Origin of the sequence: Methylobacterium sp. Leaf123 (genome assembly GCF_001423405.1) — a bacterium.
Taxonomy (GTDB): Bacteria; Pseudomonadota; Alphaproteobacteria; order Rhizobiales; family Beijerinckiaceae; genus Methylobacterium.
In genome coordinates this window covers 165,633-220,270 of record NZ_LMNS01000034.1, presented here as the reverse complement: position 1 = coordinate 220,270, position 54,638 = coordinate 165,633, and the positions used below count along the sequence as shown (strand labels likewise).

55 protein-coding genes (2 of these 55 cut by a window edge) are annotated in these 54,638 nt (G+C 68.5%); 35 read left to right on the top strand and 20 right to left on the bottom strand.

What is annotated here, in order from left to right; all coding sequences use genetic code 11:
* The 3 genes from ASF53_RS16935 to ASF53_RS25160 all read left to right on the top strand — a co-directional run.
* Positions 1 to 1,776, top strand: the 3' portion of a protein-coding gene (locus ASF53_RS16935; protein ID WP_056200853.1) for a putative bifunctional diguanylate cyclase/phosphodiesterase. Its footprint begins 231 nt before the window's first position; only the last 1,776 of its 2,007 coding nucleotides appear in the window; the start codon falls outside the window, past its left edge; the stop codon is at positions 1,774 to 1,776.
* A 261-nt stretch (positions 1,777 to 2,037) separates the two neighbouring features.
* Positions 2,038 to 2,934 (top strand): RNA polymerase sigma factor RpoH, encoded by an 897-nt coding sequence (rpoH, locus tag ASF53_RS16930; RefSeq protein ID WP_056200849.1) that lies wholly within the window; start codon positions 2,038 to 2,040, stop codon positions 2,932 to 2,934.
* Between the two features lie 151 nt (positions 2,935 to 3,085).
* Complete coding sequence (locus ASF53_RS25160) at positions 3,086 to 4,342, top strand: AAA family ATPase (protein WP_082482784.1); 1,257 nt, start codon at positions 3,086 to 3,088, stop codon at positions 4,340 to 4,342.
* A gap of 58 nt (positions 4,343 to 4,400) precedes the next feature.
* Here the strand turns inward: ASF53_RS25160 and ASF53_RS16925 are convergent, their stop codons facing one another.
* The 5 genes from ASF53_RS16925 to purB all read right to left on the bottom strand — a co-directional run bounded on the left by ASF53_RS16925 (position 4,401) and on the right by purB (position 10,012).
* On the bottom strand, positions 4,401 to 5,879 hold the full coding sequence (locus ASF53_RS16925; protein ID WP_056200847.1) for a hypothetical protein: 1,479 nt from the start codon (positions 5,877 to 5,879) through the stop codon (positions 4,401 to 4,403).
* Between the two features lie 41 nt (positions 5,880 to 5,920).
* Positions 5,921 to 7,213: an adenylosuccinate synthase gene (locus ASF53_RS16920; RefSeq protein WP_056200843.1), complete on the bottom strand. Its 1,293-nt coding sequence runs from the start codon at positions 7,211 to 7,213 to the stop codon at positions 5,921 to 5,923.
* 186 nt (positions 7,214 to 7,399) lie between these two features.
* Positions 7,400 to 7,717, bottom strand: a complete 318-nt coding sequence (locus ASF53_RS16915) for a hypothetical protein (protein ID WP_056200840.1) — start codon at positions 7,715 to 7,717, stop codon at positions 7,400 to 7,402.
* Between the two features lie 71 nt (positions 7,718 to 7,788).
* The gene (locus tag ASF53_RS16910) at positions 7,789 to 8,646 is read right to left on the bottom strand and encodes a D-amino-acid transaminase (RefSeq protein WP_056200837.1); all 858 of its coding nucleotides are present in this window, start codon (positions 8,644 to 8,646) and stop codon (positions 7,789 to 7,791) included.
* A 58-nt stretch (positions 8,647 to 8,704) separates the two neighbouring features.
* Complete coding sequence (gene purB, locus ASF53_RS16905; RefSeq protein ID WP_056200834.1) at positions 8,705 to 10,012, bottom strand: adenylosuccinate lyase; 1,308 nt, start codon at positions 10,010 to 10,012, stop codon at positions 8,705 to 8,707.
* Positions 10,013 to 10,174: 162 nt separating this feature from the next.
* Between purB and moaB the strand changes: the two genes are divergently transcribed.
* The 10 genes from moaB (at position 10,175) to ASF53_RS16855 (ending at position 20,898) form a co-directional block, all read left to right on the top strand.
* A complete protein-coding gene (gene moaB, locus ASF53_RS16900) occupies positions 10,175 to 10,732 on the top strand; it encodes a molybdenum cofactor biosynthesis protein B (protein ID WP_056200830.1) in 558 nt (185 codons plus the stop codon).
* 257 nt (positions 10,733 to 10,989) lie between these two features.
* Positions 10,990 to 11,352 (top strand): TonB family protein, encoded by a 363-nt coding sequence (locus tag ASF53_RS16895; protein WP_056201040.1) that lies wholly within the window; start codon positions 10,990 to 10,992, stop codon positions 11,350 to 11,352.
* Positions 11,353 to 11,436: 84 nt separating this feature from the next.
* Positions 11,437 to 13,782 (top strand): Orn/Lys/Arg family decarboxylase, encoded by a 2,346-nt coding sequence (locus ASF53_RS16890; RefSeq protein WP_056200827.1) that lies wholly within the window; start codon positions 11,437 to 11,439, stop codon positions 13,780 to 13,782.
* The gene (locus tag ASF53_RS16885) at positions 13,782 to 14,396 is read left to right on the top strand and encodes a GNAT family N-acetyltransferase (protein WP_056200825.1); all 615 of its coding nucleotides are present in this window, start codon (positions 13,782 to 13,784) and stop codon (positions 14,394 to 14,396) included. Before ASF53_RS16890 ends, ASF53_RS16885 begins: the two co-directional genes overlap by 1 nt.
* A 189-nt stretch (positions 14,397 to 14,585) precedes the next feature.
* Positions 14,586 to 15,269, top strand: coding sequence for a ribulose-phosphate 3-epimerase (rpe, locus tag ASF53_RS16880; protein WP_056200822.1), 684 nt, complete (start codon positions 14,586 to 14,588; stop codon positions 15,267 to 15,269).
* On the top strand, positions 15,263 to 16,024 hold the full coding sequence (locus ASF53_RS16875) for an HAD-IA family hydrolase (RefSeq protein ID WP_056200819.1): 762 nt from the start codon (positions 15,263 to 15,265) through the stop codon (positions 16,022 to 16,024). The genes rpe and ASF53_RS16875 overlap by 7 nt, the downstream gene beginning before the upstream one ends.
* A 188-nt stretch (positions 16,025 to 16,212) precedes the next feature.
* Positions 16,213 to 17,352 (top strand): OpgC family protein, encoded by a 1,140-nt coding sequence (locus tag ASF53_RS16870; protein WP_056200816.1) that lies wholly within the window; start codon positions 16,213 to 16,215, stop codon positions 17,350 to 17,352.
* Positions 17,271 to 18,260 carry an SGNH/GDSL hydrolase family protein gene (locus tag ASF53_RS16865; protein WP_056200813.1) on the top strand — a complete coding sequence of 330 codons (990 nt, stop codon included), beginning with the start codon at positions 17,271 to 17,273 and terminating at the stop codon, positions 18,258 to 18,260. Before ASF53_RS16870 ends, ASF53_RS16865 begins: the two co-directional genes overlap by 82 nt.
* 119 nt (positions 18,261 to 18,379) lie before the next feature.
* Positions 18,380 to 19,756 carry a lipopolysaccharide biosynthesis protein gene (locus ASF53_RS16860; protein ID WP_056200810.1) on the top strand — a complete coding sequence of 459 codons (1,377 nt, stop codon included), beginning with the start codon at positions 18,380 to 18,382 and terminating at the stop codon, positions 19,754 to 19,756.
* Complete coding sequence (locus tag ASF53_RS16855) at positions 19,756 to 20,898, top strand: GNAT family N-acetyltransferase (protein WP_056200806.1); 1,143 nt, start codon at positions 19,756 to 19,758, stop codon at positions 20,896 to 20,898. The genes ASF53_RS16860 and ASF53_RS16855 overlap by 1 nt, the downstream gene beginning before the upstream one ends.
* 11 nt (positions 20,899 to 20,909) lie before the next feature.
* On the opposite strand, the gene ASF53_RS16850 is transcribed toward ASF53_RS16855, so the two are convergent.
* Positions 20,910 to 21,224 carry a hypothetical protein gene (locus ASF53_RS16850; protein WP_056200802.1) on the bottom strand — a complete coding sequence of 105 codons (315 nt, stop codon included), beginning with the start codon at positions 21,222 to 21,224 and terminating at the stop codon, positions 20,910 to 20,912.
* Between the two features lie 424 nt (positions 21,225 to 21,648).
* Here ASF53_RS16850 and ASF53_RS16845 point away from each other — a divergent pair, with 424 nt between their 5' ends.
* Entirely contained in the window at positions 21,649 to 22,461 is an 813-nt protein-coding gene (locus ASF53_RS16845) for an MBL fold metallo-hydrolase (RefSeq protein WP_056200799.1), read from the top strand.
* 48 nt (positions 22,462 to 22,509) lie between these two features.
* Positions 22,510 to 23,421, top strand: a complete 912-nt coding sequence (locus tag ASF53_RS16840; protein WP_082482780.1) for a phosphotransferase enzyme family protein — start codon at positions 22,510 to 22,512, stop codon at positions 23,419 to 23,421.
* 32 nt (positions 23,422 to 23,453) lie between these two features.
* On the opposite strand, the gene ASF53_RS25855 is transcribed toward ASF53_RS16840, so the two are convergent.
* Positions 23,454 to 23,591: a hypothetical protein gene (locus ASF53_RS25855; protein ID WP_156635602.1), complete on the bottom strand. Its 138-nt coding sequence runs from the start codon at positions 23,589 to 23,591 to the stop codon at positions 23,454 to 23,456.
* Positions 23,592 to 23,938: 347 nt separating this feature from the next.
* Between ASF53_RS25855 and ASF53_RS16835 the strand changes: the two genes are divergently transcribed.
* Together ASF53_RS16835 and ASF53_RS16830 are read left to right on the top strand one after the other, a co-directional pair.
* Complete coding sequence (locus tag ASF53_RS16835) at positions 23,939 to 24,685, top strand: YebC/PmpR family DNA-binding transcriptional regulator (RefSeq protein ID WP_056200792.1); 747 nt, start codon at positions 23,939 to 23,941, stop codon at positions 24,683 to 24,685.
* Between the two features lie 251 nt (positions 24,686 to 24,936).
* Positions 24,937 to 25,833, top strand: a complete 897-nt coding sequence (locus ASF53_RS16830; protein ID WP_056200788.1) for a lipase/acyltransferase domain-containing protein — start codon at positions 24,937 to 24,939, stop codon at positions 25,831 to 25,833.
* A gap of 39 nt (positions 25,834 to 25,872) precedes the next feature.
* Here ASF53_RS16830 and ASF53_RS16825 read toward each other — a convergent pair whose 3' ends face one another.
* Both ASF53_RS16825 and ASF53_RS16820 read right to left on the bottom strand, forming a co-directional pair.
* Complete coding sequence (locus ASF53_RS16825) at positions 25,873 to 26,733, bottom strand: phosphoribulokinase (protein ID WP_056200786.1); 861 nt, start codon at positions 26,731 to 26,733, stop codon at positions 25,873 to 25,875.
* Positions 26,734 to 26,762: 29 nt separating this feature from the next.
* Complete coding sequence (locus ASF53_RS16820) at positions 26,763 to 27,818, bottom strand: class 1 fructose-bisphosphatase (protein WP_056200785.1); 1,056 nt, start codon at positions 27,816 to 27,818, stop codon at positions 26,763 to 26,765.
* A 206-nt stretch (positions 27,819 to 28,024) separates the two neighbouring features.
* On the opposite strand from ASF53_RS16820, the gene ASF53_RS16815 reads away from it, so the two are divergent.
* Entirely contained in the window at positions 28,025 to 29,014 is a 990-nt protein-coding gene (locus ASF53_RS16815) for a LysR family transcriptional regulator (RefSeq protein WP_056200781.1), read from the top strand.
* Positions 29,011 to 30,252, top strand: coding sequence for an NAD(P)/FAD-dependent oxidoreductase (locus ASF53_RS16810; protein ID WP_056200778.1), 1,242 nt, complete (start codon positions 29,011 to 29,013; stop codon positions 30,250 to 30,252). The genes ASF53_RS16815 and ASF53_RS16810 overlap by 4 nt, the downstream gene beginning before the upstream one ends.
* A gap of 10 nt (positions 30,253 to 30,262) precedes the next feature.
* Here the strand turns inward: ASF53_RS16810 and ASF53_RS16805 are convergent, their stop codons facing one another.
* Complete coding sequence (locus ASF53_RS16805; protein ID WP_056200775.1) at positions 30,263 to 30,541, bottom strand: helix-turn-helix domain-containing protein; 279 nt, start codon at positions 30,539 to 30,541, stop codon at positions 30,263 to 30,265.
* Positions 30,542 to 30,992: 451 nt separating this feature from the next.
* On the opposite strand from ASF53_RS16805, the gene ASF53_RS16800 reads away from it, so the two are divergent.
* The 6 genes from ASF53_RS16800 to ASF53_RS26150 all read left to right on the top strand — a co-directional run bounded on the left by ASF53_RS16800 (position 30,993) and on the right by ASF53_RS26150 (position 34,265).
* Positions 30,993 to 31,496: an META domain-containing protein gene (locus tag ASF53_RS16800; protein ID WP_056200770.1), complete on the top strand. Its 504-nt coding sequence runs from the start codon at positions 30,993 to 30,995 to the stop codon at positions 31,494 to 31,496.
* 178 nt (positions 31,497 to 31,674) lie between these two features.
* Positions 31,675 to 31,851 carry a hypothetical protein gene (locus tag ASF53_RS26340; RefSeq protein ID WP_200943256.1) on the top strand — a complete coding sequence of 59 codons (177 nt, stop codon included), beginning with the start codon at positions 31,675 to 31,677 and terminating at the stop codon, positions 31,849 to 31,851.
* 355 nt (positions 31,852 to 32,206) lie between these two features.
* The gene (gene cysK / locus ASF53_RS16795; RefSeq protein WP_056200767.1) at positions 32,207 to 33,187 is read left to right on the top strand and encodes a cysteine synthase A; all 981 of its coding nucleotides are present in this window, start codon (positions 32,207 to 32,209) and stop codon (positions 33,185 to 33,187) included.
* Between the two features lie 188 nt (positions 33,188 to 33,375).
* Positions 33,376 to 33,756, top strand: a complete 381-nt coding sequence (locus tag ASF53_RS16790) for a hypothetical protein (protein ID WP_056200765.1) — start codon at positions 33,376 to 33,378, stop codon at positions 33,754 to 33,756.
* Positions 33,746 to 34,060 (top strand): hypothetical protein, encoded by a 315-nt coding sequence (locus ASF53_RS16785; RefSeq protein ID WP_056200762.1) that lies wholly within the window; start codon positions 33,746 to 33,748, stop codon positions 34,058 to 34,060. Before ASF53_RS16790 ends, ASF53_RS16785 begins: the two co-directional genes overlap by 11 nt.
* A gap of 40 nt (positions 34,061 to 34,100) precedes the next feature.
* Positions 34,101 to 34,265: a hypothetical protein gene (locus ASF53_RS26150; protein ID WP_210168539.1), complete on the top strand. Its 165-nt coding sequence runs from the start codon at positions 34,101 to 34,103 to the stop codon at positions 34,263 to 34,265.
* A 27-nt stretch (positions 34,266 to 34,292) separates the two neighbouring features.
* Here ASF53_RS26150 and hmpA read toward each other — a convergent pair whose 3' ends face one another.
* Positions 34,293 to 35,537: an NO-inducible flavohemoprotein gene (hmpA, locus tag ASF53_RS16780; protein ID WP_056200758.1), complete on the bottom strand. Its 1,245-nt coding sequence runs from the start codon at positions 35,535 to 35,537 to the stop codon at positions 34,293 to 34,295.
* 94 nt (positions 35,538 to 35,631) lie between these two features.
* Between hmpA and ASF53_RS16775 the strand changes: the two genes are divergently transcribed.
* A complete protein-coding gene (locus tag ASF53_RS16775) occupies positions 35,632 to 36,105 on the top strand; it encodes an Rrf2 family transcriptional regulator (RefSeq protein WP_056200756.1) in 474 nt (157 codons plus the stop codon).
* A gap of 18 nt (positions 36,106 to 36,123) precedes the next feature.
* Here the strand turns inward: ASF53_RS16775 and ASF53_RS16770 are convergent, their stop codons facing one another.
* Both ASF53_RS16770 and ASF53_RS16765 read right to left on the bottom strand, forming a co-directional pair.
* Positions 36,124 to 37,497 (bottom strand): PleD family two-component system response regulator, encoded by a 1,374-nt coding sequence (locus ASF53_RS16770; RefSeq protein WP_056200754.1) that lies wholly within the window; start codon positions 37,495 to 37,497, stop codon positions 36,124 to 36,126.
* Positions 37,498 to 37,551: 54 nt separating this feature from the next.
* Positions 37,552 to 37,932: a response regulator gene (locus tag ASF53_RS16765; protein WP_003599942.1), complete on the bottom strand. Its 381-nt coding sequence runs from the start codon at positions 37,930 to 37,932 to the stop codon at positions 37,552 to 37,554.
* A gap of 77 nt (positions 37,933 to 38,009) precedes the next feature.
* Between ASF53_RS16765 and ASF53_RS16760 the strand changes: the two genes are divergently transcribed.
* A complete protein-coding gene (locus ASF53_RS16760; RefSeq protein ID WP_056200751.1) occupies positions 38,010 to 38,306 on the top strand; it encodes a DUF3572 domain-containing protein in 297 nt (98 codons plus the stop codon).
* 10 nt (positions 38,307 to 38,316) lie between these two features.
* Here ASF53_RS16760 and ruvA read toward each other — a convergent pair whose 3' ends face one another.
* Positions 38,317 to 38,943, bottom strand: coding sequence for a Holliday junction branch migration protein RuvA (gene ruvA / locus ASF53_RS16755; protein WP_056200748.1), 627 nt, complete (start codon positions 38,941 to 38,943; stop codon positions 38,317 to 38,319).
* Positions 38,944 to 39,029: 86 nt separating this feature from the next.
* Here ruvA and ASF53_RS16750 point away from each other — a divergent pair, with 86 nt between their 5' ends.
* Together ASF53_RS16750 and ruvC are read left to right on the top strand one after the other, a co-directional pair.
* Positions 39,030 to 39,659 carry a YceI family protein gene (locus tag ASF53_RS16750; RefSeq protein WP_056200743.1) on the top strand — a complete coding sequence of 210 codons (630 nt, stop codon included), beginning with the start codon at positions 39,030 to 39,032 and terminating at the stop codon, positions 39,657 to 39,659.
* Positions 39,660 to 39,748: 89 nt separating this feature from the next.
* Complete coding sequence (gene ruvC / locus ASF53_RS16745) at positions 39,749 to 40,318, top strand: crossover junction endodeoxyribonuclease RuvC (RefSeq protein ID WP_056201036.1); 570 nt, start codon at positions 39,749 to 39,751, stop codon at positions 40,316 to 40,318.
* Between the two features lie 166 nt (positions 40,319 to 40,484).
* On the opposite strand, the gene ASF53_RS16740 is transcribed toward ruvC, so the two are convergent.
* From ASF53_RS16740 to ubiG, 5 genes are all read right to left on the bottom strand, one after another.
* Positions 40,485 to 42,137 carry a methyl-accepting chemotaxis protein gene (locus tag ASF53_RS16740; protein WP_056200739.1) on the bottom strand — a complete coding sequence of 551 codons (1,653 nt, stop codon included), beginning with the start codon at positions 42,135 to 42,137 and terminating at the stop codon, positions 40,485 to 40,487.
* 56 nt (positions 42,138 to 42,193) lie between these two features.
* The gene (locus tag ASF53_RS16735; RefSeq protein ID WP_056201032.1) at positions 42,194 to 43,177 is read right to left on the bottom strand and encodes a cytochrome-c peroxidase; all 984 of its coding nucleotides are present in this window, start codon (positions 43,175 to 43,177) and stop codon (positions 42,194 to 42,196) included.
* 319 nt (positions 43,178 to 43,496) lie between these two features.
* Positions 43,497 to 44,477, bottom strand: a complete 981-nt coding sequence (locus tag ASF53_RS16730) for an NADPH:quinone oxidoreductase family protein (protein WP_056200735.1) — start codon at positions 44,475 to 44,477, stop codon at positions 43,497 to 43,499.
* Between the two features lie 136 nt (positions 44,478 to 44,613).
* Entirely contained in the window at positions 44,614 to 45,186 is a 573-nt protein-coding gene (locus ASF53_RS16725) for a YbhB/YbcL family Raf kinase inhibitor-like protein (protein WP_056200734.1), read from the bottom strand.
* A 94-nt stretch (positions 45,187 to 45,280) separates the two neighbouring features.
* Entirely contained in the window at positions 45,281 to 46,027 is a 747-nt protein-coding gene (ubiG, locus tag ASF53_RS16720; RefSeq protein WP_200943255.1) for a bifunctional 2-polyprenyl-6-hydroxyphenol methylase/3-demethylubiquinol 3-O-methyltransferase UbiG, read from the bottom strand.
* A 167-nt stretch (positions 46,028 to 46,194) separates the two neighbouring features.
* Here ubiG and ASF53_RS16715 point away from each other — a divergent pair, with 167 nt between their 5' ends.
* From ASF53_RS16715 to ASF53_RS16690, 6 genes are all read left to right on the top strand, one after another.
* Positions 46,195 to 47,430: an aspartate kinase gene (locus tag ASF53_RS16715; RefSeq protein ID WP_056200728.1), complete on the top strand. Its 1,236-nt coding sequence runs from the start codon at positions 46,195 to 46,197 to the stop codon at positions 47,428 to 47,430.
* A 71-nt stretch (positions 47,431 to 47,501) separates the two neighbouring features.
* The gene (gene ptsP, locus ASF53_RS16710) at positions 47,502 to 49,763 is read left to right on the top strand and encodes a phosphoenolpyruvate--protein phosphotransferase (RefSeq protein ID WP_056200726.1); all 2,262 of its coding nucleotides are present in this window, start codon (positions 47,502 to 47,504) and stop codon (positions 49,761 to 49,763) included.
* 77 nt (positions 49,764 to 49,840) lie between these two features.
* Positions 49,841 to 50,485: a DUF2268 domain-containing putative Zn-dependent protease gene (locus tag ASF53_RS16705; RefSeq protein ID WP_056200723.1), complete on the top strand. Its 645-nt coding sequence runs from the start codon at positions 49,841 to 49,843 to the stop codon at positions 50,483 to 50,485.
* A 194-nt stretch (positions 50,486 to 50,679) separates the two neighbouring features.
* Positions 50,680 to 51,765 carry a peptide chain release factor 1 gene (prfA, locus tag ASF53_RS16700; protein WP_056200721.1) on the top strand — a complete coding sequence of 362 codons (1,086 nt, stop codon included), beginning with the start codon at positions 50,680 to 50,682 and terminating at the stop codon, positions 51,763 to 51,765.
* A 14-nt stretch (positions 51,766 to 51,779) separates the two neighbouring features.
* Positions 51,780 to 52,670, top strand: a complete 891-nt coding sequence (prmC, locus tag ASF53_RS16695) for a peptide chain release factor N(5)-glutamine methyltransferase (protein ID WP_056200719.1) — start codon at positions 51,780 to 51,782, stop codon at positions 52,668 to 52,670.
* 547 nt (positions 52,671 to 53,217) lie between these two features.
* Positions 53,218 to 54,465, top strand: a complete 1,248-nt coding sequence (locus tag ASF53_RS16690) for a DUF4167 domain-containing protein (RefSeq protein WP_056200717.1) — start codon at positions 53,218 to 53,220, stop codon at positions 54,463 to 54,465.
* Positions 54,466 to 54,568: 103 nt separating this feature from the next.
* Here ASF53_RS16690 and ASF53_RS16685 read toward each other — a convergent pair whose 3' ends face one another.
* A protein-coding gene (locus ASF53_RS16685) for a flagellin family protein (RefSeq protein ID WP_056200715.1) crosses the window boundary here: on the bottom strand, positions 54,569 to 54,638 show its final stretch. The gene runs 1,736 nt beyond the window's last position; the window shows 70 of its 1,806 coding nt (coding positions 1,737-1,806); its start codon lies off the right edge, out of view; it ends in the stop codon at positions 54,569 to 54,571.

The following is a 54,638-nucleotide window of genomic DNA, read 5'->3' as shown; positions in this document are numbered from 1 at the left end:
GGGCTGGCGATGTCCCCCGGCCGGGCTGCGATCTCCGAAGCGGCCGCCGCCCGCTCGATCGACCGGCAGCTGTGGCTGGCCTGCCTTGCCGCGCTCCTCTCCGGCTCCGTCTGGGCCTTCCTGCCCGTGCTGTGCGACGGCTACACCTCGGCGCAGACGCTTTTCTATCTCACCGTCACCTGCGGGATCACGGCCGGCGCGGTGACCCACGGCATTGCCTACGCGCGGATCCCGATCTGCTTCATCACGCCGCCGCTCCTGTCGGTCGCGGGGTACCTGCTTGCCGTCGGTGGTTTCGATCGGACCTGCCTCGCGGCCACCGTGCTGCTCTACCTCGTCGCCCTGATCCGCAGCTCGATCGCGACCGAGCGGGGATTCCGGGAGACCAGCCGCCTGAAGAACGAGGCGACCGCGCTCGCCGAGGCGCGCAAGGCCGCCCATGCCAGCGCGAGCGCCCTGGCGGAGGAGATGCGCGAGCGCGCGACGCATGACGGGCTGACCGGCCTCCTGAACCGCGCGGGCTTCGTCCAGCGGGCCGAGGAGCGGCTGGCGGCAGGCGCGCCGGTCTGCCTGATGCTGCTCGACCTCGACGGCTTCAAATCGGTCAACGACGTCTACGGCCACTCCACCGGGGACCGCGTTCTCGCCGAGGTCGCCCGCCGCATCCGGGTCGCCCTGCCGGTGGAGTGCGATGCCGCCCGGCTCGGAGGCGACGAGTTCGCCCTCGTCTACGACAGTGCCCAGGTGAGCGAGAGCCCCGCCGCCCTCGCGGAGCGCCTGATCCGGACCGTGGCCGAACCGTTCGAGAGCTTCGATACGGGCCGGCTCGGCATGAGCATCGGCATCTGCCACCGTCCGGCGGACAGCCTGACCCATCTGCTGAGTTGCGCCGACGAGGCGCTCTATGCCGCCAAGCATGCGGGCCGCAATCACGTCCGCCTGTTCGACGACGGGCTCAGCACGCGCCTGGAAATCCGGCGCGATGGCGAGCGCGACCTCTCCCAAGCCCTGGCCGAGGGGGAGCTGGAAGTGTGGTTCCAGCCGATCTTCGGCGCGGACGGCCGCAGCGTGACCAATTTGGAGGCGCTGGTGCGGTGGCACCACCCGGTGCATGGCTGGGTGCCGCCCCCCGACCTGATCTCCGCCGCCGCCATGGCGGGCCTGACGGAATCGCTGCTGCGCTTCATCCTGGAGCAGGTCTGCGCGATGCTGTGCGCGCTGCGGGCGCGGGGACTTCACGATCTCTCGGTGGCGATGAACGTCTCGCCGCGGGAGATGGCGCAGATCGCGGTCGATGAGATCGTGCTCGGGCGGCTCAGGGTGCTCGGCCTGCCGGCCACGGCCCTGGAGATCGAGATCACCGAGGAGACGGCACTCGACATCGAGGCGGTGCAGGGCAAGCTGCTGGCGCTGTCGCGGGCCGGCATCCGGATGGCGCTCGATGATTTCGGGACCGGCTACTCGTCCCTGGCCTCGGTGCGCCAATTGCGGGCCGACCGGGTCAAGATCGACCGCAGCCTCGTCACCGGTTTGACCGAGGCCGAGGACAAGCGCGGCCTCGTCCAGGCGGTGCTCGGTCTCGGCCGGGCGCTCGGTCTCGAAGTCGTGGCCGAGGGCATCGAGACCGCCGACGACCTCGCCACGCTCCAGGCCATGGGCTGCCCCTTCATGCAGGGCTACCATCTCGGCCGCCCGCAGCCGCGGGATGACATCCTGCGCTTCCTCGATGCGCGCCTCGGCGCGGACGTTCAGGAGTTGCGCCTGCGCGGGGCGTGAGGGGGCCTATCGAGACGGGCCGCGGTTCAGGCGACGCGTCGAGAGGGGGCTAGGAAAGGTGCGTTTCGGCACTGCGACCCCTGTGCGCCCGTGACACGTTAAACCCGGACTCCGGTTCGCGCGTTGGACCCTGCGTGAACAGCGTTGGTCGCTACCGGGCATGACGGATTTCCACTAAGATGGGGAGCGGCGTGGTCGGCTCAAGGGAGCGGCCATTCGCTTGGAGCCCGCCCGACAGGGGGGCTGTTGAAGGAGGTGCACATGGCCGGCGCTCTGCCCGTGCTCGCCAATGAGGGAGGCCTTTCGCGCTACCTCGATGAGATCCGCAAGTTTCCGATGCTGGAGCCGGCGGAAGAGTTTACCCTTGCCAAGAGCTGGCGCGACGACGGTGACCGCGAAGCCGCCCACCGCCTCGTCACCTCGCATCTGCGTCTCGTGGCCAAGATCGCCATGGGCTATCGCGGCTACGGCCTGCCGATCAGCGAAGTGGTGTCCGAGGGCAATGTCGGCCTGATGCAGGCCGTCAAGCGCTTCGATCCGGACAAGGGCTTCCGGCTGGCCACCTACGCGATGTGGTGGATCAAGGCGGCGATCCAGGAATACATCCTGCGCTCGTGGTCCCTCGTGAAGATGGGCACCACCGCCAACCAGAAGAAGCTGTTCTTCAACCTGCGCAAGGCGAAGGGCCGCATCTCGGCGCTCGATGAGGGTGATCTGCGCCCCGATCAGGTCCAGCACATCGCCACCTCGCTTGGCGTGCCGACGCAGGACGTGATCGACATGAACCGCCGCCTGTCCGGCGACACCTCGCTCAACGCGCCGCTGCGCGAGGAGGGCGAAGGCGAGTGGCAGGATTGGCTGGTGGACAACAGCCCGAGCCAGGAGACCGTGCTCGCCCGCGAGGAAGAGGGGCGCAACCGCCTCTCGGCCCTGCGCGACGCGCTCGGCGTACTGAACCCGCGCGAACGGCGCATCTTCGAGGCGCGGCGGCTGGCCGACGACCCGATCACCCTGGAGGATCTCTCCGGCGAGTTCGGCGTCTCGCGCGAGCGCGTCCGCCAGATCGAGGTGCGGGCCTTCGAGAAGGTGCAGGAGGCGGTCAAGCGCAACCTCGCGACACGCGAACTGCCCCGGACCGAATTGCGAGCACAATCGTAAAATATTTCTACAAAGTTGGCGGCTTTTATAGCATGCTGACTTTGTGGTTTGTTGGCTAGAATGGCGCTGGAAGCAGTGATTTGCTTTATGCCGCCATTCGCGCGATCGTATAGCCTAGTTATTCAATTTCAAATTTTAAGTTAGGAAACAGATGTTTTTCTCGCGCCCATCGCCTGATAAGGTATTTACCCCGAGATCCCCGAATATAAACCCTGATATGTACATAAATAGGTCGTCTCTTGAGAGATCGCTGATAAACGCGCTGCGTGGTACGAAAAATATAATTGTAAGTGGAGAAAGCGGTAGTGGCAAAACTTGGCTTTATAAGGGAGTATTTGAAGCTGAAGGTGCGGTTTATGAGTCCATAAATTTGTCCAATGCATCCCTAAAAGGATCACTTGACGCCGCATTTAAGGACAAAAATGACAGACTTGGTTTGGAGACGCCAAGTGAAATCACTCGAAGTGGTTCCGTCAAGGTAACGCCAGGGGGCGTTGGTGTAGATAAGTCCGGGGCGAAGAAAAGCACAATTGGCCAAAAGGGGGCGTTTGAGACGCTTCTATCGAATATTAGAGATAAGGCCGGAAGCAAAATAGCAGTATTGGTTTATGAAAATCTTGAGCAAGTCATCGACAGCTCGTCAATACTTAAGTCTATTTCTGATACGATAATTTTGCTCGATGACGATGATATTTCGCAATACCAAATAAAATTGTGTATAGTCGGTGTTCCCACTGACATAAAGCAGTACTTGGTGAGAGCGTCAAAAAACATAACAACAATTGCTAACAGAGTTGTAGAAATACCTGAGGTGGCACGGCTTTCGAATGACGAAGCTAGGTCGCTTATGCAGCGTGGATTTGAACGTAAATTGCGATATAGTTTTGGGGTGGACAAAGAGGATTTTTATAAGCAGGCATGTTGGAAGACAGATAGAATCGCGCAGCATATGCATGAATATTGTCTGGCGGTTGCCCATTTTGCCGAGGAAAACGAGCAGACAATTAGTGATTCGGTTGTAAGACATGCTGAGAGCGAGTGGCTAGCTCAAACCCTTAGCGCTGATTATGCCGTGATAGAAGGAAGAATGAACGCACGAGATACGAAAGCTGGTCGGCGAAATCAGATACTGTATAGTTTGGGGCTATGTGACGCGGAGAATTTTAAGTATACCGATATAGAAAAAATACTCAGGTGCGAATTTTCTAAAAGTTCGATGGGTGTCGGATTGAATATTGCGGGAAATCTTTCGGAGCTATCTTCGGGTGATAATCCGTTGATACGTCGAACTCCAAAAGGCGATGCCTATAGGTTTGCAAGTCCTAAATACAGGATGTGCTTAAGAACGATGCTCAGAAAAACACCAAACGAGAGAGTCGAAAAGTTGTCATACGGTGAAATCAAATAGTATGATGCACGGCTAGGAATAGTGGCCGGCCCTAAAGATAAGGGCCGGCTTTTCTGTGTCAGTCGCGCCACTGCGCGAAGGCGCTTTGCAGGGCCTGGGTGCCGGCCGCGCCCTTCTCGAAGCTGATGACCGCCCGCTGGCCGTCCGCGTAGGTCAGGGCCAGATCGAACCAGTTCTTGTGCAGCAGCAGCTCGGTGTTGCGGTCCACGTCGCTCTTCAGCGACGACAGGCCGATCAGGAACAGGTTCTCGCGCACCCGCACCGGCAGGCCCGAGACCGGGGAGCCGCGGGAAGCCTCCTCGTCCTTGAGCTGGAGCAGCCCGATATTCTGCACCGCGCGCTTGGCACCTGCCTCCGCGTTGTTGGTGAAGGCGAGTTCGACGGTGTGAGACGCGGGCAGCGTCGCATCCCGATTCTTGCGCATGGTCATCGCCAGCGTCAGCCCCGCCTCCGGGAACTCCACGTTGACGCGGAGCACCGTCTGCAAGGGCTCGCCCTGTTCGCCGTTCACCGCTTCCAGCCGCCAGACCGTATGGCCGTTGGTGGCGTTCGGCTGTGCGCGGGTGTCGCTCTGGTTCTCCTCGTAGAGGATCGCCCGCTGCGAGACGGTCACCTCGGGCTGAGCCGGAGCGGCGCCGGGAACAGCCGGCTTCGGCCGTGCCTCAGCCTCATTGCGCTCGGCGCCGACCCGATCCGCGAATTTCGCGTCCGGCTGCTCGGCCGGGGTCGCCTGCTCGGCCGCGTTCTGCTGGAGATCGGAGGGCTGGTCGCGCAGGAAGAAGGCCGCCACCGCGATCAACCCAATCACCGCCGCGAGCACGCCGCCGACGAACAGGTTGCGCAGCAGGCGCGAACGCCCCTCGGGCGGCGTCACCACGTCGATGCGCGGGCGCTGGCGGCCATTGCCCGCCTCGCCGGCAGCATTCGTCTCGGACGCGACCGGATCGGTGCCCGCATCGGCCTCGGACGCGACGGAGGCCGGCTCAGGTTCGGCCACCGGCGGGATGAAGCCGTCCGTTATCTCCGGCGCGGGTTTCGCTGCCTCATCGGTCTTCGACCGGCGGGGCGGCGGCATGAAGGGCACCGTTTCGGCCGGCGGTTTCGGCTCGGTCGGTCCGGTGTCCGATCCGATCCCGGCGAGCATCGAGGCCGGCGGCAGAACCAGCGGCTCGTCGGAGTTCTGCGGCGGCTCCGGCTCCGGCAGCGTTGGCGGCAGGGGGCCGGGTGAGAGCGGCTCGGGCCGTGTCGGTTCGGGCGGCGGGGGAGGGGGCGCCTCCGGAGCGGCGGCCGCAGGCTCCTCGGCCGGCATCGTCACTGCCGCGGGCGGCGCCTCGTATTCCGCCTCCAGGCGGCCGATCGCCGTATCGAGCGCCTTGCGTTCGAGGTCGATGTCCGCTTCCGGCACCGGCGGGTCGAGCGAGCGGAGCTGCGCGATCAGCGCACTGCGTGCACGGTCGTAGACCGCCCGGCGCAGGGCCGGGGAGCGGTCGGGCAGGGCGTCGAGCGCGCGTGCCAGCAACGGATAATAGTCGGCCATCGTGCCCGGATCTGCCTGTCTCTCCCCGTCGTTCCGGGACTTTAATCCTCGAAGGGGTTGTGCATGAGGATGGTGTCGTCGCGCTCCGGCGAGGTGGAGAGCAGCGCCACCGGCGCGCCGATCAGCTCCTCGATCCGGCGCACATACTTGATCGCCTGCGCCGGCAGGTCGGCCCAGGAGCGGGCGCCCGCCGTGGTGCCGCTCCAGCCGGGGATCGTCTCGTAGACCGGAACCGCGCGCTGCTGCGCCGCCTGGCTCGCGGGGAGATGGTCGAAGCGCTGCCCGTCGATGTCGTAGGCGGTGCAGACCCGGATCTCGTCGAAGCCGTCGAGCACGTCGAGCTTGGTCAGGGCGATGCCGTCGATGCCCGAGGTCTTCACGGTCTGGCGCACGAGGCAGGCATCGAACCAGCCGCAGCGGCGCTTGCGCCCGGTGACGGTGCCGAATTCGTGGCCGCGCTCGCCGATGCGCTGGCCGATCTCGTCGTGCAGCTCGGTCGGGAACGGGCCCTCGCCGACGCGGGTGGTGTAGGCCTTGGCGATGCCGAGCACGTAGCCGATCGCCCGCGGGCCGAGGCCCGAACCGGTCGCCGCCTGTCCCGCCACCGTGTTGGAGGAGGTGACGAACGGGTAGGTGCCGTGATCGACGTCGAGCAGCGCGCCCTGCGCGCCCTCGAACAGGATGCGCTTGCCGCCCCGGCGCGCGTCGTCGAGCAGGCGCCAGACGGTGTCCTGATACGGCAGCACCCGCTCGGCGATCCCCGTAAGCTCATCGAGGATCGTCTGCTCGGAGATTTCCTCGAGTTCGAAGCCGCGGCGCAGGGCGTTGTGGTGGGCGAGCAGCCGCTCGATCTTCGGCGGCAGGGTCTCGGGTTCGGCCAGATCCATCAGGCGGATCGCCCGGCGGCCGACCTTGTCCTCGTAGGCCGGGCCGATGCCGCGCTTGGTCGTGCCGATCTTGGTGCCCGGCGCCCCTTCCTCGCGCAGCGCGTCGAGTTCGCGGTGGAGCGAGAGGATCAGGGTGGCGTTGTCGGCCACGCGCAGGTTCTCGCGCGTCACCGTCACGCCCTGGCTGGCGAGCCGGTCGATCTCGGAGGCGAGCGCGTAGGGGTCGAGCACCACGCCGTTGCCGATCACGCCGAGCGTGTTCGGGCGGACCACGCCGGAGGGCAGCAGGGAGAGCTTGTAGACGGCCTCGCCGACCACGAGCGTGTGGCCGGCATTGTGACCGCCCTGGAAGCGGACGACGACGTCGGCCTGCTCCGAGAGCCAGTCGACGATCTTGCCCTTGCCCTCGTCGCCCCACTGGGCGCCTACGACGACGACGTTCGCCATGCGCGTCTGACCTGTCTCGAACTCGCGGGCGCGGGCGCCAAGCGGTTGCGCCACGCGCGAAAACCCCGGCCATCGGGTCGGGGATCGGGCATACGGGCGCGTCTTCGGCGATCTGGGCAGGCAGGTCAAGCGAAGCGGCCCGTTACGACTGGGGACCGCTCCGCATGGCTGATGTGTGGTCTCGGGTTATTTGGCGTTGCCCGGCGGCTTGATCACGGGGGTCGAGTTCGGCGTCGGCTCGGGCGCGATCGTCTTGATTTCGGGATCGACGCCGGCGGGCGGCTTGATCACGCCGTCGGATTTCTCGAGCTTCTCGCTCAGCGTCGCGCCGGAATTGCCGCTTTCGGGCCTGACCCGTTCCGGCACCTGCTCCTGGGGAGCGGGCAGCTTCGGGTCGCTGTCCTGCCCGCGCAGCGGCACCGACGGATCCTGGGCGAAGGCCGCGCCGCTCGCGAGCGTGACGAGCAGGGCGGCAGCGCGTACCGCATTCTTGGATAGGGTCATTGCGTCCTCAGTGGTCCTTTGGGAACCAACGGGTACGCGCGCCCTCGCGTTCCTGTCAGGCCAGGCCCAGCTTAAGCCTCCGACCGCTCGGCGAAGGCGAAGTACAATTCGCGCAACCGCCGCGCCACCGGGCCGGGCCGTCCGTCGCCGAGGGGTTTGCCGTCGATTTCCACCACCGGCATCACGAAGGCCGAGGCCGAGGTGTAGAAAGCTTCTGCCGCCTCGGGCAGCTCGCGAGCGTTGATGAGCCGCTCCTCGAAGCTGAGGCCGGTCTCTTCCGCCAGCGCCAGCACCGCCTTGCGGGTGATGCCGGGCAGCACCGCATGGGAGAGCGGGCGCGTCACCAGGGCGCCGCCCTTGGTGACGATGAAGACAGTCGAGGACGACCCCTCCGTCACGACGCCGTCCTCGACCATGAAGGCCTCGGCGACGCCGGCTTCCGAGGCTTGCTGCTTGGCGAGAACCTGGGCGAGAAGCGCCACCGACTTGATGTCCCGCCGCTTCCAGCGGAGGTCCGGCACGGTGATCGCCCGCGCGCCGGTCTCGGCCATCGGGTTGTTCACGATGGATTTCTCCTGCGTGAACATCAGAACGGTCGGGGCCACATCCCCCTTCGGAAACGAGAAGTCGCGCTCGGCCACGCCCCGCGTCACCTGGAAATAGACGAGACCCTCGCGCACGCCGTTCTTCGCGACGAGTTCCGTTTCCAGCCGCTCCCACTCTTCAGCGGTGTGCGGGTTGCGAATACCGATCTCGGAGAGCGAGCGGTCGAGCCGGGCGAGATGCCCGGCATTGTCCACGAGCCGGCCGTGCAGCACGGCGGCGACCTCGTAGATCCCGTCGGCGAACAGGAAGCCACGGTCCATCACCGGCACGCGGGCTTTGTCCAGGGGCAGGAATTCGCCGTTCAGGTAGGCGGTGCGGCTCATGGCTTTACTCGATCGTTCGTCGTCGGCGAAGCGCGAAGCAGATTCCGTGCAGGACGGATCAGGCTTCCCCGAACACGCGCGAAAAAATCGTGTCGACGTGTTTGAGGTGGTAGCCGAGATCGAAGCACTCTTCGATCTGTTCCGGCTTCAGCACGGCGGTCACCTCCGGGTCGGCCTTGAGCAGCGTGAGGAAATCGCCCTCGCCGCGCCAGACGGGCATCGCGTTGCGCTGGACCAGCCGGTAGGCGTCCTCCCGCGAGACACCGCCCTGCGTCAGCGCCAGCAGCACCCGCTGCGAGTGGACGAGGCCGCCGAGCCGGTCGAGGTTCTTCTGCATCTGCTCGGGGTAGATCAGCAGCTTGTCGATCACGCCGGTGAGGCGGGCGAGCGCGAAGTCGAGGGTCACCGTCGCGTCCGGGCCGATCATCCGCTCGACGGAGGAATGCGAGATGTCCCGCTCGTGCCAGAGCGCGACGTTCTCCAGCGCCGGGGTCACGTAACCGCGCACCATGCGCGCCAGCCCGGTGATGTTCTCCGTCAGCACCGGGTTGCGCTTATGGGGCATGGCGGAAGAACCCTTCTGCCCATCGGAGAAGAATTCTTCGGCCTCCAGCACTTCCGTGCGCTGCAGGTGGCGCACTTCCGTCGCGAGCCGCTCCATGGAGCTGGCGATCACTCCGAGCACGGCGAAGAACATGGCGTGGCGGTCGCGCGGGATCACCTGGGTCGAGACCGGCTCCGGTGCGAGGCCCATCTGCTCGGCGACGTATTCCTCCACCCGCGGGTCGATATTGGCGAAGGTGCCGACCGCCCCCGAGATCGCACAGGTCGCGACCTCTTTGCGGGCGGCGATGAGCCGGTCCTTCGCTCTCGCGAACTCGGCATAGGCCTGGGCGAGCTTGAGGCCGAAGGTGACGGGCTCGGCATGGATGCCGTGCGAGCGGCCGATGGTGGGGGTGAGCTTGTGCTCGAAGGCGCGCCGCTTCAGCGCGGCGAGCAGCGCGTCGAGATCCTTGATGAGGATGTCGGCGGCTTGAGTGAGCTGCACATTGAGGCAGGTGTCGAGCACGTCCGACGAGGTCATGCCCTGGTGGACGAAGCGCGCCTCCGGCCCGACGATCTCGGCCAGATGCGTGAGGAAGGCGATGACGTCGTGCTTCGTCACCGCCTCGATCGCGTCGATGCGCCCGACGTCGAAGACCGCGTCGCGGCCCTTCTCCCAGACCTTCTCGGCGGCCTCTTTCGGTACGACGCCGATATTGGCCAGAGCCGTGGTGGCGTGAGCCTCGATCTCGAACCAGATCCGGAACCGGCTCTCCGGCGACCAGATTGCGGTCATCTCGGGACGGGAGTAGCGGGGGATCATCGTTTTCAGCGCCTCGGACGTGTCGCGATCTCGCGAAATCGCTCCGCGCGTAGCACGGCGCGGCCCGGCGCCTCAACGCGTTGCCCCGCCGGGATGTGCATGGCTCCCCCGCGACGTCACGCGACGGTTGACCCACTGCCGCCACGGGACAACATCGGCAGCATGACCAGCGAGCCGACGCCCCGCGCCTTCATCCCCCTCGCCATCGCCGTGCTGACGGTGTCCGACACCCGTGTGCTCGCCGATGACCGCTCCGGCGATACCCTCGCCGCGCGGATCACGGGAGCCGGGCACCGGCTCGCGGAACGGGACATCGTCCCGGACGAGATCGTGGCGATTCGCGAGAAGGTCGAGGGCTGGATTCATGATCCCCGCATCGACGTGATCCTCACCACCGGCGGCACCGGCTTCACCGGGCGCGACGTGACGCCGGAGGCGATCGAGCCACTGTTCGAGAAGCGGATGGACGGCTTCTCGGCGGTGTTCCACCGGATCTCCTACGACAAGATCGGCACCTCGACCCTGCAGTCGCGGGCGACCGCCGGGGTAGCCGGGGCGACCTATATCTTCGTGCTGCCGGGCTCGCCCGGCGCCTGCAAGGACGCCTGGGACGGCATCCTCGCGAGCCAGCTCGATTACCGCCACCGCCCCTGCAACTTCGTCGAGATCATGCCGCGCCTCGACGAGCATCTGCGCCGGGGCGCCGCCGCGACGATCTGAGGCGCCCGCCGTCCGCGACGTGACGCGGGCTCGCAACGCTCTCCGCGTAGGCGCGGTGCGTCCGCCGGATCGGCTGAGCGGGCCCACGCTGACGTGAGCCAAAAATACGCGGCGGCACCGTCATTTGGCGGCACTTCGCATCGCGGGTGGCGTTACGATCCGGGACGGCCGGGCTTCGAGCCACTGCATTGAGCCAGGGCGGGTATCCCCCGAAGACGGCGCCGCGTGCGCCCTTCTTGTTCACGGAGTCGCTGTCCTTGCTCCCGCTTCCCGTTCGGCCCCTTCTGCTCGCGGCGCTGATGCTGAGCGCGCCGCTCGTGCCGGCCTCCGCCGCGCCGCGGGTCGATGCGCGGGCCAAGGCCTGGGTCGCCGGAATCGTCAACCGCATCGGGACGGCGGATCGCGCCGCAGCCCCGGGGCGGGGCGGGCAGGTCACGGTTCGGGTGCGGATAGAAGCGGATGGCACGCTCGGTGGGATCGTGCTGGAAGAGGGGCCGGTGGCGCTCGGCGAGCGCGCCGCCCGCGCCGTGCAAGCGGCCGCACCCTTTCCACCCCCGCCTGCCGGGTTGCTGACCCTCGAAGGTTTTACCGAACTCAGCTTTCCCCTGACGCTGCGCTGACGGCGCCAATCGCCGTCCTGTCATCGAATCGTCGCGGATGGGCCGGAAAGGCTGGGTTTCCGTTCGTGAGAAGAGCCGCGCTCCATGGATTTTCACCGCCGTTTCACCGTGCTGATGTGCACCCCCGCCTTCGATCCGGATGATCTGGAGGGCGCGCGCGTCGATCAGATCGTCGCGGCGGTGGAGAAGCGCGGCTTCGAGGTGGTGCGGGCGCGGCGCGTCGAGGATGCCTCGATCGCGGTGCAGACCGACTCCGCCGTCGGCTGCCTCGTGGTCGATTGGGGCAAGCGCGGACTCGAGGGCAAGGCCGCCGCGCTCATCGACATGATGCGCAAGCGCGGCCTGGAAATGCCGATCGTGATCATGGTCCGCCGCAAGCGGCTGGAGGATATCCCGGTCGAGCTGCTCGACTTCATCGACGGCTACATCTTCCTGGCCGAGGAGACGCCCGAATTCATCGCCCGCGGCCTCGTTTCCCGCGTGACGCAATATGCCGACACGCTGAAGACGCCGTTTTTCGGCGCGCTGGTCGATTACGCCGAGGAGGGCAACCAGCTCTGGACCTGCCCCGGCCATAACGGCGGCATCTTCTACAACCGCTCGCCCATCGGCCGCATCTTCGTCGAGCATCTCGGCGAGGCGATTTTTCGCGACGACCTCGACAACTCGGTGCTCGATCTCGGCGACCTGCTGACCCACGAGGGGCCCGCGCTCAAGGCGCAGAAGGAAGCCGCCAAGATCTTCGGGGCGGAGAAGACCTACTTCGTCCTCAACGGCACCTCGGCCTCGAACAAGGTCGTGCTGGGCTCGCTGGTCGCCGAGGACGATCTCGTCCTGTTCGACCGCAACAACCACAAGGCCGCCCATCACGGCGCGCTGCTGCTGGCCGGCGGCATCCCGATTTTCTTGGAAACGGACCGTAATGCTTACGGTCTGATCGGCCCGATTTACCACGAGGCCCTGGACGAGGGTCGCATCCGCGAAAAGATCCGCGACAATCCGCTCGTGAAGGACAAGGAGGCGTGGCGCCGGGAGCGCCCGTTCCGCTGCGCCGTGATCGAGCAATGCACCTATGACGGCACGATCTACGACGCGCAGGCGATCGTCGAGCGCATCGGCCATCTGTGCGACTACATCCTGTTCGACGAGGCCTGGGCGGGCTTCATGAAGTTCCACCCGCTCTACCAGCGCCGCTTCGCCATGGGCCTGACCGGGCTCGACGAGACGTCGCCGGGCATCATCGCCACGCAATCGACCCACAAGCAGCTCGCCAGTTTCAGCCAGGCCTCGCAGATCCACACCCGCGACGGGCATATCCGCGGCCAGACCCGGCGGGTCGAGCACAAGCGCCTGAACGAGAGCTTCCTCGTCCACGCCTCGACCTCGCCGTTTTACCCGATCTTCGCCTCGCTCGATGTCGGCGCGCAGATGATGAAGGGCCGCTCCGGCGTGGTGCTATGGGACGACACGATCCGCCTCGGCATCGAGTGGCGCAAGAAGGCCCGCGCCATCCGCAAGGAGTTCGAGGAGCGCGAGGCCGACCCGAAGCGGCGCTGGTTCTTCGACCCCTTCGTGCCCGACGTGGTGAAGGGGCCCGACGGCACGGAAATCCCGTGGGAATCCGTGCCGACCGACGCCCTGGCCGCCGACGCCCGCTACTGGGAGCTGACGCCGGGCGCGGCGTGGCACGGCTTCACCCATGTCGCGCCGGGCTTCGCCATCACCGACCCCAACAAGCTCACCGTGCTCACGCCCGGCTTCGACCGGAAGACCGGTGCCTATACCGAGCACGGCGTGCCGGCGCCGATCGTCGCGCAATACCTGCGTGAGAACCGGATCGTCCCGGAGAAGAACGACCTCAACTCGCTGCTCTTCCTGCTGACGCCGGGCGTCGAATCCTCGAAGGCCGGCACGCTCATCTCCGGCCTCGTCGCCTTCAAGCGCCTGCACGACGACAACGTGCCGCTCGAAGAGGCGATGCCGGAATTCGTGGCGCGCCGGCCCAAGCGCTACCGCGGCGTGCGTCTGCGCGATCTGTGCGCCGATTACCACGCCTTCCACCGCGAATCGGGCACCTCGGCGCTCCAGCGCAAGCAGTTCATGCCCGAGCACCTGCCGGAGATGGTGATGGCGCCCAAGGCCGCCGCGCAGATGCTGACCCGCAACCGGGTCGATTACGTGCCGATCGCGGAAGCCGAGGGGCGTGTCGCCACGACCCTGATGCTGGTCTATCCGCCCGGCATCGGCACGGTGTTGCCCGGCGAGCGCCTCGACGAGCGGGCCAAGCCCATGCTCGACTATTTCAAGATGTTCGAGGCCGCCGCCAACCTGTTCCCCGGCTTCGAGGCCGAGATTCAGGGCGTCTACCGCGAGACCGACCCGGACGGGCGCATCCGCTTCCACACCTACGTCCTGCGCGAGGGCGCCTGATGGCGGAGGGCGCGGCGGCGATTTCGGCTCACGCGGAGGTGGTGATCCGGCCCTCGTCGGATGCCGATGTGGCGGCGATGATCGCGATCTACGAGCGCCACATCCGCAAAGGCGTCGGCGATACCGGCGACTTCGAGGAGGAACGCCTGCTGCCCGACGAACTGCGGCGGCGGCGCAAAACCATGCGCAGCAAGCGACTGCCCCATCTCGTCGCCGAGCGGGGTGGGCAGATCGCCGGCTATGCCTATGCGGTTCCGTTCCGCAAGCGTCCGGCCTACCGCTACGCCCTCAAGCACTCGATCTACGTGCACCCCGACCACCTGCACGCGGGCATCGGGCGCCGGCTTCTGCCGGCGCTGATCGAGGCCTGCGCCGCGGGCGGCTACCGGCAGATGATCGGCTATATCGACGCGAGCAACGAGGCCTCCCTGCGCCTGCACGAGGCCTGCGGGTTCGCCCGCGTCGGTTATCTTCCGGCGATCGGCTACAAGTACGGGCGCTGGAGCGACAGCGTCATCGTGCAATGTCCGCTTGGCACCGGGGCGGACGACCAGCCCTTCGCCTGGCAGCGCCCGGAGCGGACGCGCGCCTTCCGGTTGTCCTCGACATCCTGACGTTCGGGCCGAGCCGGCTCGGCGAAATCGGTGACGAAGGCCGGCCTGCCCAAACAGCGCCGGCTTTTTTGCGTGAAGCCAACGCGCAACTTTCCGTCCGATGCATTAGATCGATTGCAGGACGCTTCTCCCTCCCAGGGCTGCCCGCGGTTTTCGCAGGGCGGCACCGTGTTCGCTTCGAGCCGTTCCATGACCCTTCTCGCACCCTCGATCCTCGCCGCCGACTTCTCCAAGCTCGGTGAGGAGACGCGGGCGATCGCGCAAGCCGGCGCCGACTGGATCCATCTCGACGTGATGGACGGGCATTTCGTGCCCAACATCAGCTTCGGCCCGGCGGTGGTGAAGGCGTTGCGGCCCTGGACCGACAAGGTCTTCGACGTCCACCTGATGATCGCCCCGGCCGACCCCTACCTCGCCGCCTTCGCCGAGGCCGGCGCGGATGCGATCACGGTCCATGTCGAGGCGGGGCCGCACATTCACCGCTCGCTCCAGACGATCCGCGGCCTCGGCAAGCGCGCGGGCGTCGCGCTCAACCCCGGCACGCTGGCCTCCGCCATCGAGCCGCTGCTCGACATGGTCGATCTCGTGCTGGTGATGACGGTCAATCCCGGCTTTGGCGGCCAGAGCTTCATCCACTCGTCCCTGGAGACCGTCGCGCGCGTCAAGGCGATGACGGCGGGCCGCTCCATCGACATCTCGGTCGATGGCGGCATCACCCCGGAGACCGCCGGGCCCGCGGCGAGCGCCGGCGCCAACATCCTCGTGGCCGGCTCGGCCGCCTTCAAGGGCGGGCCGACCCAGTACGAAAAGAACGTCGCGGCGATCCGCGAGGCGGCCCAGGCGGCCACCGGGCGGGACGGCGTGCGATGCTGAAGGCGCTGATCTTCGACGTCGACGGGACGCTCGCCGAGACCGAAGACCTCCACCGCCAGGGCTTCAACCGGGCGTTTCGCGCCCTCGGCCTGCCCTGGCACTGGTCGCCGGAGTTTTACGCCGAACTGCTCAAGGTGATGGGCGGCAAGGAGCGGCTCGTCCACTACATCGAGCGATACCACCCCGAGGAGGCGCAGGCGCTGAAGCGCCGGATGCCGGAGATCCACGATCTCAAGACGCGCCATTACGGCGAGTTGGCGGAAAGCGGCGGCCTCTCGCTCCGCCCCGGCGTGCGGCGTCTCGTGGAGGAGGCGCGGGCGCAGAACGTGCGGCTGGCGGTAGCGACCACCACCAGCCGGCCGAACATCGATCTCCTGCTCCGGCTCAATTTCCCGCCCGATGCGCAGCCCTTCGACGTGATCGCCGCCGGCGACGAGGCGGCGCAGAAGAAGCCCGCTCCCGATATCTTCGCGCTCGCCGTCCACCGCCTCGGCATCGATCCGTCCGAGGCCATCGCTTTCGAGGATTCGGCGGCCGGCATCCGCTCGGCGCTCGCCGCCGGCCTGCCGGTGCTCGCCACCCGCAGCCGCTACACGCAGAGCCACCGGCTCGACGGCGCCTTCTCCGCCGTCTCCGATCTCGGCGAGCCGGACGCGCCGCACAGCCACCTCCAGGGCCATGCCTGGCCGGACGGCGTCGTCACCCTCGACGCCCTGCGCCAGTGGCATGCGGGGCACCTGCACGGCGCGGCCTGATCGGCCGTTATCGCGCCCTCGTCACCGAACCACCGCTTTCCAATCCACCATGGCGCGGTCTATCAGGACGGCCGCCTTCCGCTCCGGGTCGCGGGTCCCGGAACGGCGCCGTACCGGCCGCGTCGCGCGCCGCGCGGGAGGCCGGGACCCTGCCGCTGCGACGTCACACCGCCGGACCGTGGAGCCTGATGCGCGAGCCGAACGCGATCGATTTCTGGCGCGGCTTCGCGCTGATCACGATTTTCATCAACCACATCCCCGGCAACGTCTTCGAGCGCTACACCTTCTCGCAGTATGGCATCTCGGACGCCGCCGAGCTGTTCGTGTTCCTGGCCGGCTGGTCGATCGGGCTTGCCACCCGCGGGCGCGACGGCCAGCCGGAACCGCGCCTCATCACCGTGCTGCGGCTCCTGGCGCGCACCGTGGAGGTCTACCGCGCCCAGATCACCATCATGGCGCTGGCGCTGGCGATGATCGCCGGATGCGCGCTCTATCTCGACAACCCGCTCATCCTCGAATGGCACAATGCCGGCGGCTTCTTCGCCGACCCGATCCAGACCATGGTCGGGGTCGTGCTGCTCACGCACCAGCTCGGCTTCTTCAATATCCTGCCGCTCTACGTGGTGCTGATCGCCATCGCCCCGGCCGTCGTGCTGATCGGCCGGGTGAGCCGGCTCCTGCTGCTGGTGCTCTCGCTGTCGCTCTACGGGGCGAGCCTCGTCTTCGAGTTGAACTTCCCCGCCTGGCCGGGCGAGGGCGACTGGTTCTTCGATCCGCTCTGCTGGCAATTGCTGCTGGTGCTGGGCTTCCTGTCGAACGAGGCGACGCGGGGATCGGAGCGGCTGCAGCGCCTCTGGCCCCGTCTGATGCCGCTCGGCGTCGTCATCGTCGCGGTCGGCGTCGTGCTCGCGGTGCTGGAACTGCGGCCCGATCCGATGCTGGCGCCCGAGCCGCGCCTCGTCTTCACCTTCGACAAGACCTACCTCTCGCCCGCCCGGCTGATCCATTTCTGCGGCATGGTGCTGGCCTTCCAGGGCGTCTACGCCCTCATCGCCCCCCATGTCGGGCGCCTCGCCCGCTTTCTGTCGGGTTTGGGGCGCAACTCGCTCGCGGTCTTCTCGATGGGATCGCTGTTGAGCCTCGCCGGACAGTTCGTGCGCTTCCAAACCGGCGGCGGTATCTTCGTTGACATTTCGGTCGTAGGCTCCGGCCTGATCGCACTGGGTTTCACCGCATGGTTCGTCGAATGGCGTTCCCGCAGACCGCGGCCGACGCGCAAGGCACCCGACACCGCCTCGCCCGCCGACTCGCCGTCCTCCTCGGCCTGAGTTTCGCCGCGCCCGCCTTCGGCGAGACGTCGGGCGCTGCACCAATGCCGGCCGCGCCGCCGGCCGCTGCCGTCGAGGCGCTCGACCTGAGCCTGTCGCCCGAATGCCGGGTGCCGGGCTCGAAGCTCTACACCCTGGCGCGGCTGAAGGCGGTCAAGGCCGCGCTCAAGGAGAAGCGGCCGATCCACGTCCTCTCCATCGGCTCCTCCTCGGCGGGGCTCGGCGCCTCCGCGAGCTATCCGGTGAAGCTGGAAAACGCCCTGGAGCAGGCGCTGCCCGACGTTCAGATCGAGGTCGAGGCGCGCGGTCTCCCCGGCGAGGTCGCGAGCGGGGCGGGCGAGCGGCTGCGCTCCATGGTCGCCGAGATGGAGCCGGACCTCGTCGTCTGGCAGGTCGGCACCAACGACGCCCTGGCCCGCGTCGATATCGAGGCCTTCGGCGAGGCGCTCGACGAATCGGTGCAATGGGTGAAATCCCACGGCATCGACATCGTGCTCATCGATCCCGTCTTCACCGAGAGTCTGGCCGACGACGCCTATTATACGGAGATGGTGCGCACGGTGCAGGACGTCGCCCGCCGCGAGGCGGTGCCGCTGGTCCACCGCTACGCGGCGATGCGCTTCCTCTCGACCCAGCGCACCACCGAGGCGCACATGCTGGGCCGCCATTTCCGGCTCAACGATCTGGGCCTGCGCTGCATGGCCGAGCACGCGACGCGGGCGATCACCCTGTCGCTGCTCCAGCCGGATGCGGCCAAGGATGTGGGCAAAACCGATCCGACCAAGGCCGATTCGAACAAGACGGATGCGGTAAAGACGGACCACGCGACGTCTGAAACGACAAAGCCTGACCCGGCTCAGACCGGGACGCCGGGTTCCGGACCGACCACAGCGCCGAAGCAGCCGTAGGCCCGCTGGCGTGCCTTTTAAGGCGCCCTCTTAACCCGCTCGAAATGCCGCGCTTCCTAGGCTGATCGCCGAGCGTACCGGCCACACCCGCGCCCGGCGCCTTTTCGGATGGCGCGCCCATGGCAGCGGACAAGGTGATCGCGGGCGGCCTCCCAGCATCCTCGCTCGACTCCCTTCTGGTTCGAATCCGGGCGTTCCGCACCACCGCGGCGGTCTCGGCGCTCGGCGTGTTCGCGGTCCGCATCGGTGCGGCCGGGTTCGCCTACGGGGCGCAGGTCCTGATGGCGCGCATGATGGGCGGCGCGGAATACGGGATCTTCGCCACGATCTGGGTCTGGATCGCCATCCTCGGCCACACCGCGACCTTCGGCCTGTCCCAGGGCGCCTGCCGCTTCCTGCCCGCCGATCAGGCGATGGGCCGGCTCGGCGACCTGCGCGGTTTCCTGCTCGGCGGGGCACTCGTGAGCCTGGGGGGAGGGCTCGCTCTGTCGCTCGGCGGCCTCGCCGTGGTCTTCGTTCACGGTGGCCTGCTCGCCGGCCCTTACGGAACGCCAATCCTGGTTGCGGCCGTCGTCGTGCCGCTCTTCGCCTTCCAAGACTATCTCGAGGGCGTGGCCCGCAGCCAAGGCTGGCCGCTTCTCGCCATCGCGCCGCCCTACCTGCTGCGCCAAGCTCTCATCATGGTCGCGATGATGGGCGCCGTGCTCGCGGGTGCGCCGGCCGAGGCTTGGGTCGCGATCGCCTGCACATTGGCCGCAACCGGCCTCGCGGCGGCGGTTCAGGCCGGGCTGCTGCTGGGGCGCCTGCGCCGCCACCTGCCGGCCGGCCCGCGCCACTACCGTTGGCGGCTGTGGCTGAGCGCCTGTCTGCCGATCGCAGCAGGCGACCTCGCCGCGAGCGCCTTCGGCTTCGTCGATGTCGTGATCCTCGGATTTCTCGCAGCCCCGGAGGCCGTCGGACTCTACTTCGCCGCCACCCGCATCCAGCAATTCGTCGCCTTCGTGCATTACGCGGCCTCGGCCACGACCGCCCAGCGCCTCGCCGCCGCCCGCGCCTGCGGCGACGAGGCGGGCCTTACGCATCTCGTGCGCGGGCAGGCGCGCTGGACCTTCCTGGCGACACTGGGCGTCGGCCTCGCCATCGTCGCGGTGTCGCCGCTGCTGCTCGGCCTGTTCGGCGAAGGGTTTCGCGCCAGCCTTCCGGTTCTGGCGATCCTCGTCGCCGGCAGCGTTGCGGCGAGCCTGTTCGGCCCGGCCGAGGACGTGCTGACCATGCTCGGCGGCGAGCGGCTCTGCGCCGGCGTCACCCTGGCGATGCTGGTCCTTGCCGCAGGGCTGTGCTTTGCCCTTGTGCCCTGGCTCGGCGTCGCTGGCGCGGCTCTGGCGGTGGCGTTGGCCACGACGTTGCGCGGCTTCGTCCTGGCCCTCGGCGCCCGGTCCCTTCACGGCCTCTCGACGCCGGTCGTCGGATTTCCCCAGCGGAGTGCCGCCCGGTGATGCGCGCCCTTTCCCTCTCCGGATCGTCGCGGGCGGCGGTCGAGCCCGTTGCCGCGCTCGCCGCCGAGGCGTCGGCCTGGGACGCGCTGGCCGTCCGGGCCGTGACCGCGCATCCGTTCTACGCGCGGGCGGTCGTCGCGGCGCACAGCGACCACGGCCTGTGCCATCCCCGCCTTTCAGCCGTGGTCGTCCGTGACGGGGGGGCGATCACTGCCCTGCTGCCCTTCACCCTGCGTCCCGACATTGCCGGGCTCGGCGCGGCGATCGCGCAGCCCTTTCTCTCGCCCTACGTGACGGCGAGCGCACCGCTCGTGGCCGACGGTCCCGGTCTGGAGGAGCGGCTCGACGCCCTGGTGGAAGGCCTTGCGCGCGCCTCCGGTGGGCGAGCGTGGCGCTGGCCGCTGCTCGCGACCGAAACCCGCCTCGGCACAGGGCTCCTCGCCGCCATGGAGCGGGCCGGCTGGCAGACCGGCACCGTCGCGCATTTCGCGCGCCCGGTCCTCGACCGGCGGACCGATTACGACGCCTTCCTCGCTGGCCATCCGCACAAGAGCCGTCTCAAGGACCTGCGCCGCCGTCGCCGCCGTCTGGAGGAGGCCGGGACGCTCACCGTCGAGAGCGCCACAGAGGGGGCCGCGCTGGATCAGGCGCTGGAGGATTTCCTCACCCTCGAAGCGGCGGGCTGGAAGGGCGAGGCCGGAACGGCCCTTCGCAGCCGCCCGCGGACGGAAGTCTTCGCCCGCGCCCTGTTCCGGCCAGAAAGCGGCCCCGTCACCGTCCGGGCCGACCTGCTGCGCCTCGATGGCCGCACGGTCGCGGCGAGCCTCGCCTTGGTCTCCGGCGGCACCGCCCATCTGCTCAAGACCGCCTATGACGAGGGCTTGCGCGCCCTGGCCCCCGGCCTCGTGCTGGAAGACGCCATCGTGCGCGCTCTGCATGCGGAGGGCTTCGCCGCGCGGCTCGACTCGGCGACGATGCCGGGCTCGGCGCTGGAAAGCCTCTACCCCGAGCGTGAGACCATCGCCGAGATCATCGCCCAGCCGCCGGACGCCGGCCTGATCTCCCTGGAACGGCGCCTGCGCCTCGCCCGGTTCGAGCATCGCGCCCGAGCCGAGGCCAAACGCCTGCTGCGGCGGGGCTGACGCAAGAGGCTTCAGCGCGTCGAGTTCTCGCCGTTGTTGCGCTGAACGCAGCGATAGCCGGCAAAGCAGTACGGATTGTCGAGGGTCGGCTCGAAGGCGGGCCGGGCGGTCACCTCGTTGCGGCAATCGCCGCTGTCGAGATGCACCGCCTCGTAGGCGTTCGGGCTCGTGGCCAGCACGACGCGGCGCTGCCGCGCCACCAGGGCCTGCACCGTCCCGCAGGTGAGCGACGGGGTGAAGGGCCGCTCCTGGGCCGAGGCCGCCGTGCCGGCGAGACCGAGGACGCCGAGACAGAGGGCGTGGAGGAGAAAGAGCGTGCGCTGCATCGGGGGCCTGGCCGGGTCGGAGGGAGGAGCCTCGGGACGATTCCAGGCTCTGCCCCTTGAACCGTGCTCGCGCCAGGCCGGTTCGCGGTGCCTGCGGCCGGCGGCGGCGATGCCGGGGGTGTTCGGCTCGCGGGAACCGTTCTTCCCGTGGGACCCTTCACCGGAAACGACCCCGGAGGCCCCTTTGACCCCGACCGACGCGACCAGACCCGACGATCCCGCGGAGAATCCGGGGGCCCGGAGCTACGAGCCGCGCCCGGTCTCCAAACCCGTTCCGGGGCATCGTTCCCCGGCACCGTCCGAGCCCGGCGACATCGGTTCCGGGTGGGACGAGGCGGCACCGCCGCGCGAAGAACTGCGCACCGGCGATGGTGAGGGCACTCGCGGCGGTTGACCTCTCGACATGCGGTAAGGAGGCAGGCCCGTGACGGTCCACATCTGCGTCACCTGCGGAACCAGCTTCCTCGACGCGCCAACACCGCCCGAGCGATGCCCGATCTGCGACGAGGAGCGGCAATACGTGCCCGCCTCCGGCCAGAGCTGGACGACGCCCGGCGCGCTTGCCTCCGCTCACACCAATGCCTGGCGGCAGGTCGAGCCGGGGCTGTTCGAGATCGAGACCCATCCCCGCTTCGGCATCGGCCAGCGCGCCTTCCTGCTGCAAACGCCACAGGGCAATGTGCTGTGGGATTGCATCGTCCTGCTCGATCCGGCGACGGTCGCGCTGGTGCAGGCGCTCGGCGGCCTGGCCGGCATCGCGATCTCGCATCCGCACTACTACACGACCATGCCCGATTGGGCGGCGGCCTTCGATGCGCCTGTCTACCTCCACGCCCGCGACCGTGACTGGGTGATGCGCCCCGACGACCGCGTGGTGTTCTGGGAGGAGGACGAGCGCATGCTCGCCCCCGGCCTGACCCTGCTGCGCCTCGGCGGGCACTTCCCCGGCGGTTCCGTGCTTCACTGGCGGGACGGCGCGGATGGGCGCGGGGCGCTGCTCGCGGGCGACATCGTGCAGGTCGGCGCGGACCGGAAGTCCGTCTCCTTCCTGTGGAGCTACCCGAACTGGCTGCCGCTTTCCGGCGGCACCGTCTCACGCATCGCGGCCCGGTTGGAGGCGAAGGCCTTCGCGCGCCTCTACGGCGCCTTCGGCCTGCATATCACGGAGGAGGCGAGCGCCGTCGTCGGCCGCTCGGCGGCGCGCTACCGGGCTTTGCTGGAGCAGGATCAGCCCTGAGGCTGGCGCCTAATTTACATTTGTAAGTTGTGCGCTCATCCTGCGCGGATGGACGGTCTCGATCTCGAATGTCTTTCGCGACGGTACGGTTGCCGGTTCGACAGAGCGGAACGCGTCGTCGCCGGTGTCAATCGGACCTACAGGCTCAGTAGCGGCGCACAGCACCACTATCTGCGCCTGTATCGTCCCACCGGGCGATCCCCCGCCGAGATCGCGTTCGAGTTGCGGCTTCTGCGCCAATGCCGTCCCACTCCCGGAATCGATGTGGCACGCCCGATCGCGACGCCCGACGGGGCCGACCTCATATCCCTGAGCTTCGAAGGCCAGCCGCGATACGGATGCCTGTTCACGGCCCTCGAAGGTCGTCCGCTCACGCATGCGCCTGACGACATGAAGCGGTTCGGCTCATCCATCGCCACGCTTCACGGCGCCCTGTCCGGCATCGTCGGCAGCGAGACACGGCCGCTCGATCCGCTGGCGCTTTGTCGGAGGGCGGTCGAGGCCTTGGAAAGCATTGCCGACAGTGCGCCGACCCGGCGCGCCATCGAAGCGTGGTGCGGGCCGGCATTCGGCGATGCCGCTCGATATCCTCTGCCGTCCGGGAATTGCCACGGTGACGCCTGGGCCGGCAACGCCGTCGTGCAGGGAAGCGATATCTGCTTCTATGATTTCGACGATTGCGGGCATGGCCCTTACCTGATCGATCTCGGGACGGCGGCTTGGCATCTCATCGCCCAAGACGGTCCTGCGGCCGAGGCCCACTTGGCTGCGCTCATCAGTGGATACGAGGAAGTGCGGACCCTCGAAGCGGGCGAGCAGCGACGATTGTTCGACTTCGTGAAGCTGGCCGAGATCCGTTCGATGCTGTTCCTGGCCGCGTTCAACCTGCTGGATGAGCAGCAATGGCAGCAGACATTCGCCAGGGCTCAGGCGCTCTTTGCGCGCGAACGGCCGTTCTGATCGCGCGATGACGGGCGCGCTTCGATGCGTCCTTAGAGTTTCCGCTCCGCCTGACCCTTAGCCGGCCGCGGAAACAGCATTGCCCCGGCCAGCGCGCCGATGAGGGCGGCGAGGCCGAAGCGCCATCGCTTGTCCCCTGCGCCGGCTGGCCCCGTTTCAGTCGTCGGCATCGAATCGTCCTACGCAAGACCGTGAGGAGAGGGGCGTCTTCGCCCCCGACGTGGATCATCCCCGCCACGGATACCCCGGACGGATTCGCCTTCACGGAAACGCTCGGGCGGCATCTCGGTGCCCGGTCGGTTGGCAGTATCCTCGCGGTCGCGGTGGGAGAGGGCGGCGTCTGGCGGACCGGGCGCAAGGCCGCGAAGACGACCGGACCCGAGCCGTCACCGCCCTGCGTTGCCTCGGAGTGGTCGCACGGCCTATAAGCGGAGCCCCCGACACATCCCGCGCGGCGTCGAGGATCCTTCTTCCTGAAGGAGCCCTCCGCCCGCACGAACGAGAAGACGATCCCGCCATGGCCGGGCATTCCCAGTTCAAGAACATCATGCACCGCAAGGGCCGCGTCGATGCGGTCCGCTCGAAGGTGTTCAGCAAGCTCGCCCGCGAAATCACGGTGGCGGCCAAGCTCGGGACGCCCGACCCCTCGATGAACCCGCGCCTGCGCGCCGCCATCCTCGCGGCCCGGGCGGAGAACATGCCCAAGGACAACATCGAGCGCGCCGTCAAAAAGGCCGTGGGTGGGGACGGCGAGAACTACGAGGAGATCCGCTACGAGGGCTACGGCCCCGGCGGCGCCGCGCTGATCGTCGAGGCGCAGACCGACAACCGCAACCGCACCGCCTCCGACGTGCGCTCGGCCTTCACCAAGTCCGGCGGCAGCCTCGCCGAGACCGGCGCCGTCGCCTTCATGTTCGACCGTGTCGGCGTCATCGCCTTCGCGCCGGACGTGGCCGACGCCGACACGATGCTGGAAGCCGCCATTGAGGCCGGCGCGGACGATGTGCGCTCGGATGCCGACGGCCACGAGGTGATCTGCGCTCAGGACGCCTATGGCGACGTGTCGAAGGCGCTGGAAGGCCGCTTCGGCGAGCCGCGCCGGACCGGCCTGATCTGGAAGGCGCAGAACACCATCGACGTCGATGACGAGACCGGTGAGAAGCTGATCCGCCTCATCGAGGTGATCGAGGATCAGGACGACGTGCAGAACGTCTACGTCAACTTCGCGCTGTCCGAAGCGCTGGTGGAGAAGATGGGCGCGTAAGGATCGCCCACGAAACGCCCGCTCCGCCGCCATGCCCGGAGCGTAGACGATTGGTGATCAGGGGTTTCGCGAGGCCCTATAGAGCGCTGTCCTGACGCTCGAACCTTTCCGTTGACGGTGGGGAAATTGTCGGCAGCGGCACCATGCTGCCGATTTGTCGCGCGGAACCGCTGTGGTCCGCGCGCGGTATGCCTTGCGATGCCGACGCTGAGCCGGCAACCGACGACGCGCAAGGCCTCCCTTCTCGACCGATGCACGACCGCCCGCTCATCCTCGGCATCCACGGCCTCGCCAACAAGCCGCCGAAAGAAGAGAAGCAGGCATGGTGGGGCGAGGCGATCCGTGAAGGGCTTCGGCGCAATCTCGGCGAGGATCCGCGCGATCTGTCCTTCGACTTCGTCTACTGGGCCGACCTGCGCTACGACGTGCCGCTCTCCGAGGACAGCAACCGGGAGCCCTACTATCCCGCGCGGGGGAGGGGCCCGTTCCCGAGCGCGGACGGCGTGTGCGCCCCGACCCTGACCGACCGGCTCTACCGCATCGTCGAATGGGCGCAGGAGAAGACCGGGCACCTCGTCCTCGACGATTTCATCATTGAGCACCGGCTCGACGACCTCTGGGGCTACTACGAGGATTCCGCCTTCCGCGAGTCCGCCCGCAATCGCTTGCGGGAGGCGCTGGAGCAGCATGCCGGCCGGCCCCTGCTGCTCGCCGCCCATTCCATGGGCTCGCTGATCGCCTACGACGTGCTGCGCCAGCTCGAACGCGATGGGCGCTGTCCGCAAATCGACCACTTCGTCACCTTGGGCGCGCCCTTGGGCCTTGCCGAGATCAAGCATCGCCTCGCCGAGGAGCACGGGGCCTTGCGCGTGCCGTACGCCGTGGCCCGCTGGAGCAATCTCGGCGACCGCGAGGACGTGGCGACCGTCGGCACGACGCTGGCCGAGGCCTATGCCCCGAACGCGGCGGGTGTGGGCGTGATCGATCGTCCCGTCCGCAACACCTATCGGCGCCCGCGTGGCAGCGTGAACCACCACAAATCCTACGGCTACCTGCGCACGCCGGAATTCTCTGAAGTCGTCGCGGCGTTTCTCGACAGAGAGCAGGCGGTTGCCTCCGTCGCGATGTCGGAAGCCAGAAGCGCTTGAGAGGCGAGCAATTGGTGCTCCGAGGGGGCCGGGCGAAGGTTACGCCAGCCGGCGCCGCCGCTCCACCAGTTGCATGATGATCGGCGTGAGGATGAGCTGCATCGCCAGATCGAGCTTGCCCCCGGGGATGACGATGGAGTTGGCCCGGCTCATGAAACTGTCGTGGATCATCGAGACGAGGTAGGAGAAGTCGATCCCTTTCGGGTCCTTGAAGCGGATGACCACCATCGATTCGTCGGCGGTCGGAATCCAGCGGGCGATGAAGGGGTTCGAGGTGTCCACCGTCGGCACCCGCTGGAAGTTGATGTCCGTCCACGAAAATTGCGGGCAGATGGTCTGCACGTAGTCCGGCATCCGGCGCAGGATCACGTCGGTGACGGCCTCGGTCGAGTAGCCCCGCGTCGAGCGGTCCCGGTGCAGCTTCTGAATCCATTCGAGATTGATCACCGGCACCACCCCGATCTTGAGGTCGGGATAGCGGGCGAGGTCGACGTTCTGATCGACCACGCAGCCGTGCAGGCCTTCGTAGAACAGCAGATCCGAGCCGGGCTGGAACGGCTCCCAGGGCGTGAAGGCGCCGATGGGCACGCCGTAGCGCGCGGCATCCGCGTCGTCGTGGGCGTAATGCCGGGTGCGGCCGGTGCCGGATTCGCTGTAGCTCCGGAACACCTCCTCCAGCTCGGGCAGGAGGTTGGCGCGGGGCGCGAAGTGGCTGAGCGTCGGCTCGCGCGCCATCATCGCCCGCATGGTGTCGCGGTCATGCGCGTGGAAGCCATCGCCCTCGATGTAGACGGCGCTGACATCCTCCCGGCGGAAGATCTGCTCGAAGGTGTTGCGGACGGAGGTGGTCCCGGCGCCCGAGGAGCCGGTGACCGAGATGATGGGATGACGCGCCGACATGGGCTTGCTGATGTGAGGGCGCTGACGCTCTAGCTACGCATCAGGCCGCGCTGGCCGAACAGGGGTGAGCGGCCGGCGCTGGGCTGGCGGCCGTCATAGTACTTGGCCACGCACTCGACCTCCTCGGTGGAACCGAACACCAGGGGCGAGCGCTCGTGGATCTTGGTGGCCACCCGCTCGAGAATGCGGGCCTGGCCGTCGGTGGCGGCGCCGCCCGCCTGCTCGATGAGGAAGGCGATGGGGGCGGTCTCGTAGAGCAGGCGCAGGCGCCCTTGCGCGTAGCCCTTCCGGTTGTCGCCCGGATACAGGAACACGCCGCCGCGGATCAGCACCCGCTGCGCGTCCGCCACCAGGGCGGCGGTCCAGCGCATGTTGAAGTCGCGGTCGCGCGGACCTTCCGAGCCGCGCAGGCAATCCTCGATGAAGGACTTCACCGGCCCGTCCCAGTGGCGGACGTTCGAGGCGTTGATCGCGTACTCGTTGGCGCTGGGGACGATCTTCATCGCATCGTGGGTGAGGCGGAAGACCTTGTCCGTCCGGTCGAGGGTGAAGATGCGGGTGCCGTTGCCGAGGGTGACCACGAAGGTCGTCGCCGGGCCGTAGACGACGAAGCCGGCGGCGGTCTGGGTCGTGCCGGACGTCAGGAACGAGGCATTGGGATCGTCGATCCCTTGGCCCTGCGTCACCGGGCGGATGCCGAAGATGGTGCCGACCACCATGCCGACGCCGATATTGGACGAGCCGTCGAGCGGGTCGATCGCGACGGCCAGCGGCGCGTCGGCCTTCAGCGTCACCACGTCCTCGGCTTCCTCGGAGGCGACCTGCGCCACGGGGGCCTCTTCGAGCGCCTGCATGAAGCGCTTGTGGGCGATCACGTCGAGCGCCTTCTGCACGTCGCCGTCGCTGTTGTGCTCGCCCTGGGCGGCGAGGTCGCCGGCCAGCGATCCGCGGCCCACGGTCTCGCTCACGTCGATCGCGGCGGCGGCCAGCGCCCGGATCGTGGCGGCGGTGTCGGCCAGCGAGGGATCCCGCGCGACTTCGGCGTCGAGATGATCGTCGAGGGATGACCCGTAGGGCTTCGTCATCGTTCTGAGGCTCGCTCCCGTCGAAGCCGCGCGTAACGTAAGGTCGTGCGTGGCGTTCTTGTCGGCCATGCGCGCGCGGAGGCGTGCAGGTCCATCTCGGCTTATGATACGCTGTGGCGAGGCGCCAGCGCCAGACGGCACAAGACGGCTGTCGAAAGATTTCTAAAAAAACTTGTGGTGCCCCGCAAAAAAACTAAAAACGGGGCATGCGCAATCTCTCGCTCAAGCAGCTTCAGGCAGTCGCAGCGGTCGCCCGGCTCGGCACCATGACGCGGGCCGCGCAGGAGCTCAACGTCACCTCCGCCGCGCTCTACGCCCGCATCCGACAGCTCGAGGAGGAGGCGGGCCTTCTCCTGTTCGACCGCACGCCCACCGGCCTCAAGCCGACCGATGCCGGCCGCGAAATGCTGTGGGCGATCAACAGCATCAACACCGTGCTGGAGACCTGCACCGACCGCCTGCGCACCCTCAAAGGGGGCGGCGGCGGCCGGGTCGGCCTCGGGGTCGTTTCCACGGCGAAGTATTTCGCGCCGCTCGTGATCGCCGGTTTCATGGAGAGCCACCCGAAGGTCGAGATCTCGCTCACCGTCGGCAACCGGCAGGACACGATCGAGGCTTTACGCAACTACGACATCGATTTCGCGATCATGGGGCGCCCGCCGCGGGATTTCGCCATCGAGGCAGAGACCTTCGGCCCCCATCCCCTGGTGCTGATCGCCGCCCCCAACCACCCGATGGCCGGGCGGCGCGGCCTCACGCGGGCGGATCTGGCCGAGGAATCCTTCCTCGTGCGCGAGGAAGGCTCGGGCACCCGCTCGGTGTTCGAGGAATTCATGAGCGGCGTGATGATCCGCCGGGCCAAGCTCGGGATCGATTCCGGCTCGAACGAGACGCTGAAACAGGCGGTGATGGCGGGTCTCGGCATCGCACTCTTGTCCGGCCACTCGGTGGCGGCGGAGGTGGCGAGCGGTCGCCTCGTCCTGCTCGACGTGGAGGGCCTGCCGATCCGGCGCGACTGGTACGTGGTGCGCCGCGCCGACAAGGTGCTCGGCCCCGCCTCCGATGCGTTCTGGGACTATCTCGCGCAGGAGGGACGCCGTTTCCTGCCGAGCATTCCCGGTGATTTCTTCCCGGAGGAGCCGGCCGTTGCGGCGTCGCTCAAGGCGGCTCGCAGCCCGGCCGAGGCGGGCGAGTGAGCGGGCCGATGGAGACGATCGTCATCGTCGGGGCGGGGCAGGCCGGGTTCCAGGCCGCCGCCTCGCTGCGGGAGGCGGGGTTTTCCGGGCGCCTGACCCTGGTCGGCGAGGAGGCCGCGCTTCCCTATCAGCGTCCGCCGTTGTCGAAGGCCTATCTCGCCGGCAAGACCGATGCCCGCGGCCTGCTCCTGCGGCAGGAGAGCTTCTTCGCCGAGCACCGCATCGCGCACCGGTCCGGGACGCGGGTGACGGCGATCGACCGCGCCGGGCGCAGCGTGCGGCTCTCGGACGGCGAGGATCTGTCTTACGACCACCTCATCCTGGCGACCGGCACCCGCAACCGGGCGCTGCCGGTGCCGGGGGCCGATCTCGCGGGTGTGCGCCAGCTCCGCTCCCTCGACGATGCCGATGCGCTTCGCGCGGCGATCGAGGGCATCGGCCGAATCGTCGTGGTGGGCGCGGGCTTCATCGGCCTCGAATTCGCGGCGGTCTGCGCCGCCCGCGGCCTCTCGGTCACGGTGATCGAGGCGTCCGAGCGCGTGATGGCGCGGGCAGTCTCGCCCGAGACCTCGGAAGCGTTCCGCGCCTTCCACGAGGAGGCCGGCGTCACGTTCCTGTTCGGGGCGGGTGTCACCGCGATCGAAGGGGAGGGGGGACGGGCCTCGGCGGTCCGCACCGCCGACGGGCAAAGCCTGCCCGCCGACCTCGTGCTCGTCGGCATCGGGGTGGTGCCGAATCAGGAACTCGCGGCGGAAGCCGGGCTCGCCGTGCGCGACGGGATCGAGATCGATGCCTTCCTGGCCACGAGCGATCCGGCGATCTCGGCCATCGGCGATTGCGTGCGCTTCCCGAGCCGGTTCGCGTCCGGAATGCCCGGCGGCGACCGGGTGCGGATCGAATCGGTGCAGAACGCGGTCGATCAGGGCCGCTGCCTCGCCGCGCGGCTCACCGGCCGGCCCTCCGCCTACGACGCGGTGCCGTGGTTCTGGAGTGACCAGGGGCCGCGCAAGCTCCAGATCGCCGGGCTCGCTGCGCCGGGTGATGCGAGCGTCCTGCGCCGCACCGGCGCCGGCTTCTCGGTGTTCCGCTTCCGCGATGACCGGCTCAGCGCCGTCGAATCGGTGGATCGCCCCTCCGACCACATGGCCGCCCGCCGCCTGCTGGCCGCGGGCAAGACGCTGACGCCGGAGCAGGCCGGCGATCCGGGCTTCGACCTCAAGGCCCTGGCCACGGGCTGAGGCTGACGCCTCAGCGATCGTTCTCGGTGGTGAGCTGATCGAGCCGCGTGCCCTCGTCGCCGCCCCGCTGCTGCTCGGACAGCCGCACGCCCGGCGTCGCACCGTTGGTAAAGAGGACGCCGCCCTGCATCAGGGCGCTGCGCAAAGCCTCGACCTGCCCGGAGGCGGGATCGCCCGTGCCGGCCTCGAACCCCTTGATGAAGCCTTCATCCAGCCCTGAGCGGCGGGCCAGTTCCGCTTCCGACCAGCCGAGCAGGCCGCGGGCACCCCGGCACTGGGCCGCATTCATCGTGTTGGGCGAGGCTCCGCTCGACGCACCTTCATCCGATCCCGTCAAACCGCTCTCCTCGATCCTTGGCAGACACCATCCCGCGCCACGGGGCACGCGATCGGTCAACGGTCCGACAGGCCGGTTCGTTTCGGCGAAGCTTGTGAGAAACGGCGTTTCGCCCGCTCCGAAGACTCGTCGGGCGCGGATTCCTGCCGCACAAGGTTCGCGGCGCACCGAAACGGGCGGGATCGCCGCCGAACCGGGTCTCGGGCCGGTCTTGACCATAATTGTGCTTGAATCTGTGCCGATGCCCCCTAGCGCCCAGGACCGGCTGCCAAGAGGGAGCGCGGCCCGAAGGATACGGAGCACGCGCCGGCTCGGCCCACCCATCGGGCAACGAGCCGAGAACCGGGCCATTGGCCGGGTGGGGCTCCGGGGTGAAGCAGTCGAGCAGACAGGGGGCTGAACGATGAACAGGATGCTGACCGCCACGCTGGCCTGCGCGGTTGCCGCGGCCGCACTCGCGGCCGTGCCGGCTGCGGCGCAAATGGGCATGGGCGGCAATTCGTCCGGTTTCGGTGCGGGCAAGCAGCCCGAGAAGAAGCCGCAATACGTCCCCGGCGCGAAGCCGACGGAGAAGATGTTTCCGCTCGGCTCGATGTGGACCGCCGTCAGCATGAACGGCAAGCCGTTCACCGGTGCCGACCGCCCGAGCTTCATCATCGACGCGCAGTACCGGGCGCGCGGCTATGGCGGCTGCAACACCTTCACCGCCACCGCCTTCCCCCTGCGTGAGCAGCATCTCGCCGTCGGTCCCTTGGCGCTCACCAAGAAGACCTGCGACAAGGCGCTGGCGGCCTCCGAGCAGGCCTTCCTCGTGGCCCTGCGCACGGCGGGCAAGTGGGACCTCGACGGTTCGCAACTCGTGATCCGCAGCCAGAACGGTGAGCTGCGTTTTGATCGGGCCCTGTAGGCGCCCCGATCTCGAACACCGCGCCGGTTCCTCGGACGAGCCGGCGCGCGATCGCTTTAAGTCCCCGTTGACGACGATTCGCGGACGGGCGTCCGGATTCATCCTCCGTCAGTCTCCCGGGCCGTTTCCTCGCGCCCCTCGGTCGCGCTCCGCGCGGCCGCTCAGGCGGAGAGACGGAATGCGGATCGGCCGGGTTCACCAGCGCGTCGTCCCGAAGGTGCGGCCGGCGGCCTCCCGCGCGGGGCGTTACGACTTCGTCCGCGCCCACCACGAGGGTGCCGCGACCCTGGCCGCCCTCGCCACCAGTTCGGGCATCGGCATCCTGATCCTCGCCACCCGCTTCCTCGTCGCCTGAGCCCGATCGCGGACCGTAACCGGCCCGACGATTCGGCGTGACGAGGATGACAATACTGTCGTCCGGCGGCGAAAAAGGAAAATAAAATTCTCCGCTAAAGCTCGGCCGTGCGCAGTCCGTGTAAAGACTGGTATCCGCCCGGCGGGAAGCTCGACGGAGCTTGCGAAATCGGCTACGCGTCGCCGCAGCGGCCCTCGCTCAAGCGGCGGCGCTAAGTTTCTGGTTTCGCATCGGCTTTGTCCCCCTGGCGGTCGTCTTCTCTCAGGCCGATGTGAAAGCCTTTCGTGTTGGCGCGCGCTCCTGCACCGGGCCGGTGGCCGTTGCGGCGCGGGAGCGCTCAGGGAGCGGACAGACGATGACAGACACCTCGACTCCAGACACCGTGCGCAAGCCCGGACACGGCCGCATCTACGGCTCGATCACCGAGACCATCGGCAACACCCCGCTCGTGCGCCTCAACCGGCTCACCAAGGAGCGCGGCGTCGATGCCGAGATCCTGCTCAAGCTCGAATTCTTCAACCCGATCTCGAGCGTGAAGGACCGCATCGGCGTCAACATGATCGACGCGCTCGAAGCCTCCGGCCGGCTCAAGCCGGGCGGCACGCTGGTCGAGCCGACCTCGGGCAATACCGGCATCGCGCTGGCCTTCGTCGCCGCCGCCCGCGGCTACCGCCTGATCCTCGTCATGCCGGAGACGATGTCGATCGAGCGGCGCAAGATGCTCGCCTTCCTCGGCGCCCAGCTCGAACTGACGCCGGGTGCGCAGGGCATGAAGGGCGCGATCGGTCGCGCCGAGGAACTCCTGCGTGAGATCGACGGCGCGGTGATGCCGCAGCAGTTTTCGAACCCGGCCAACCCGGAGATCCACCGCAAGACCACGGCGGAAGAGATCTGGAACGACACGCAGGGCCAGCTCGATGCCTTCGTGGCGGGCGTGGGCACCGGCGGCACCGTGACCGGCGTCGGCGAGGTGCTCAAGCCGCGTCTGCCCGGCCTCAAGGTGTTCGCGGTGGAGCCGGTGGACAGCCCCGTGATCTCCGGCGGCCAGCCCGGCCCGCACAAGATCCAGGGGATCGGCGCGGGCTTCATCCCCGACAACCTGCATACCGACATCCTCGACGGCGTGCTCAAGGTGTCGAACCAGCAGGCGATCGACACCGCCCGCGACCTCGCCAAGTTCGAGGGCATTCCCGGCGGTATCTCGACCGGCGGCAACGTCGCGGCGGCGCTGGAGCTGGCGGGCCGCCCCGAATTCCAGGGCAAGCGCATCGTCACGATCGCCTGCTCGTTCGCCGAGCGCTACATCTCCTCGGTGCTGTTCGAGGGCATCGGCTAACGCCGAGAGCATCGTCCCGAAAGGTGGTTGCCGGCTTTCGGAAAAAGAGGATGCAAAACAAGAGGCCAGAGCATCGTCCTGGATCCGATATCCAGGACGATGCTCGTGCGGTGTGGGTCTGCGACGGACCCGCACCGCAACTCCTCCGGTCCCGGATTGTTGTTCCGGTCAGATCAGGAGGATGAAGAATGACGGAAACTTCCCCCGACCGGCCGTCGCTGAAGGCGTTCGACGCCTATGCGGACCGCAATGGCCAGGATTTGGGCACCGATTCGCCCCTCGATAGGGGCGTGCCCTCACGGACCCAGGCGGACCTGAAGAGCAATCCCGACGGGACGGCCGAGACGGCGCGCATCGCCTCCGGCACCGAGCGACAGGGCCAGGACGCGGTGGACCAGACCGAGGCCGAGACGCCCGCAGAAAATCTGCGCCGGATCTCCGATCCGTCCTCCCGCTCCGAGCCCGACGCGACGGCCCAAGAAGCGATCGAGCGCGCCACCGCCGCCGTCGGCCAGGAAGAGCCGCCGCGTCACGGTGAGCGTGACGGGGGAGGCCGTGATGGGCAATGAGAACCGGCCCGACGAAGACCTGAGCAACACCGGCACCCGCAAGCCCGACGAGGCGGTCGGCTCACGCGGCCCCCATCCGGCGGGCGGCGGCCACCAGACCGCCGAGCAGGCAGCGATCACCGGGCAGGGGTCCGGCGGGCGCTCCGATGCCGAGCGGCGCGAGGGCCAGGACCGTGGCGCGGCCGGACGCACGCCGCCCGCAATCGGTGGTTCCTCCGGCGGCCATTCCGACCGCAAGGCATCGGCCGGTCCACGCGAGGGCGAGCCCGTCGCGGGGGAGCCCGAGCGGGCCAAGCATTCCTGAACCCCAACGACCTGGGGCCCACTTCTGAAGGAGCCCGATGATGGACAAGCAGAAAAGCGACGACCGCGACACGGATCGGGAGCGCCGGGACGGGCACAAGCCCGCCAACAGCGCCCCCGACGCGGTCAAGGATCCCAACGAGAAGACCGACGGCAAGCCCGGTGCGCCGGCACAAGGCGACGAGACCGATCCGGGAGCGGGTTGACCGCGCCCCCGGTACGGCCGTCCCGCCTCAGGCGGCCTGCCGGGGTGCCTCGTCCAACAATTCGTCGGCGGGGCCGAAGAACTCGAACCGGACCCGCTCCGCCGGGACACCGGCACGGGCCAGCCCGTTCGCCAAAGCCGCCAGGAAGGGCTTGGGCCCGCACAGATAGTAGGTCGCCTGCTCCGACGGGGTGTTCGCGACGAGCCAATCGGCCGTGATCAGCCCCTCGCTGTCGAAATCCTCGCCGGGCCGATCCTGCGGCTCCGGCTCCGCGTAGAACGTGTGGGCCGACAGGGCCGTCCGGTTCGCCACGAGGCCGCGCACATGCGCGCGCATGGCGTGAACCCGTCCGTTCAGGGCGCCGTGAACGAACCAGGCCGGGCGCTCCGACGCCTCGGCCGCGATGCTCTCCAGCATGCTGACCATCGGGGTCAGGCCGACGCCGCCGCTGACCAGAACCACCGGCTCCGCGCTCGCCCGGTCGAGGAAGAAGTCGCCCGCGGGTGCCGCGACCTTCAATACGGTTCCGGCCTGAGCCTCCGCGTGCAGCCAGTTCGAGACGAGGCCGGCCGGCTGCGCCGTCGCGGCCTCGCGCTTGACGGTGATGCGGTAGGCGCGATCGTTCGGCGCACAGGAAATCGAGTAGTTCCGCTTCAGCACGCCCCGACCCGGCAGGTCGACGAGGAAGCCGAGATACTGCCCCGGCTCGTGGCGCAGCACCGGGCCGCCATCGGCGGGAACCAGCACGAAGGAGCGGATCGTCTCGCTTTCCGGGGTCACGCTCTCGACCACGAAGTCGCGCCAGCCGTTCCATCCACCGGCCCTGGTCGCCTGATCCCGGTAGATCGTCGCCTCCCGGCCGATCAGCAGTTCCGCCAGGAACCAGTACGCCTCGCCCCAGGCGGTGAGGATCTCGGGGGTGGCCGCCTCGCCGAGCACATCGCGGATCGCCGCGAGCAGGGCGTCGGCGACGTGCGGATAATGCTCCGGCAGAATGTTGAGCGCGACATGCTTCTGGGCGATGCGCTCGACCGCGCTCGTCAACACGCCGAGGTTGTCGATGTTGCGGGCATAGGCCAGAACGGCGAGGGCGAGCGCCTTGGGCTGCGAGCCGGTTTCGCCGTGGTGCGACTGGTTGAAGAGGTCGCGGATTTCCGCGTTCTGGAACAGGCGCTCGTACATGCGCCGGGTGATGGCGAGCCCGTGCGTTTCGAGCGCCGGGACGGTGGCTTTGACGGTGGCGACGGTTTGGGGCGAGAGCGGTGCGGGCATTGTCGGATCCAAAGGTTCATTCGACATGAATCTTTTGTCGCAGCTCTCGAAAAGATGCAAGTGAAATGTACCTTATAGGCCGCTCGGACCCGCCATGCGCCTGACCCGCTACACCGACTACGCCCTGCGGACCCTGATCTATGTCGGCCTGCGTGAGCCGAAGCAGAGTTCGATCGCGGAGATCGCGCGCGCCTATGGGATCTCGGAGAGCCACCTCACCAAGGTGGTGCATCAGCTCGGCCGGCTCGGGTTGATCCAGACGATCCGGGGGCGGGGCGGTGGCTTGCGCCTCGCCAAGCCGCCGAGGGAAATCGTCGTCGGCGCCGTCGTCCGCGCGACGGAGGACGATCTCGCGTTGGTCGAGTGCTTTTCCGCAGGGTCTTGCGCCATCACCGCGCCCTGTCGCCTGCGGCGGGCACTCGGTGAGGCGCTGGCGGCCTTCCTGGCGGTTCTCGACCGCTACACCCTCGCCGACCTCCTGGGCGGCGCCGAGGGCGACGAGATCGCACGGCTGCTCGGCCTGTCCCCCCCCGCCGCCGTCCCGGTTGAGGCGCCGGCTCTCGAGTGAGGCTTTGCCCGAGGCGGCCTAAGCGGCTGCCGCCTCGACCCGGTTCCGGCCGAAGGACTTGGCGCGGTAGAGCGCGGTATCGGCGCGCTTGAGCAGGTCGGCCGGACCCGTATCGGTCGCGCGCCGCACGGAGACGCCGACCGAGACGGTCACGCCGATGTCGCGCGTCCCGCCCTCGATGGCGAAGGGGGTCGCCTCGATCCGGTGGCGGATGCGCTCGGCGATGGCGCGGGCATCGGGCAGTTCGGCGCCGGGCACCACCATCACGATCTCCTCGCCGCCGTAGCGGGCCAGGATATCCATCGGCCGCACATATTGGCGGATGCGCTCGGCGAAGGCGCGCAGCACCTCGTCGCCGGCCTCGTGGCCGTAGGTGTCGTTGATCAGCTTGAAGCGGTCGATGTCGAGGAGCAGGCAGGCGAGGCCCTTCTGGTGAAGGGCCGCATCGCCGAAGACCGGCCCGAGATGGCGGTCGAGGTAGCGCCGATTGTGCAGGCCGGTCAGGTCGTCGGTGATGGCGAGTTCCATCGAGGCCTGGAGGGCGCCGCGCAGGGTCTCGGAGAAGCGGCGCCGCCGCACCTGCGTGCGCACCCGCGCGATCAGCTCGTTGCGATCGACCGGGCGCAGCAGGTAGTCGTTGACGCCGAATTCGAGGCCGCGGGTGATTCGCGCCTTCTCATGCATCTCACCGAGCATGATCAGCGCCATGCTGCGGGTTCGCTCGAGCGAGCGGAGCTGGCTGCACAGGCGCAGCCCGTCGAAGCCTTCGAGATCGAGGCTCACCAGGGCAAGGTCGAAGTTTTCCTCGGGCGCCCGAACCAGGGCGCGGTGCGGGTCGCTCTCCACGGTGACGTGATGGTGCTGGGAGAGCGCGGTGCCGATGCGGTCGATGGCGCTCGCCCGGTCCTCGACGAGGAGGATGCGCGCCCCCTCGCCGGTATCGGCCGCGGCGAGAACCAGCGGGTCGGGGCCGCCGATCTCACGCGTCTCCAGGGCGCGCGAGCGCAGCTCGTCCGTCACGGCCTTCAGCCGCACGAGGCTGCGCACCCGCGTCATCAGCGCGGTGTCGTCGATGGGTTTGGTCAGAAAGTCGTCGGCGCCCGCATCCAGGCCCCGCAGCCGGTCGGCGGGCTGATCGAGGGCGGTGACGATCACCACCGGCAGGTGGGCGGTGGCCGGATTGGATTTGAGCCGGCGGCAGACCTCGAAGCCGTCCATGCCCGGCATCATCACGTCGAGGAGAACGACGTCGCATTCGCCCTTCTCGCAAATGGCCAGGGCGTCTGGCCCATTCATCGCCACGACCACGTCGAAATACTCGAGAGACAATTTTGTCTCGAGCAGCCGGACGTTGGGGTAGAGATCATCCACGATCAGGACGCGAGCGGACATCGTTCCTCCGAGGCGCGGCCTCACGACCGCGACGGCGTTCAGTCCGAAGAGGTCTCAGGGAGCGCCGTCATCGCCAATATACCGACGGACCGTTGCCAAAAACTTCGCAACCGAGATCGGTTTGGACAAATAAGCCTCGCATCCGCCTTCACGAATGCGTTCCTCGTCGCCCTTCATTGCAAAAGCGGTGATAGCGATCACGGGAATGTTACGAAGGTCGTCGTCGTCCTTGAGCCACTTTGTCACCTCCAGGCCCGAGACTTCGGGAAGCTGGATGTCCATGAGGATCAAGTCTGGGTGGTGGGCGCGCGCGAGTTCAATCGCCTCGATACCGTTGGCGGTCTTGAGGGTCGCGTAGCCATGCGCCTCCAGCAGATCGTTGAAGAGCTTCATGTTCAGCTCGTTGTCTTCAACGATAAGAACGGTTTTCTTCATGACCTGCTCCGGCGCGGTCGCGATGGCGTTCCAACCCGTGGCCCGGCCCTCTTACTCTCTTAAACTGCTACTCGTTGATGAAACGCAAACTTGATCATAGTGATGGCCCGAGCGAGCGTCTCGCGGTCGATGTGCTCGGATGGCTCGCCGCCGACGAGGACCGGTTGTTCCGGTTCATCGCCGCCAGCGGCCTGGAGCCCGGAACGCTGCGCGAGAGCCTGCACGATCCTGGCTTTCTCGGCGCCGTGCTCGACCATGTCATGAGCGACGAACCGTCGCTCCTCGCCTGCGCCCAGGCGCTGGAGGTGAAGCCGGAGCGGATCGCCTCCGCCTGGCAGCGCCTGCAGCCGCCGCCTTTCGACGAGGGCGGTTGAGGCGTCCCCCCTACCGGGCCAGCTCCCGCAGCCCGAGCCGGATCAGGGTCTTGGCCTCCACGGTCCCCGCCTCCTCGCCGAGGCCCTTCAGGGCGGCGGCGATGGCGGCTGAGGCCTGAATCTGGGCATAGCCGAGATTGACCAGGGCCGAGATCGCGTCCGCGACCGGCTGCGGCGCGGTTCGGTCCTCGACGGCGCCGGTCAGGGCGATGAGTGCCGGGTCGATGGGGGCGAAGGCGGGCGCCTTGTCCTTCAACTCGGCGACGAGGCGGGCGGCGAGGCGCGGGCCGACGCCGGGGGCGCGGGCGACGGCGCCCTTGTCGCCGGTGGCGATGGCAGTGGCGAGCTGGGCCGGCTCCAGCACCGAGAGCACGCCGAGCGCCACGCGGGTGCCGACCCCCTGCACCGTCTGGAGCAGGCGGAACCACTCCCGCTCGGCATCGACGCGGAAGCCGTAGAGGCGGATCATGTCCTCGCGCACATGCGTGTCGATGGCCAGATCCGTCGCCTCGCCGGGCTTCGGCAGGCGCTGGAGGGTGCGGGCGGAGCAGTGGACGACGTAGCCGACGCCGTTCACGTCGAGGATGACGAAATCCTCTCCGTAGGAATCGACGATTCCCTTGAGTTTGCCGATCATGTGAACCGTCGATCCTCGAAGGGTCCGTTGCCGCGCTTGGCCTAAGGCCATATCCGTCGTGGCGGCACAACCGACAAGGTGACCGCATGAAGCGCACGCTCGCCCTCGCCGCCCTCCTGCTGGCGGGTTTCGCATTCGCCGCGCCCGGCGGGTCCCACGCACAGGAGGCCGCTCCCGCTCTGACCAAGGATCCGGGGCAGGTGAAGGCCGGGCGCTACCGGCTCGATCCGGCGCACGGCAAGATCACGTGGTCGATCAGCCATCTCGGCTTCTCGACCTATTACGGCCAGTTTACGGATGTGTCGGGCGAACTCGCGCTCGACCCCGCGGCGCCGGCCAAGAGCAGCCTTTCCGTCAAGATCGGCACGGGCAGCGCCAACGGGCTCAACGACAAGCTCAACGCGCATCTCAAGCAGCCGGATTTCCTCGACGTCGAGAAGTTTCCCGAGGCGACCTTCGTCAGCACCTCGGTCGAGCCGACGAGCCCGACGACGGCGCGCGTCAACGGCACCCTGTCCCTGCGCGGCGTCTCGAAGCCGGTCTCGTTCGATGCCACCTTCAACCAAGCGGGCGTCAACCCGGTCGATAAGATCTACTCGGTCGGCTTCGACGGCTGGACGGTGATCAAGCGCTCGGATTTCGGCGTGAACGCTTTCCTGCCGCTGCTCGGCGACGAGGTGTCCCTCCGGTTGGAGGGCGAATTCAAGCTCCAGTAAGCCGGGGCGAAGCGGGCCGCCGGTTTGCGGCAACGCTTCGTTCACGATATGTGCCGTACCGGATCGATGCTCTGAAGGAGGCCGAGGCCATGACCACGGACGTCCGCATCCTCGGCATCGATCCCGGCCTGCGCCGCACCGGCTGGGGCCTGATCACGGCGCGCGGCAGCAAGCTGTCCTACCTCGCTTGCGGCGTCGTCACCTCCGACGGTGACCTGCCGCTGGCCTTGCGCCTGCGCGAGCTACACGAGGGCCTGACGCGCGTCGTCACGACCTACACGCCCGACGAGGTCTCGGTGGAGGAGACCTTCGTCAACAAGGACGCGCAGGCCACGCTCAAGCTCGGCCATGCCCGCGCCGTGGCTTTGCTGGTGCCGGCGCTCGCCGGCCTGCCGGTGGCGGAATATGCCGCCAACCTCGTGAAGAAGACCGTGGCCGGGAACGGCCATGCGGAGAAGGTTCAGATCCAGGCGATGGTGAAGTTCCTGCTGCCGAAGGCCGAGTTCAAGGTCGCCGACGCAGCCGACGCCCTCGCCATCGCCATCACCCATGCCAGCCACCGCGGCGCCATCGCCCTCGACCGCCGCCACGCCGTGGCCGCGGGCGGAGGACCAGGCGCGGCCCGGATCGCTGCGGCCCTGGCGCGGCTCGACCGCTAGAGCGCATTCCGACGAAGTGGTCCCCGGTTCGTTGGAAGAATGTGCGTTCAAACAAAAACCTAGAGGTGCCGGCCTAATGCGATCAGGTCGGATACGGCTCTAGAGCGCGAAAAAGCCGGCCATCGGCCGGCTTCCGTGACGCTTCGGCCTTGAGCCGCCGGACCGCCTATGCGGCCCGGACGTTGACGAGGAAGCGGGCGACCTCCTGGCGTAGTTGTTCGGCTTGGTCCGACATGTCGGAGGCGGCCTGTAGGACGTGGTCGGCGGCAAAGCCCGTCTGCTCCGCGGCCTCGGCGACCTCCGCGACATGGCCGGTCACGGCGCGGGCGCCCTGCGCGGTCCGGCCGACCCGATGCACGATCTCGCTCGTGGCCGCGCCCTGCTCGCCGACGGCGCTGGTGATCGAGGCGGCGACCGTGTCGATCTCGCCGATCCGCGCGGTGATGCCGCCGATCGCCGTCACCGCCTGACCGGTCACCCCCTGGATGCGCGCGATCTGCCCGGTGATCTCCTCGGTCACCCGTGTCGTCTGCGTCGCCAGTGCCTTCACCTCGGAGGCCACCACCGCGAAACCCCGACCGGCCGAACCGGCACGGGCCGCCTCGATGGTCGCGTTCAGCGCGAGCAGGTTGGTCTGGCTGGCGATGTTCGAGATCAGCGCGACCATCTCGCCGATCTGCCCGGCGGCGGCGCTGAGTTCGCGCACCACGCCGGCCGTCCGGTCGGCATCCGTCACCGCCCCACGGGCGAGGTTGGCCGATTCCCGCATTTGGCGGCCGATCTCGGCGACCGAGGCGCCGAGTTGCTCGGTCGCCGTCGCCACGGCATCGACATTGGTCGCGGCCTCGCCCGCGGCGGCACCCATCCGGGCGGACCGCTCGGCGGTCTGCCCCGCGGTGACGCTCATCGTCCGGGCGGTCTCCCGAAGATCGGCGGCGGAGGTGCCGACCGTGCCGACGATGCGGCCGACGGACGCCTCGAAGCCGTCGGCGAGGCTGCGCACCATCGCCCGGCGCTCGGCGGCGGCGCCGGCCTGGGCCGTCTCGGCCTCGAGGGCGCGGCTGCGGATGAGGTTGTCCTTGAACACCTGTACAGCGGCGATCATCGCGCCGATCTCGTCCCGGCGGTCGGTGGCCGGCAGGGCGACGTCGAGGTCGCCGCCCGCGAGCCGGGTCGTGTCGCGGGCCAGCCCGACCAAGGGCTTCGAAAGGGTGCCCGAGAGCCAGAAGGCCACGCCCGCACCGGCTGCGACGGTCGAGGCGGAGAGGCCGAGCATCAGCCAGATCTTCCACGCCATCGCCGCACCCGTGGCGCCGATCTGCGCCTGCGCCTCCTGGCCGGCCAGGGCTACGGCCTCGTCGAGGTCGCGGCCGATCGCGGCGCTGTGGCGCGCCATCACCGTCAGGGTCGGAATCTCGCGCGCCTTGCGCAGCCCCAGCAGGATCTCCGCATCCGCGCGCCATTGCCGGGCCTCGGCCTCGGCGGTGTCGGACAGGGCGAGCATCCGCTCCGAGAGTGCCGAACCCTTCAGGCGGCCGAGGCCGGCATCAAGCCCGTCGGCATTCGCGGTGAACTCGCCGCCGATCCGGGTGACGTCGAGGAGGTCGGTCATGGCGGTGACGCGCGCCACCAGGGCTTCGGCCCGGCGGAAACGGTCGCGGGCGGTGCGGCTGGCCTCGCTCGCCTCGACTGCGCGCCCGGCGAGATCCGAGAGTTGCCCGAAGGCGGACAGGCCGGTGAGGCCCGTCATCGCGGACAGGAGCCCGCCGAGCAGCATGAAGCCGAGGAGCGGCAACAGGATCTTATGGCGAATCGACATTGCGGATTCGTCTCGTCGTTCTTCGGAATGGGGCGTGTGGGCGCGGCGCAGGCCGATCAGTTCGGCAGGTTCGGCAAAGCCGTCTCGGTCTGGTCCGCCGTGAGCGAGCGCAGGAAGGCGATCAGGTCCGTGCGCTCGCCGTCGTTGAGGTCGATCGGCTTCATCAGCGGCGACCGCGAGGGACGCGGCAGGCCGCCGTTCTCGTAGTGCGCGATGATCGCTTCGAGATCCGCGAACTGACCCGCATGCCCGAACGGCGCCCGGTAGCTCAGGTTGCGCAGGCCCGGCGTCTTGAAGGCGTGCTTCGCGTAGCGGTCGTCGGGATCGAAAGCGGCGCGGCCGATATCCTTGGTGTCGATTCCGAGATCGTGGAACTTGTTGTCGGTGAAGTTCCAGCCGGTATGGCAGCCGGCGCAGGCGGCCTTGCCGTTGAACAAGGCGAAGCCGCGCTTGGCCTCGCCCGACATCGCCGCCTCGTCGCCGTCGATCCAGCGGTCGAACGGCGCCCAGCCGGAGACGACGGTCCGCTCATAGGTGGCGATCGACGTCAGGATCGTGTCCTGCGTCACGCCCTTGCCGGGAAACAGCGTGTCGAACGACGCCTTGTATTCGGGGATGCGCTTGAGGCGGGCGATGATCTCCGGAAACTTGCCGTCCATCTCGGCATCGGCGGTGATCGGGCCCATCGCCTGGGTTTCGAGGTTGGGCGCGCGCCCGTCCCAGAACAAGGTCGGGATCCAGGCAGCGTTGAGCACCGAGGGCGCCTTGCGGGCGAGCGGCTTGTTGGTGGCGCCGATCGCGCCGGGGACCGGCACCTCGAAGCCGAATGACGGGTTGTGGCAACTCGCGCAGCTCAGGTTCTGCTTGCCGCTGAGGCGGGGATCGAAGAACAACATCTTGCCCATCGTCGCCAGTTGCGGCGAGTAGGGCGCCTCCTCGGGGAAGGGGATGTGCGTCGGGCGTTTGTAGGCGGCCTTGAGGGCATCGAGACTTTGGGCCTCGGCCATGGTGGAAGTCAGACAACCGACGACGAGCTGCATCGCAACGATGAAGCTGGACTTCCAACGCATGAGAATGACCTGAAAAAAGCCGGCCGTGCCGCTTGGCCGAGCTATCAATTACAAGTGTTAAAAATCTTGCACTTGTTCATGCGTCGAAATTTTTGTGTTGAGTGCGGATTATGGAAAGCCCCCCGAACGGCGGGCGGCCGATACCCCGATTTCGGAACTCTCTAGCCATCCGCTTCGAATTCGCCGGGGCGAGACCTCCGAGTGCACTTCTTGGATGCAAGGCGGCGTTTTACTGCCGCTGCGCGGGAACTTGGCGGTCTGCCGCGATCCCCTTCGGCCGGGCTTGTCTCTAGCCTTTGAGATCGAGCAACACCTTGCCGACCGCCTCCCGGCGGACGAGCACGCCGAGCGCCTCCGCGTAGGCGTCGAGCGGATAGGTGCCGTGCACCTTCACGGTGAGTTTGCCCTCGGCCGCCCAGGCGAGCAGTTGGGCTTGGTTCGCGGCATGCGCCTCCGGCTCGCGCTCGACGAAGGCGCCCCAATGGACGCCTTGCACGTCGATGCCCTTGAGCATGATGACGTTGAGGGGGAATTTCGGGATCTCGCCGGCGGCAAAGCCGATCACGAGGAAGCGGCCTTTCCAGCCGAGCGCGCGCATGGCCGGCTCGGCCAGATCGCCGCCGACCGCGTCGTAGACCACGTCGACGCCGCGCTCGCCCGTGAGGCGCCGCAAGGCTTCGCGCAGGTTGTCGGCCCGATAGTCGACGAGGTCGTCGGCGCCGTGGGCGCGGGCAGTCTCGAGCTTTTCGGGCGATGAGGCGCAGGCGATGACACGGGCGCCGAGCAGCTTGCCGAGTTCGACCGCGGCGAGCCCGACGCCCCCCGAGGCGCCGAGCACGACCAGGGTTTCGCCCGGCCGGATGCCGGCGCGGTCCCGGAGCGCGTGGAGCGTGGTGCCGTAGGTGATCGAGAGCCCGGCGGCGATCTCGTCGGAGACGGCGTCCGGCACCCGTGCGAGACGCTTGAGCGGAACCGCGATCCGCTCGCGGGCGGTGCCGTGGCTGAGATGGACCATCACCCGGTCGCCGACGGAGAAACCCTTCACGTCGGGGCCCAGAGCCTCGATCACGCCGCAGGCCTCGCCGCCGGGGGAGAACGGCAGGTCGGGCTTCACCTGATAGCGCCCGGCGATGATGAGCGTGTCGAAGAAGTTCAGCGCCGCGACCCGCACCCGCACCAGCGCCTCGCCGGGGCCCGCCACCGGATCGGGCAGATTCTCGATGCCGAGATCCTCCGGCCCGCCGAGCCGGCTGCACACCAGGGCCTTCATGTCAGCGCCGTCTCCCTCACATCGCCGGTCGTGCCGAATCCCCGCGCCCGGCAGGCGGGAGCGGGATCGGTGCCGCGTTCAGCCACGGTCATGCCCGCTCGCACGGCGCGAGCGCAAGATATCGAGCGCAAGACGTTCAGGCCCGCTCGTAGGTCCCCGTCAGCAGGCCCTTGGCGATCACGTTGCCCCGGAGCGCGTCGAGCAGGGCGCTGCGGCCCGGCGAAGCGGGCAGGTCGGCGGGACGGGCCAGCGCGAAGACCTGGAACAGGTAATGGTGCGGGCCGTGGCCGGTCGGCGGGTCCGGCGGCAGCCAGCCGTCCTTCTGGAACGAGTTGCGGCCAAGATCGTGCGGGGCACCTTCGCCCGCTGGGCTCGCGAACGCCCCCTCGGGGACGGTTTGGGCCTCCGGGCGCAGGTTCCAGGCGATGAGGTGGACGAAGGGGTGCGAGGAGGGCGCGTCCGGGTCTTCCACGAACAGGACGAGCGCGGCCGCCCCCTCCGGCACGTCGGCGATGGCCAGCGGCGGCGAGAGCCCCTCGCCGTCGGCGGTGTAGCGGGCGGGGATCGGCGCGGTGTCGGTGAAAGCCGCGCTCGTCACGCGGAGCGTCGCGGGGGCCTCCGCCGCGACCGTGTGGAAGGCGGCTTTCTCGGCCCCGGCCCTCAAGCCGGAGAGCGCCTGACCGACGGCGTGCGGCAGCTTTTCGAGCATGGTGTGCGAGGTTCTCCGTTCTGCTTCGGAGATCCCTCAACGAATACCGGTTCGCTTCGTTCAGGCGGGCGCTTCGTTCAGGTGGGCGATTCGTTCAGGCGGGACGGTGCGCGGCCACCATGTAGTTCACCCCCGTGTCGCGGCTGGCGCGCCAGGAATCATTGAGCGGGTTGTAGACCACGCCGGTCGTGTCGGTGACGGTGAGGCCGCCCGCCGTGATGTCGGCGGCAAGCTCCCGCGGCGTCACGAACTTCTCCCAATCGTGGGTGCCCCGCGGCAGCCAGCGCAGCACGTATTCGGCGCCGACGATGGCCAGCGCGAAGGAGCGCATCGTCCGGTTGAGGGTGGCGGCAAACAGCAGGCCGCCGGGCTTCACGGTCGTGCAGCAGGCCCGCAGAAAGCCCGCGCGGTCGGAGACATGCTCGACCACCTCCATGGCGAGCACGATGTCGAAGCGTTCGCCGCGGGCGGCCACCGCCTCGATGGTCTCGTCGCGGTAATCGATGGTGAGGCCTTCCGCTTCCGCATGGGCGCGGGCAGCCGCGATGTTGCCGGTCGCCGGGTCGAGGCCCGTCACCGTCGCGCCGAGCCGGGCGAGCGGCTCGGACAGGACGCCGCCGCCGCAGCCGATATCGATCACGCTGAGCCCTTCGAGCGGCAAGGGCGCGGCCGGGTCGCGGTCGAAGATCCGGCACGCCTCGTCGCGGATGTAACCGACCCGAACGGGATTGAACTTGTGCAGAACCGCCATCGGCCCGCGCTCGTCCCACCAGCGCGCCGCTAGGGCGTCGAAGCGCGCCACTTCGTCCCGGTCGATCGAGGCACCCGTCATCCGGCTCACTTTCGCATCGTTTGAACCTACGGTCCGTCCGATTGACACGGCCGGGGGGCCCTTGTACCCGCCGGTCGCATCCCCGGTACAGCCGCGCCGTGTTGTTTTCCGTGTGACGCGGCGCGCCGGCCTCGCGGCCGGCACCGTAGGGACAAAATGAGCAGACCGGACGCGACATGCCCCGTTTGGTGATGAAATTCGGCGGCACCTCCGTCGCCACCGTCGATCGCATCCGCAACGTGGCGCGCCACGTCGCCCGCGAGGTCGCGGCCGGCTACGAGGTCGCCGTCGTGGTCTCGGCGATGTCGGGCAAGACCAACGAGCTGGTCGGCTGGGTCAAGGACGCCGATCCGCTCTACGGCGCGGCGGAATACGACACGGTCGTGGCCTCCGGCGAGCAGGTCACCTCGGGGTTGCTGGCCATCGCGCTCAACAAGGACGGGATCAAGGCCCGCTCCTGGCAGGGCTGGCAGATCCCGATCCACACCTCCGACGCGCATGGCTCGGCCCGGATCGAGGGCATCGACCCGAAGAATCTCGACGAGAGCTTCAAGCGCGGCGAGGTCGCCGTCATCTCCGGCTTCCAGGGCGTGAACGCCGAGACCGGCCGAATTGCGACGTTGGGACGCGGCGGCTCGGACACGTCCGCGGTGGCGATCGCCGCCGCCATCGGCGCGGAGCGCTGCGACATCTACACCGACGTGGACGGGGTCTACACCACCGATCCCCGCGTGGTGCCCAAGGCCCAGCGCATGGAGCGCGTGACCTTCGAGGAGATGCTGGAGATGGCGTCCCTGGGCGCCAAGGTGCTTCAGGTGCGCTCCGTCGAGCTCGCCATGGTGCACCGGGTGCCGACCACGGTGCGCTCCTCCTTCGATCCCCCCGATGCCGCGCGGCCGGGCACCCTCATCTGCGACGAGGACCAAATCGTGGAACAGCAGATCATCACCGGCATCGCCTTCTCGAAGGACGAGGCGCAGATCACCCTGCGCGCCGTGAAGGACAGCCCCGGCATCGCCGCGGCGATCTTCGGGCCGCTGGCGGATGCCAACATCAATGTCGACATGATCATCCAGACCGTGTCTGGCGACCAATCGACCACCGACATGACCTTCACCGTGCCGGCGGCCGATTACGAGCGCTCCCGCGCCATCCTCGACGCGCAGCGCGACACGATCCAGTTCGGCCAGATCGAGGGCGCCACCGATGTCGTGAAGGTTTCGGCGATCGGCGTCGGCATGCGGTCGCATGCGGGCGTTGCGGCCAAGGCCTTCCGGGCGCTGGCGCAGAAGGGTATCAACATTCGCGCGATCACCACCTCCGAGATCAAGTTCTCGGTCCTGATCGATGCCGCCTACACGGAGCTTGCCGTCCGTACGCTCCACTCGCTATACGGCCTCGACCAGGCCTGACCGTTCCCGTCGGCGTCGGCCCCACGGCTTACCAGCCAGGGTTGCGCCGGCCGACCCGGATTGACGACACGATGCCCGCTGCGCCCGGAGGCCCGCGCCTGCTGCTGCGCCGGCTCCGCGAAGCCATGGCGGAGCCGGTCAGTCCGCAGCAGCGTCTCGATCGGATCGTCGTCCTCATCGCGGCGAACGTGATCGCCGAGGTGTGCTCGGTCTATGTGGTGCGCGATGACAACACCCTCGAACTGTTTGCAACCGAGGGTCTGAACCGCGACGCGGTCCACATCACCCGCATGCGCGCCGATGAGGGTCTCGTCGGCCTCATCGCCAAGACCGCCGAGCCGCTGGCGCTCTCCGACGCGCAATCCCACCCTTCGTTCTCGTATCGGCCGGAAACGGGCGAGGAGATCTATCACGCCTTCCTCGGCGTTCCGCTGCTGCGGGCCGGGAATACGCTCGGCGTGCTGGTGGTCCAGAACAAGACCTACCGGGTCTATTCCGAGGAGGAGATCGAGGCTCTCCAGACCACCGCCATGGTGCTGGCCGAGCTGATCGCCTCGGGCGAACTCCAGGCGCTGTCGCCCGGTGCCGGCACCGCCGCCCGCCGTCCGGTGAGCCAGCGCGGGGTCGCGCTCGCCGACGGGATCGGCCTCGGCCATGTCGTGCTGCACGAGCCGCGCATCGTCGTGAAGACGCTGATCGCCGAGAATGTCGAGCGCGAGATGGAGCGGCTCGAGGCGGCGATCGAGGATGTGCGCTCGGCGATCGACGAGCTGGTCGAGCGCGGCGACGGTATCGGCTCGGGCGAATCCCGCGAGATCCTCGAGACCGTGCGGATGTTCGCCCACGACAAGGGCTGGCTGCGGCGGATGCGCGAGGCGGTCCAGTCGGGCCTGACCGCCGAGGCCGCCGTCGAGCGGGTGCAGTCGGACAACCGCGCCCGGATGCTGCGCCAGAGCGATCCTTACCTGCGCGACCGGCTGCACGATCTCGACGACCTCGCTAACCGCCTGCTGCGCCGCCTCGTCGGCCAGGAGGGGCGGGGGGGCGACGGCCTGCCGGAGAATGCGATTCTGGTCGCCCGCTCCATGGGGCCGGCGGCGCTCCTCGATTACGACCGGGCTCGCTTACGCGGCGTGGTGCTGGAGGAGGGCGGGCCGACGAGCCACATCGCCATCGTCGCCCGCGCGCTCGGCATCCCGGCGGTGGGCGAGATCGCCAACGCCACGGGCCTGTGCGATTCGGGCGATGCGATCATCGTCGATGGCCTCGCCGGCGAGGTGCAGATCCGACCCACACCCGAGGTCGAGGCCTCCTATGCCGAGATGGTGCGCCTGCGCGCCCGGCGGCAGGAGCAGTACCGGGCGCTGCGCGACGTGCCCGCCGTCACCCGCGACGGCGTAAAGATCGGCCTGCATCTCAATGCCGGCCTGCTCGTCGATCTGACGCATCTGCACGAGACGGGGGCGGAGGGCGTCGGCCTGTTCCGCACCGAGCTGCAATTCATGATCGCCGAGCGGATGCCCTCGGCCGCCGAGCAGCAGACGCTCTACGAGGCGGTCTATTCGGCCACCGGCGACCTGCCGGTCACGATCCGCACCCTCGACATCGGCGGCGACAAGATCCTCCCCTACATGCCGGCTTTGGAGGAGGAGAACCCGGCGCTCGGCTGGCGGGCGATCCGCATCGGCCTCGACCGGCCGGCTTTGCTGCGGGTGCAGTTGCGTGCGCTGCTCAAGGCGGCGGCGGGGCGCCCGATCAAGATCATGTTCCCGATGGTCGCCACCGTCGAGGAGTTCATCCGCGCCCGCGACATCGTCGAGCGCGAGAAGGCGCATCTGCGCCGCCACGGCTACGCCCTGCCGAGCGATTGCCGCCTCGGCGCGATGGTCGAGGTGCCCTCGCTGCTGTTCCAGATCGACGAGATCGCCCGCGAGGCGGACTTTCTGTCGGTCGGCTCGAACGACCTGATGCAGTTCCTGTTCGCCGTCGATCGCGAGAACCGGCGCGTGGCCAACCGCTTCGATCCGCTGTGCGGGGCGGCGATGCGCGCCTTCCGCCTCATCGCCGAGCGCTCCGCGGCGCAGGGCTGCCCGGCCACCGTCTGCGGCGAGATCGGCGGCCGGCCGCTCGAGGCGCTGGCGCTGATCGGTCTGGGCTTCCGTGATTTCTCGATGTCGCCGGCCTCGATCGGCCCGGTCAAGGCGATGGTGCTCTCCGCCGATGCCGGCGAGGTCGCGGCGTTGATCCAGTCCGAGCTGACCCGTGTGACCGACGGCGCCTCGGTCCGGCCCGCCCTGGCCGCCTATGCCAAGGCGAACGGCGTGCCGATTTAGAGCATCGCCCCGGAAGACGGTCGCCGGCTTTCGGAAAAAGGCGATGCGAAACAAGAGGCTTAGGTCGGAGGACTCTTTTGGACTGGCACCTGCACTGGCTGGAGGCCGAGGGCGACCTCGCGCCTTGGCGCGACCGGATCGCAGCCGAGATCGAGACCGCCCGGAACGCCGTGGCCGGCGTCCTGCCGCCGTTCCGGATGGACATCCTCGTGCAGCGCGTGACCGGCGCGGTCATTCCGGAGGTCGGAACGGCCGGCCGCGCCTACCGTCCGGGCCTGTGCGCGCTGACCGTCGATCCGCTCAATCCGAACTTTGCGGCGAGCCTCGACACCGGCGATATCCGGCGGACGATCGCGCATGAGGTGCATCACTGCCGTCGCTTTGCTGGGCCCGGATACGGACGCACGCTCGGCGAAGCGATCGTCAGCGAGGGACTTGCCGGGCAGTTCGCCGGGACACTTTTCAAGGCGCCCCCCGAGCCGTGGGAATGCGCCCTGGACGACGCGGCTCTGCGGGCCCATCTCCCGAGTGCGGCGGAGCTGCGGGCGCCGAATCACGATCACGCCGGCTGGTTCTTCGGAGCCGGCGGCCGCCATCCGCGCTGGCTCGGCTACACCCTCGGCTATCGGATCGCCGCCAACCCCGAACCCGATGGCGAGACCTGGGTGAACGTGCCGGCGGAGGTCGTGCTTGCGGCGTCTGCGTGGTCTGCCGCGGCGTGAGCGGCCCTTGAACGACGCGGATGCGCGGCGGACCGGCCCCGGCGCATCTTCCCTCCCGGTCGCCGCACGGGTAACGGGTGCCGGTCGGACCGCCATGAACCTTGCCGTTCCGGCGAGCCAGCCGAAGCGGCCGTGCGATCCGCCCCGTCTCCTTCCGATTTGACGCGCACCATCGACGAGTATCCTAACAGGCGATGACCCCCATTCCTTCCGATCGCCTCGACGCCATCCTGGCGCGGCACGACATCGTCACGGCGCAACTCGCCGACGGTTCGGCCGATGCCGGGAGCATCGTGCAACTCTCCCGCGAATTGTCCGAACTCGACGGCGTCGTGGCCGCGATCCATCATTACCGTCTGGCGGAGGCCAATCTGGCCGGCATCCGGGCGATGATCGATGAGCCGGGCGGCGATCCGGAGATGCGCGCGCTCGCCGCCGAGGAGAAGCCGGAGGCGGAAGAGGCGCTCGAACAGGCCCACCGCGCGCTGCAACTGATCCTGCTGCCCAAGGATGCGGCCGACGAAAAGAGCGCGATCCTCGAAATCCGCGCCGGCACCGGCGGTGACGAGGCGGCCCTGTTCGCGGGCGACCTGTTCCGCATGTACGCAAAATATGCCGAGTCGAAGGGCTGGCGCGTCGAGGTGATCTCGGAGAGCGAGGGCACGGCCGGCGGCTATCGCGAGGTCGTGGCCGAGGTGAAGGGTCGCTCCGTGTTCTCGCGCCTCAAGTTCGAGAGCGGCGCCCACCGCGTCCAGCGCGTGCCCGACACCGAGACGCAGGGGCGCATCCACACCTCCGCCGCCACGGTCGCCGTGCTGCCGGAGGCGGAAGAGGTCGACATCGTCGTCAACGAGGCCGACCTGAAGATCGATACCATGCGGGCGCAGGGCGCCGGTGGCCAGCACGTCAACAAGACGGAATCGGCGATCCGCATCACCCATATTCCGACCGGCGTGGTGGTGTTCGTCCAGGAGGAGCGCTCGCAGCACAAGAACCGCGCTCGGGCGATGTCCCTGCTGCGTTCGAAGCTGTTCGACGCCGAGCGCACCGCCAAGGATTCGGCGCGGGCCGCCGACCGCAAGGCGCAGGTGGGCTCCGGCGACCGCTCGGAGCGCATCCGCACCTACAATTTCCCGCAAGGGCGCGTCACCGACCACCGCATCAACCTGACCCTCTACAAGCTGGAGGAGGTTATGGCCGGCCAAGCGCTCGACGAGGTGATCGACGCCCTGGTGACCGAGCATCAGGCCGAGTTGCTGGCCGCCGAGGGAATGGCGTGAGGGCTGGGGCCGGCATGAGCCCCAGCTTTGCCCCGACGCTTCCCCGTGAAGCCGCCCTGCGCCAACTCGTCCGGACCTTCGAGGAGTCCGGCTTGCCGAATGCGCGCTCGGATGCGCGCTTCCTCGCCCTGCACATTCTTTCGCTCACTCCCCTCGATCTGACCCTGCGGGGACAGGAACCGCTCGGTGCGGCCGGTGCGGAGGCGCTCCGGCAGGCGGCCGAGCGCCGGCTCGCGGGCGAGCCGGTGGCGCGGATCCTCGGCGCCTGGGAATTCTGGGGGCTGCCCTTCGCCCTCGGCCCGGAGACGCTGGTGCCCCGGCCCGACACCGAGAGCGTCGTGGAAACGGCCCTGCGCTTGCTGCCCGAGGGCGAGCGGCCGCCGCGCCTGATCGATCTCGGCACCGGCTCCGGCTGCATCCTCGTGGCTCTGCTGCATGAGCGGCCGGGGGCGTTCGGCTTCGGCCTCGACCAGTCAATGGCGGCGCTCGCGGTCGCCCGGCGGAACGCGGCGGCGAACGGTGTCGCCGATCGAGCCGCCTTTCTGTGCGGCTCCTGGCTCGATGCGCTGAAGGGGCCGTTCGACCTCATCGTCTCGAACCCGCCCTACATCGCCGCCCCGGTCATCGCGACGCTCGAACCGGAGGTTCGCTTGCACGACCCACAGGCCGCCCTCGACGGCGGTGCCGACGGCCTTGATGCCTACCGGGCGATTCTCGCGGATGTCGCGCGGCGGCCGGGTCTGCTCTCGGCGAACGGCGCGCTCGTGCTGGAGATCGGATACGATCAGGGAAACGCCCTGACCCGTCTCGCGCAAGGGACGGGATTCGAGGTCATCGGCGTCGGCCAGGATCTGGCGGGCAACGACCGGGTCGTCACGCTTCGGCCATCCTTGGCGGGCAGGTGACGGATCGAGGGAGCGGATTTCGCGCCGGGCTGCGACGCGAAAGACCGATAAACCTGCACAATTCCGGCATAAGCCGCCTTGGCCACGAAAAAATGCTTGTTGTCGAGGGCGTCAGTCACTAGCTTAAGGATGCAGGCCGCCAATGGTCCGTTGAGCGTCTCTCACAAAACTCCCGCTGCGCCCACCGGCCAAAGGGAGCTCCCGAGAACCGGGAGTTTTGTGAGGCACTCTTTTAAACGGTATCGGCAGGATCGGTTTTGACCGTGTCCTCCGGCTTCGGACGGTCTTCCCACCATCGAGCGGACGCGCTCCGGCAGTCGCGGCTAGGCTCGGTGATATCGAACCTGACAGTCGAGGGATGTCTCGCGGCGCGCCAAAACCGAGCGCAGCCACCAGACGAACGGCAAACATCGCGGAATGAAGCGCGGTCGGGCGCCTTGCGCCCGGCTCGCCCTGTCCGCGAGCCAAGCTCCGGCACTGTCAGTCACGCTGAGCGACAGGTAACGAGGGTCAATCGAGGCCGATGAGACCAAACCAGAATCGACGGATGCGGGGTCGCAATCGGCCCAAGGGTCCGAACCCGCTGACGCGCTCTTACGAGTCGAACGGTCCCGACGTTAAAATTCGCGGCACCGCCCAGCACATCGCCGACAAATACGCGCAGCTGGCGCGCGACGCCCTTGCGAGCGGCGATCCGGTCGCCGCCGAGAACTACTTCCAGCACGGCGAGCACTATTTCCGGATCATCACCGGCGCTCAGGAGCCTGGCCGTCCGCAGGTCACGCAGGGCTATGCCCGCAACGGCTTCGACGAGGACGAGGAAGGCGACGACGAGACCGTTCAGGGCCAGGGCGCCGAGGGCGGTCGCCAGGGTCTCGGCTACGGCACCGACGAGTACGGCGACCCGACGCAGCAGCCGCAGCCGTTCGAGCGCCACGACTTCGACGGCCGGCCCCAGCGCAACGATCGCAATGATCGGAACCAGCGCTTCCAGCCCCGCGAGCAGGGGCGCGACCGCAACGATCGCAACGACCGGGGCCAGCGCTTCGAGGGCAACCGACCGGATTACAACCGCGGTGAGCCGCGGCAGGAGTTCCGTCAGGATCGCCAAGACCGGCCTGACCGCCAAGACCGGCAGGATCGGCCCGAGCGTCAAGACCGGTCCGAGCGCCAGGATCGTCAGGACTATCCCCGTCAGGACGGCCCGCGGCAGGATTACCGCCAGGACCGGCGTCAGGATTACCGGCAGGATTTCGGGCAGCAGCCCCAGGAAGGCCGCGACAACCAGGGCCGTGAGCCGCAGGGTCGCGAGAACCGCCGCGATCGCGATGCTGCGCGCTTCGAGAACGGTCGCGGTGAGCCCGCCGAGGCGCCGCGTCAGGAGCCCCGCCAGGACGCATGTCCTGAACCCCGGCAAGAGCCGCGCCAGGACACCCGCGCCGAGCCCGCGGCACGGCCCGAGGCGCCCCAGCGTTCCGACAGCCCAGCGCCCCGGCGTGGACGCGGACGTGCAAGCGAAGCCAGCCGCGCCGCTGCGGCGGAAGCCGCCGATCCGTCGGCGCTGCCCGCCTTCCTGATGACGGCGACCCGTAACCCCACCCCCCCGCCGCCGCCCCCCGAGGCGCCGGTTGCGCGCTCCGCGCCGGAGCCGCGCGAGGCGGCCCCCGCCGCTGAGGTGCCGTCATCGGCCGAGGACGCGCCCGCGCCCAAGCCCCGGCGCCGCCGGACCCGCTACAAGGGGCCCGAGGACGAGGCCGCTCCCGAGAAGACGGATACGCCGGACGCGGCGGAGTAAAACGAACCAAACGAAAGCGGCCCGAGGCATTCCTCGGGCCGCTTTCGTTTGGGCACCTCCGCGAGGGCGGCGAGCGGGCCGAGCGAGACGCCTGTCGCTTGGATCAGCGGAGATAGTTGACGAGGCTCATCTCGGAGAGGATCGAGGTGACCTTGTAGCTCGCCTGCAACTGC

Bases quoted from the DNA above. Each gene is read 5' to 3' on its own strand.
- rpoH (WP_056200849.1), top strand. From the start codon at position 2,038: ATGGCCGGCGCTCTGCCCGTGCTCGCCAATGAGGGAGGCCTTTCGCGC.
- ASF53_RS16715 (WP_056200728.1), top strand. From the start codon at position 46,195: ATGCCCCGTTTGGTGATGAAATTCGGCGGCACCTCCGTCGCCACCGTC.
- ASF53_RS26150 (WP_210168539.1), top strand. From the start codon at position 34,101: ATGGACAAGCAGAAAAGCGACGACCGCGACACGGATCGGGAGCGCCGG.
- hmpA (WP_056200758.1), bottom strand. From the start codon at position 35,537: ATGCCCGCACCGCTCTCGCCCCAAACCGTCGCCACCGTCAAAGCCACC.
- ASF53_RS16870 (WP_056200816.1), top strand. From the start codon at position 16,213: ATGCGCGAGCCGAACGCGATCGATTTCTGGCGCGGCTTCGCGCTGATC.
- purB (WP_056200834.1), bottom strand. From the start codon at position 10,012: ATGATCCCCCGCTACTCCCGTCCCGAGATGACCGCAATCTGGTCGCCG.
- ASF53_RS16735 (WP_056201032.1), bottom strand. From the start codon at position 43,177: ATGCAGCTCGTCGTCGGTTGTCTGACTTCCACCATGGCCGAGGCCCAA.
- ASF53_RS16790 (WP_056200765.1), top strand. From the start codon at position 33,376: ATGACGGAAACTTCCCCCGACCGGCCGTCGCTGAAGGCGTTCGACGCC.
- ASF53_RS16850 (WP_056200802.1), bottom strand. From the start codon at position 21,224: ATGCAGCGCACGCTCTTTCTCCTCCACGCCCTCTGTCTCGGCGTCCTC.
- ASF53_RS16890 (WP_056200827.1), top strand. From the start codon at position 11,437: ATGGATTTTCACCGCCGTTTCACCGTGCTGATGTGCACCCCCGCCTTC.
- ASF53_RS16800 (WP_056200770.1), top strand. From the start codon at position 30,993: ATGAACAGGATGCTGACCGCCACGCTGGCCTGCGCGGTTGCCGCGGCC.
- ASF53_RS16830 (WP_056200788.1), top strand. From the start codon at position 24,937: ATGCACGACCGCCCGCTCATCCTCGGCATCCACGGCCTCGCCAACAAG.
- ASF53_RS16760 (WP_056200751.1), top strand. From the start codon at position 38,010: ATGAAACGCAAACTTGATCATAGTGATGGCCCGAGCGAGCGTCTCGCG.
- ASF53_RS16805 (WP_056200775.1), bottom strand. From the start codon at position 30,541: ATGAATGCGGCCCAGTGCCGGGGTGCCCGCGGCCTGCTCGGCTGGTCG.
- ASF53_RS16910 (WP_056200837.1), bottom strand. From the start codon at position 8,646: ATGAGCCGCACCGCCTACCTGAACGGCGAATTCCTGCCCCTGGACAAA.
- ASF53_RS16815 (WP_056200781.1), top strand. From the start codon at position 28,025: ATGCGCAATCTCTCGCTCAAGCAGCTTCAGGCAGTCGCAGCGGTCGCC.
- ASF53_RS16840 (WP_082482780.1), top strand. From the start codon at position 22,510: ATGGACGGTCTCGATCTCGAATGTCTTTCGCGACGGTACGGTTGCCGG.
- moaB (WP_056200830.1), top strand. From the start codon at position 10,175: ATGACCAGCGAGCCGACGCCCCGCGCCTTCATCCCCCTCGCCATCGCC.
- ASF53_RS16860 (WP_056200810.1), top strand. From the start codon at position 18,380: ATGGCAGCGGACAAGGTGATCGCGGGCGGCCTCCCAGCATCCTCGCTC.
- ASF53_RS16690 (WP_056200717.1), top strand. From the start codon at position 53,218: ATGCGGGGTCGCAATCGGCCCAAGGGTCCGAACCCGCTGACGCGCTCT.
- prmC (WP_056200719.1), top strand. From the start codon at position 51,780: ATGAGCCCCAGCTTTGCCCCGACGCTTCCCCGTGAAGCCGCCCTGCGC.
- ASF53_RS16915 (WP_056200840.1), bottom strand. From the start codon at position 7,717: ATGACCCTATCCAAGAATGCGGTACGCGCTGCCGCCCTGCTCGTCACG.
- ASF53_RS16750 (WP_056200743.1), top strand. From the start codon at position 39,030: ATGAAGCGCACGCTCGCCCTCGCCGCCCTCCTGCTGGCGGGTTTCGCA.
- ASF53_RS16770 (WP_056200754.1), bottom strand. From the start codon at position 37,497: ATGTCCGCTCGCGTCCTGATCGTGGATGATCTCTACCCCAACGTCCGG.
- ASF53_RS16920 (WP_056200843.1), bottom strand. From the start codon at position 7,213: ATGGCGAACGTCGTCGTCGTAGGCGCCCAGTGGGGCGACGAGGGCAAG.
- ruvC (WP_056201036.1), top strand. From the start codon at position 39,749: ATGACCACGGACGTCCGCATCCTCGGCATCGATCCCGGCCTGCGCCGC.
- ASF53_RS16875 (WP_056200819.1), top strand. From the start codon at position 15,263: ATGCTGAAGGCGCTGATCTTCGACGTCGACGGGACGCTCGCCGAGACC.
- ASF53_RS16725 (WP_056200734.1), bottom strand. From the start codon at position 45,186: ATGCTCGAAAAGCTGCCGCACGCCGTCGGTCAGGCGCTCTCCGGCTTG.
- ASF53_RS16765 (WP_003599942.1), bottom strand. From the start codon at position 37,932: ATGAAGAAAACCGTTCTTATCGTTGAAGACAACGAGCTGAACATGAAG.
- ASF53_RS25160 (WP_082482784.1), top strand. From the start codon at position 3,086: ATGTTTTTCTCGCGCCCATCGCCTGATAAGGTATTTACCCCGAGATCC.
- ASF53_RS16855 (WP_056200806.1), top strand. From the start codon at position 19,756: ATGCGCGCCCTTTCCCTCTCCGGATCGTCGCGGGCGGCGGTCGAGCCC.
- ASF53_RS16825 (WP_056200786.1), bottom strand. From the start codon at position 26,733: ATGTCGGCGCGTCATCCCATCATCTCGGTCACCGGCTCCTCGGGCGCC.
- ASF53_RS26340 (WP_200943256.1), top strand. From the start codon at position 31,675: ATGCGGATCGGCCGGGTTCACCAGCGCGTCGTCCCGAAGGTGCGGCCG.
- ASF53_RS16865 (WP_056200813.1), top strand. From the start codon at position 17,271: ATGGCGTTCCCGCAGACCGCGGCCGACGCGCAAGGCACCCGACACCGC.
- ASF53_RS16775 (WP_056200756.1), top strand. From the start codon at position 35,632: ATGCGCCTGACCCGCTACACCGACTACGCCCTGCGGACCCTGATCTAT.
- ptsP (WP_056200726.1), top strand. From the start codon at position 47,502: ATGCCCGCTGCGCCCGGAGGCCCGCGCCTGCTGCTGCGCCGGCTCCGC.
- ASF53_RS25855 (WP_156635602.1), bottom strand. From the start codon at position 23,591: ATGCCGACGACTGAAACGGGGCCAGCCGGCGCAGGGGACAAGCGATGG.
- ASF53_RS16820 (WP_056200785.1), bottom strand. From the start codon at position 27,818: ATGACGAAGCCCTACGGGTCATCCCTCGACGATCATCTCGACGCCGAA.
- ASF53_RS16885 (WP_056200825.1), top strand. From the start codon at position 13,782: ATGGCGGAGGGCGCGGCGGCGATTTCGGCTCACGCGGAGGTGGTGATC.
- ASF53_RS16730 (WP_056200735.1), bottom strand. From the start codon at position 44,477: ATGAAGGCCCTGGTGTGCAGCCGGCTCGGCGGGCCGGAGGATCTCGGC.
- ASF53_RS16740 (WP_056200739.1), bottom strand. From the start codon at position 42,137: ATGTCGATTCGCCATAAGATCCTGTTGCCGCTCCTCGGCTTCATGCTG.
- ruvA (WP_056200748.1), bottom strand. From the start codon at position 38,943: ATGATCGGCAAACTCAAGGGAATCGTCGATTCCTACGGAGAGGATTTC.
- ASF53_RS16925 (WP_056200847.1), bottom strand. From the start codon at position 5,879: ATGGCCGACTATTATCCGTTGCTGGCACGCGCGCTCGACGCCCTGCCC.
- prfA (WP_056200721.1), top strand. From the start codon at position 50,680: ATGACCCCCATTCCTTCCGATCGCCTCGACGCCATCCTGGCGCGGCAC.
- rpe (WP_056200822.1), top strand. From the start codon at position 14,586: ATGACCCTTCTCGCACCCTCGATCCTCGCCGCCGACTTCTCCAAGCTC.
- ASF53_RS16785 (WP_056200762.1), top strand. From the start codon at position 33,746: ATGGGCAATGAGAACCGGCCCGACGAAGACCTGAGCAACACCGGCACC.
- cysK (WP_056200767.1), top strand. From the start codon at position 32,207: ATGACAGACACCTCGACTCCAGACACCGTGCGCAAGCCCGGACACGGC.
- ASF53_RS16835 (WP_056200792.1), top strand. From the start codon at position 23,939: ATGGCCGGGCATTCCCAGTTCAAGAACATCATGCACCGCAAGGGCCGC.